This window comes from Brachybacterium sp. AOP43-C2-M15 (genome assembly GCF_052446295.1).
GTDB lineage: Bacteria > Actinomycetota > Actinomycetes > Actinomycetales > Dermabacteraceae > Brachybacterium.
The window spans coordinates 56,110-112,688 of sequence record NZ_JBQSWB010000006.1; the positions used below are offsets into that span (position 1 = coordinate 56,110).

Consider the following 56,579-nt stretch of genomic DNA (forward strand, 5'->3'; position numbering starts at 1 on the left):
CCGGTGGCGGTGTCGAGCTCGAGCAGCTCGTCGCTGCCGGAGACGGTGAGGTACATGCGGCTCGCATCCGGGGACAGCACCAGGTGGCGGGGCTTGCGGCCGGTCTCGAGCACCAGCTCGCTCTCGCCGGTGACGAGGTCCACCCGGAAGAGCTCGTCGGCGTACATCGCGGTCACGTAGGCGGTGCGGTTGTCCGGGAGGATGACGCTGCCGCGCGGGGCGGAGTCGACGGGGATCTGGCTGGTCTCCTCCCCGGCGGCGAGGTCGATCACGGAGACCGTCTCGTCGCACCAGTTGGAGACCAGGGCGAGGCTGCCGTCGGGCGAGAGGGAGAGGAACTTCGGGACCCTGCCCACCTCGATGACCTGGTCCCATTCGTTGCTCGCGAGGTCCAGGCGGTACACGGCGGAGCGCCCGATCTGCTCCCCGTTCCGGCAGTCGTCGGTGGCGTCGGCGCCGTCGCCGGGCCCGCGCAGGCGGTACTGGGAGACGTAGGCGTACTTCCCGTCGGGCGAGAACACCGCCTCCACGGGCGCGCCCTGCGTGACCCCGCCCCGGCCCTCGAAGCCGTGGTCGGCGAGGTTCACCTCGTCCACGACCTCGGCGGTGAGCTCGAGCGTCTCGGCGTCGTACAGCGTGGAGGAGTGGCTGTACATCATGTTGTTCGCGATGACGGTGCCGGCCGGGCTCGCGACCACGGACTTGGGACTGATGTCCCCGGTGATGCGGTCCAGGTGCGCGAGGCGGGTGGTGTTCGAGGGGTCCCCGGGCGGCAGCTCGCCGGCGCCCTCGGCACCGACCGCGGACTCCCCGCCCTCGGGGCCGACGACGCTGGTCACCGCACCGGCCACCATGCCCCCGGCCATCACCAGCGACAGGATCGCCATGGCCACGGTGAACTGGTGGTGCGGCCGACTCCGACGCGTCGTCTTCCTCAGATGCTTCGCCTGCACGGTCATCAGCTGCCCCCTCCTGTGCCGCCGAACCTAGCCCGACGGGCGGCGACAGGAGGGGAGCAGGGCGGCGTGTCGGGAAAACTGGGCGGAGACCGCCGAGTCCCGACGAACCGGGCGCGCACCGGCGCTCGCCGCGGCTCAGAGCTGCGGGCGTCCCTGCAGCACGAGCTCGCGGAAGCGGATCTCGTAGCCGAGCTTCTCGTTGATCGAGATCATCCACGGGTTCACATGCGAGTTCCAGGTGACCAGCGAGCGCAGCTGCGGAGCCCGCTCGCGCAGCTGCCGATGGGTGGCGACCTTGAGCGCGAGACCCAGGCGATGCCCCCGGTGCTCGGGCATGACCAGGGTGTTCTCCTGCCAGCCCAGGGTGCTTCGCGGCGCGTCGTGGAGGTGGACCTCGGAGTTGCCCACGAAGCTGCCGTCGGGCGCGACCGCGACCGCCGTGATCCGCACGGTCCCCCGCTCCCGCATCCGCCGCTCGCTCTCGCGGATCCGCTCGGGCGTGTAGTCGGGCGCCTCGTGCTCGACGTCCTCGTCGGGATCGTCGAGCTCGAGCTGCCGCATGAGCAGGCCGTACGGCTCCAGGTGCTCCTCCGGGATCTCCCCGTCCCACAGCTCGAGGCGATACTCGCCGAGCTCCGGATCGACCTCGGCCTGCAGCGCGTCCAGCAGCGAGTCCTCGAGCGGCAGCGGCAGCGCCCGGCAGACGGCCAGGTTCTTCCGCGTGATGCCGAGGCGCGCCGCGAGCCGCTGCACCGGCAGCTCCTCGCTGTCGGGGTCGCCGTCCGCCGGGATCTCGCCGTAGGCCTCCACCAGCGTGCGGCCGGACTCGCGGATCGCGGGGATCAGCGCCTCCTCGACCAGCGCCGTGGCGATGCCTCGGCCGCGGAAGGCGGGGTGCACGGAGGCCCCCACCGCGATGGTCTCGCGGTTCTCCTGCAGCGGCAGGAACACGGAGGCGCGGCCGACGATGCTCTCGCCGCCCTCCATGGTCTCGACGACGGCGACCCAGCGCCGGGTGCTCCAGTACGGGGAGTCGGTGATCGCGGCGCGCAGCTGCTCCCGGGTCAGGGACTGGCTGCCGCCGAAGCTGTCCTCGTCGATCGCCGTCCCGAGCGCCTGGTACTGGTCGAGCTCGAGATCGGACGTGGGGACCAGGGGACGGATGCTCACGTGCATGTACGCAGTCGACCACACCACGACATCGCTGGTCGACGGAATATCGTGACGGCGGGCCCCGGGCCCTCTTGACTCTTCCCCCGGGGCAATCCGGAGCGTGGACCCACCGGGACGGACCCGGTGCCCGGGAGACCGGGCGAGGCAGGACGGAGAACGGCATGGACGAGACGCTGCTGAGCATCGGGGAACTGGCCGCCAGGAGCGGTCTGAGCCCGAAGGCGCTGCGCCTCTACGACGAGTCGGGACTGCTGGTCCCGCGTCGGGTCGACCCCTTCACCGGGTATCGCTCCTACGGGACGGACCAGGTCGAGCGGGCACGGCTCATCGCCGCTCTGCGCGGCATCGGGATGGGCCTGGCCCGCATCCGGATGCTGTGCGATCTCGACGCCGATGCCGCCGCTGCGGAGCTGCGCTCCTGGTGGCGGCAGGAGGAGGCCGACGCCCTCTCCCGCGCCGCCGCCGTCCGCGCCCTCGCCCACGATCTCGGGGAACTCCCCCAGGAGGACGTCATGACCGCACCGACCACCGCACCCCGCACCGCTTCGGCGCTGCACCAGGGGCTCGACCGCCCCAGCCAGCAGGACGCCGTGCAGGTGACCGCGCTGCCCGGCGGCCGGGTGCTGCTCGCCGTCGCCGACGGCTTCGGCTCCGCCGACGATCTCGCCGAGAGGATCCTCGCCGCGTTCACGACGGCGCTCGAGGGGGCGCTCGACGTCGGGACGGCGCCGGCCCCGCTCGCGGCCCTGGAGACCGCCTGGGCCGCCGCGGAGTCCCTGGTGCCGACCGACGGCGGGGCCGGCTCGACCCTCACCGCCGCCCTGCTGGACGGGGACCGGCTGCACATCGCCCACCTCGGCGACACCCGGGTGGTGCTGGTGCGCGGGGACCGGATCGAGCACGTGACCCAGGAGCACACCCACGTGCGCTCCCTGCTCGCCGCCGGCCGGCTCTCCCCCGAGGAGGCCGCCTCGCACCCCGACCGCGCGGTGCTGAACCGGGCGCTCGCCGCGGACGCCCCCACCGCTCCGGACCTGCTGGTGCGCCGGCTCGAGCCCGGGGACCTGGTGCTGGTGGCGACCGACGGGCTGCACGCCGTCGTCGACCCGTCGGCCCTCGCCGAGGCCCTGACCGGCGGGGCGGAGGACCCGGTCGCCCTCGGCGCACGGCTGGTCGATCTCGCCCTCGCCGCCGGCGGCCCGGACAACGTGGGCGTGGCGCTCGCGCGGGTGTGAGACGCGGGGGCCGGGGCCCGTCGCATCGGGCCCGGCGCGCGGGAGGACCTACCGAGGTCGAGGATCCCGCCGCGAGCGGTGGGACCGGGTCAGGCCCGTGTCGGGTTCGACGTCGGCGCCGACCCCTTCGCGCTCCTCGTGGCGCAGCGCCTCGTCGAGATAGGGCAGGGCGAACTCGACGAAGCCGCGCCCGGCAGGACGGATCAGCTCGTCCTCGATCAGCCGCTCGCGGTAGGTGGACTGGTTGCGCGGGTCGATCGCCATGCGCCGCGCGATGTCGCCGACGGCGGAGGGCCCCTCGTCCTCGAGCATGGCGCGGAGGTATTCGCGCTTGCGGGGGCTGAGCCCGCGCAGGGCCGGGCCGTGGACGTTCTTGATCATCGCCGCGACCACGGTGTCCCTCGCGCCGCGGACGTCCTCGACCTCGATGGTGTCCGCGTCGCCGCTGTTCTGCCAGGCCTTGGAGCCGATGAGCTGGATCAGGTAGGGGTATCCGCGGGATATCTCGCCGGCGAGCACCGCGGCCTCGGGGGTGATGGTCTTCTCCGTGTCGGCGACGGTCATGCGGATCGCCTCCGCGGCGGTGCCGACGTCCACGCTGCTCACCTCGATGCGGTGGGCTCGGCGCAGGAAGGTGGTGCGCTCGTGGTCCAGCAGGGCGTCCACCCCCGGCCGCACCCCGGCGGCGAGGAAGGCGACCGCGTGCCCGGAGCCGATGAGGTCCTGGACGTGCTGGGTGAGCGCGTGGAGCTGGTCGCGGTCCACGGACTGCAGCTCGTCCAGGGTGATCAGCAGCCCGCCGCCGTCCTCGTCGCACAGCGCGGCGAGACGGTCGAGCACGGTGGCGAGCACCTCCCCCTCGCCCTCGTAGCGCTGGACGACGTCCCGCGAGGCGCTGAGCGCCGAGACGCGGGCGGAGGTCAGGCGGGAGGTCTCGGCCTCCGGGTCCATCTGCCGCAGGCGCGCGATGGCCTGGCCCCGCAGCTCCTCGACCAGGGAGGTCGAGGAGGTGTGCATCCGCAGGTCGGTCCACCCGGCCTCGAGGGCGAGCTCGCGGAACTCGGTGAGCAGGACCGTCTTGCCGGAGCCGCGGGCGCCGGAGATGAGGATCGCGCGCGCCTCGGGCACGTCCCCGGTCAGGGCCGCGGTGAACTCCCCGATCGCCACGTCGCGACCGGCGAGGATGATCGGGGTGAGGCCGAATCCGGGGGTGAAGGGGTTGCCGCCGCGCGGGTCCCGGGCAGACGGCGCGGGCTGTCTGGTCGTCGCCATGGGGCCATGGTGGCGCGTATGTCGGTGTATGTACAGGGCGGGGCGGTGTCGCCGCCGTCCGCGCCGACCCTCCGTTCCGACCGTTCCTCCACCGCGAGAGTTTTCCACATTCTCGGGCGAGGTATTGACATTTCCGGAGAAACTTTACCGGGAGTGCGGCCGATTCCCTTTCTCGGCAGCCCGCCGGCCACTCCGCCGGCCGCTCGCGAACCCCACCACATAGGCCGTTCACCTGGCAGAACGTCCACCCCGCCCGCACTCCACCCGCGACGACTCCTCCACAGACGTCGGTCATCCACACTTTCCGCACATTCGGCGCTGACCCTTCAGGAGGCGCGGTCAGAACGATATTCTGGGAGGGCACCGACGACCTGCGCAACGCGGCACGACGGACGGAACGGACGGAGGGGTGTGAGGGCGATGGGTGACTTCGAGGAGCGGGAGCAGGTGGAGTCGGCCGACGGAGCAGCGGCTCCCGCCCCGGCACTGCCCGCGGCCGCGGTCCCCGATCTGCCGGAGTGGTCGGTGCGGGCCCGCCGTCCGCTGGACCGGGAGCGGGTCCTGGAAGAGGTCGGGCCCGACTCCCTCTCCGCGGGCAGAGTGCTCGCCCTGCACCGCACGACGATGACCCGTACCCGGTTGTACGCCCATCACCTGCGACTGCTGGCGGCGCTCTTCCACGACGACCCGGAGGTGCAGGGCCGCCCGGACGATGCCGACATGACCGCGCTGAAGATCGCGGCCGGTCTGCGCTGCAGCTACGACCAGGCCTGGGCCCAGGTCCGCGATGCGCACACCGCGGTCTCCGTCATGCCGCTGACCTTCGAGTACCTCCGCCTCGGCGACCTCACCGAGGCGATGCACCACTATCTCCTGCGGCACGTCCGTCGGCTCACCGACGAGCAGGCCCGTCAGGTGGACGCCCACCTGGCCACGGTGGAGCTCCCCTCCGTCTCGCAGGCGACCTACCGCAGGCACGTGCGCCTGGCCGTCGATCTCGCGACCGCCGATGCCCTGCCCACCCCGCCCTCGCAGTCGCGGGACGTGGAGATCGTGGACGTCGACACCGCCACCGGCACCGCCTCGTTGCTGGTGACCGGCCCGATCCCGGAGATCCGGTCCCTCGCCCACCGACTCGACGTCCAGGCCCGCACCGTGCAGCGCACCCAGCGCGCCGCGCTGGAGGAAGGGGCCGAGGGCCCGCTGCCCTTCGACATCGACCAGAACCTCGCCGAACGCGGCAGACCTCTCTCGCTGCGCACTCTCCGCTACGCGATCCTGACGCACTCCGTCCTGGACATCGACCCCGTCGAGGAGACCCGCAGCCCGTACAAGATCCTCGTGACCGTCCCCGTCACGACGCTGCTCGGGATCGATGACGCGCCCGCGATGCTCGACGGACTGTCGCCCCTGCCCGCCGAGCTCGCCCGGGAGCTCGCCGCCGGGGAGAGCACGTGGCGGCGGATCCTCACGGAGCCCATCACGGGCACGCACCTCCCCGTGGACGCGAAGGCCTATGCTCCGACCGCGCAGATGCGGCTCCAGCTGCGGCTGCGCCACCCCGTCTGCGCCGTCCCGGGCTGCACCCGAACCACGGTGCTCGCCGCCGAGGACGACCACATCGTCGAGTACGACCACGAGGACCCCGCCCGCGGCGGTTCGACCAGCCTGTGGAACCTCCACCGACTGTGCTGGCAGCATCATCAGGCCAAGACGGCCGGGCTCCTGGATCCCGAGCGCGACCCCGCCGACGATCCCGGCCGCGGAGACGGCACCACCACCGCGGGACCGCTCGAGACGAGCTGGACCATCGAGGGAGAGGTCCGCACCCGGACCAGGGAGAGCACGGACCTGCTCACCCCGCGCACCGCCCAGGCCCTCGACGAGGCCTGGCAGCTCCACCAGCGTCTCCACCAGGAGGCCGTGCGCCTCCATGCCGAGCAGCGTCACGGGGCCCTCACCACGGCGTGCCCCGGCCGCGACCCCCGCCGCATCATCCCACCGGGCGCGAAGCAACCGGACTGCGCCGACCCGCCGTTCTGACGCTCAGCCCGCGATCTCCACCCCGGCGCCGGCCAGCTCCTGCTCGAGCGCCGGGACACCGGCCGGATGCACCGCGGCGGTGAGATCACGCAGCACCCGCACGGGAGCGCCGGTCCCGGCCGCCTCCAGCGCCGTGGCGCGCACGCAGAAGTCGTAGGCGAGGCCCACCACGTCGATCCGATCCCAGCCGCCGGCGGAGAGAAGCTGCCGGACGCTCTCCTCGGTCGCGACGACCGTCCCCTCGAGCGCGCTGTAGGACGGGATCCCGTCCCCCTTCCGCACGATCTCCACCCGCTCCCCCAGCTCCTCCGCGAGCTCCGCGAACCCGGCGTGCAGGGCCGCTCCCTCGGTGCCGGCGACGCAGTGCACCGGCCAGGTCTCGGAGAAGTCCGGCTCCGCAGGCGGCACCGCGAAGTGGCCGCCGTTGTCGGTGTCCCCGCGGTGCCAGTCCTGGCTGGCGAGGATCCGGTCGTACTGCGCCCCGTGCTGCCTCACGAAGGCGGCGATCCGGCCCGCGACCGCGCCGCCCCCGTCGACCCCGAGCGCACCGCCCTCGCAGAAGTCGTTCTGGACGTCGACGATGATCAGCAGGCGCGACGGCGTGGACGCTGACATGGGTGGCTCCTCGCTCCGGTGACAGGGGGGTCGGCCCCAGGGTACGGGCGCACGCCCGGCGGAGCGCCCCCACGCGTCCCACCGCCGGAGCTGGCACAATCGCCCGCATGCCAGAGCCGCTTCCCCACCCGACCGTGCACAGCACCTTCCCCCGGCTTCTCGCGCCGCTGGACCTGGGACGCTTCGAGGTCCGCAACCGCATCGTCATGGGCTCCATGCACGTCGGCCTCGAGGACCGGCCGGCCGAGGCGAAGAAGCTCGCCGCCTACCTCGGCGAGCGCGCCCGCGGCGGTGCCGGGCTGATCGTCACCGGCGGCTTCTCTCCCGATCGCACCGGCAGGCTCACCCCGCGCGGCGCCCAGGCCGACGCCCGCACGCTGCGCGCGCACGAGATCGTCACCCGCGAGGTCCACGAGGCCGACGGGCGCATCCTCCTGCAGCTCCTGCACGCCGGGCGCTACGCCTTCCACCCGCTGTCCGCCTCGGCCAGGTCCGGGAAGTCGCCGATCTCGCCGTTCCGGGCACGGCGCCTGACCCGCCGCGGCGTGGACCGCACCGTCACCCACTTCGCCGAGGCCGCCGCGCGCGCGGTCGGGGCCGGCTACGACGGCGTGGAGATCATGGGCAGCGAGGGATACCTGCTGAACCAGTTCCTGGCCCCCGCCACCAACCGGCGCCGGGACCGGTGGGGCCGCGACGCCGAGGGCCGGCGCGCGCTGCCGCTCGCGGTCGCCGCCGCGGTGCGCGCAGCGATCGGTGAGGACTCCCTGCTCAGCTACCGGATCTCGCTGCTGGACCTGGTCCAGGACGGGCAGACCTGGGAGGAGACCACGGACCTCGCGCAGGGTCTCGTCGAGCGCGGCGTGGACGTGCTGGCCTCCGGGATCGGCTGGCACGAGGCCCGGGTGCCCACCATCGTCACCTCCGTGCCCCGCGCGGCCTTCGCCGAGAACACCGCCGCGCTGCGCGAGCTGGTGGGCGTGCCCGTCATCGCCTCGAACCGCATCCACGACCCGGAGGTCGCCGAGGAGGTCCTCGCCTCCGGACAGGCGGACCTGGTGTCCATGGCGCGACCCCTGCTCGCCGACCCGCACCTGCCCGCGAAGCTCGCCGACGGGCGCGCCAACCAGGTCGTCGCCTGCATCTCCTGCAACCAGGCCTGCCTGGACAAGGTGTTCGAGGGCGAGCGGGCCAGCTGCCTGGTCAACCCCCGTGCCGGGCACGAGACCGAACTGGTGCTGAAGCCCGTCATCGAGCGTCGCGCCCGCAAGGTCGCCGTGGTCGGCGCCGGCCCCGCCGGGCTCGAGGCCGCCCTCGCTGCCGCCGAGCGCGGCCACATCGTGACCCTGTTCGAGGCCACCGAGGAGATCGGCGGTCAGCTGCGCCTGGCCGCGCGGATCCCCGGCAAGGAGGACTACGCGCAGGCGCTGCGGTCCTGGCGGATGCGCCTGGCGGCCGCCGGGGTCGGGATCCGTCTCGGGACCCGCCCGCAGGGCAGCGACCTGCAGGGCTTCCACGACGTCATCATCGCCACCGGCGTCGCCCCGCGGGAGATCGACCTTCCCGCCGACGGCGGCCCCGCGGTCGTGAGCTACGCCGACCTGCTCGAGGGGCGCGCCGAGGCCGGGGAGAGGGTCGCGATCATCGGCGCCGGCGGCATCGGCGTGGACGTCGCCGAGTTCCTCAGCGCGCCGCGCCCCTCCCCGAGCCTCGACGTGACCGCCTGGAAGCGGCACTGGGGAGTGGTCGAGGCGGACGAGCAGCACCGCGGCGGCGTCGCCACCCGCCCGACCGGGGAGGCCCCGCGCGAGGTGCACCTGCTGCAGCGCAAGGAGACCCGGATCGGGGCCGGTCTGGGCCGCACCACCGGCTGGGTGCACCGCGCCGAGCTGCGGCATGCCGGGGTGATCCAGCACCGCGGCGTGAGCTACCAGCGCATCGACGCGGCCGGGCTGCACGTCCTCGAGGACGGCGAGGAGGCCGTGCTCGACGTGGACACCGTCGTGGTGTGCGCGGGCCAGGTGAGCGTGAACGACCTCGCCGCGGACGTGACGGCGGCGCGGAAGGGCAGGTCGCCCCGCGTGCACGTGGTCGGCGGGGCCGACGTCGCCGCCGAGCTCGACGCCGAGCGGGCGATCCGGCAGGCCGTCGAGGTGGTGGCCGGGCTGTAGGGACAGGCAGGTCCCTGGACACGAGGCGCGGGAGCCGGGAGGATCGTTCGACATGAGCTCCCCTGCCGACTCCGATCACCTCGAGCGTGCCGTCGACCTGGCCGTGCAGAACGTCGCGGCCGACGGCGGGCCCTTCGGGGCCGTCCTCGTCACCGCGGGCGGTCGGCGGTTCGAGGGCGCCAACCGGGTCACCGCCGATCACGATCCCACCGCGCACGCCGAGGTGGTGGCGCTGCGGGCGGCCTGCGCGCGGCTCGGCACCCATGAGCTGACCGGCGCGGTGCTCTACGCGAGCTGCGAGCCGTGCCCGATGTGCCTGGCCTCGGCGCTGTGGGCGCGCATCGAGCGCATCATGTTCGCCGCCGGGCGGGACGACGCGGCGCGAGCGGGATTCGACGACGCCGCGTTCTACGAGTACTTCGAGTCGCCGGCCCGGCGCGGGATGCTGCCCACCGCGCAGCAGCGCAGCAGGGAGTCCCTCGCCCCCTTCGAGGCATGGAGCGCCCACGAGAGCCGCACGGCGTACTGAGTCGTGCGCCGGGTCATGCGCCCTCGAGGACCTCGCGGGCGATCGGGCCGGCGGTGACCGAGCCGTAGCTGCCGTCCTCGACGAACACCGCGATCACCAGGTCGCCCTGGGCGACGATCACCCAGGAGTGCAGGGCCAGCTCGCCGTCCTCGTCCGTCCACTCGGCGGTGCCGGTCTTGCCGATCACCGGCTCGCCGGGAAGATCCGCGAGGTCGTCGAGACTGCCGTCGGTGACCACGCCCCGCAGCATCTCCTGCATCTGCGCGGTCTCCTCCTCGGTCAGGGGCGTCGGCACCTCCGCGTCGGCGGGCTCCTCGTCGGCGAGGATCCGCGGGGCGACGGTCGCGCCGTTCTGGACGCTCGCGAGCACCACCGCCATCGACAGCGGCGAGGCGAGCACCCGGCCCTGGCCCATCATCGCGGCGGCGTGCTCGACCCCTTCGTCCTCGGGATCGATCGAGCCCATGAACGCCTCCAGCCCGGTCGGGGCCTCCTGCCCGAGGCCCAGGGTGGTCGCGGCGTCGGCGAGGCCGGGCTGGTCGACCTTCTCGTGCTGGAGCAGGAGCGCGGTGTTGCAGGAGTGCGCGATGACCGAGCGCAGCGGCATCGTCCCGAACAGCGAGGGGTCCATCGAGTCGGCGTTCTTGAAGCTGCGGCCCGCGACGGTCGCGGTCTCGGGGCACTCGAGCTCCGTGTCCGGGGTGTCGCCCGCGCGCAGCAGGGACAGGGCCGTGACGGTCTTGAAGGTGGAGCCGGGGGCGTACTGGCCGACGAGCCCGACCGGGTAGGACTGCCCGGCCGGCCCCAGGGCCGCCGCGAGCACGTCACCGGTCGAGGGCTGGAGGGCGATCACCGCCGCCGGGGAGTCCTCGTCGGCGATCGCCTCGGTGGCCACGCGCTGCAGATGGTCGTCGAGGGTGGTGCGCACCTCGGTGCCGTCGACCGGGTCGACGCGGTGCAGGGAGCGCTCGTCCTCTCCGTCCTCGTCGGCCGCGACGATCTCGAGCCCCTTCGTGCCGACGAGCTCGTCGTGCGCGGCCGCGACCACTCCCCCGCTCGCCACCAGGTCCCCGGCCTCGATCTCGCCGTCGGAGTCCTCGACGTCCTCGGCGCTCGCCTCGCGCAGGGAGCCGAGCACCCCGGGCGCGTAGTCCCGGTCGATCGCGAGCGGCTGGGTGCGCTCCGCGGCGAGGAAGCCGGTGATGTCCGCGGCCTCGCCCAGGGGGTACTCGTCCTCGTCCGTGACCCGGATGGTGAGCGCGGGGACGAAGGCCTCGGGGCCGGCGTCCGCGACGGTCTGCGCGTAGCGGTCGGCGTCGGTGCCCAGCAGCCCGGCCAGCTCGCGGGCGGCGTCCTCGAGCTCCCCGTCCTCGAGCTGCGTCTTGTCCAGGCCCAGCACCTTCACGTCCCGGGGCCCGTAGAGCTGGGTGTCCTCCCGGTCGGTGACCGTGCCGAGGGTCGGCTCGAGGGTCCGGACCGCGAGCTGCTCGCCGCCGTCGAGCTCGGGCCCGAGCACCGCGGGATCCAGCTGCACGGCCCAGCCGTCCTCGCCGCGGTGCAGCGTCGCCTCGGTGGTGTACTCCCAGGTCCCGGCATCGTCCGGGAGGGTCCAGGTCCACGCGTAGGTGGCGGTGCGGGTGCCGTCCTCGGCGCTGCCGGCATCGGCGAGCTCGACCTGCGGGGCCTCGCCGGTCGCCTCGATCAGCGCACCGAGCACGCGCTCGTGCTCCTCGGCGGCGCCCGCGGCGCCGAGCTCCTCGACGGGGACGGCGGAGAAGTCCCCGTCGGCGAGCGCGGCGGCGAGCGCCTCCGCCTCCTCGGCACCGTTCCCGAAGCGGTCCCGCCACAGCAGCGCGCCGACCACCAGGGCGGCGATCGCGAGCACGGCGACCAGGACGATCCACGGCGCACGGCGTCGGGGGCGGGCGGCGGGAGCGGGGCTCATGCCTCCATCCTCGCACCGCCCGGCCCCTAGACTCGAGCCCATGCCCCGTGTGCTGCACACCGCCCAGGCCCTGGTCGACGTGATCGTCGAGGTCGACGACCTGCCCACCCGCGGCGGGAACACCAACGCCCGCCGCGGGACGAGGTACGCCGGCGGCGCGGTGACCATCCTCATCTCCGCCGCCCGCACCGGGGCCGAGGCGGTGCACGGCGGTGCCCACGGCGTCGGCCCGAACGGCGACCTGATCCGCGGGGTGCTCGCGCAGGACGGCGTGGCGCTGTCCGACGCGCCGCGCGAGGGGACGGACACCGGCTACTGCATGGTGATGCTCGAGCCGACGGCCGAGCGCACCTTCCTCACCGTGTACGGGGCCGAGCGCGAGGTCACCGCCGCCTCCCTCGCCCGGCTCGATCCCCGCCCCGGGGACCTGGTGTGCGTCTCCGGATACAGCCTGTTCGCGCCGACCCGGGAGCCGCTGCTGGAGTTCCTCGAGGCCCTGCCCGACGGGGTCGCGGTGGTCCTGGATCCGGGAGACCCCTTCGCGAGCTTCCCGCGCGAGCTGCAGGAGCGGGTGCTCGCCCGGACCACGGTGTGGACCTCCAACGCCGACGAGGCGCGGGCGCTCACCGATCTCGACGACCTCGAGGACACCCCGCAGGCGATCCGTCGCCGGCTCCGCCCCGACGCCGTGGTCATCGTGCGCGACGGGGAGCGCGGCTGCCTCGTCTTCCACCACGGCCGGGGCACGATGATCCCCGCCTTCCCGCAGCAGGCGGTGGACACCAACGGCGCCGGCGACACCCACACCGGGGTGCTGCTGGCGGAGCGGGCCCTCGGCGCGGACTGGGAGTCGGCCGCGACCCGGGCCAACGCCGCGGCCGCGATCGCGGTGACGCGGCACGGCCCCGAGAGCGCGCCCACCCGCGACGAGGTCGACGCCTTCCTCGCCTGAGCACCGCAGGGGTGCACTGCCAGTCCCTCCCCCCGCCGTGACGGGCTCCGTAGGGTCGATCCCCATGAGCACGCGCCTCCTCGTCCCCTCCACCGCGCTGCTGTGGGGACTCCAGTTCGCCTTCCTCAACCCCGCGCTCGCGCTGATCCTCACCACGCTGTACGGGGCGAGCACGACAGAGCTCGGCTGGGCGCTCGCGCTGTACAACGCGAGCGCCCTGATCGCCACCACGATCATCCCTGCTCGGGCGGACCGCACCGGCCGCTACCTGCGCCCGATGCTGGTCAGCGCGGTGCTGAGCATCCTGCTCACCGCGCTGCTGGGGGTCTCGACCTCGCTGCCCCTCGCAGTCGCGGCGCTCGTGGTGCTCGGCGGACCCGCCGGGGTGGGCAGCACGCTGCTGTTCGCGCACCTGCGCCATGCGGGCGCCTCCGGGCAGCAGATCATCAGCACCCGTGCCCTGTTCTCGGTCGCCTGGGTGGCCGGCCCCCCGATCGCGACGTTCCTCATCGGCACCTTCGGGGAGCGCGCGGCCCTGCTCGCGATCGCGCTCACCGCGGCGCTGAGCTTCGTCGCGACCGCGCTGCTGCAGGCCGCCGGGGCGCGCGCGCAGCCGTCGGCCCCGCAGGCCGACGAGCCGGACCCAGGGCCCCTGCCGGGCAGGGCGGGGGTGGTGGTGATCGTGGTCGGCTTCGTGCTGCTGCAGGCCGCGAACGCGAGCGCCATGTCGTTCATGACCGTGTACGTCACGCAGTCCCTGGAGCTGGACGTGATGTGGGCCGGGGTGGCGCTCGGCGTCGCCGCCGGGCTCGAGGTGCCCGCGCTGCTGCTCATCGGCCGGCTCAGCACGCGCTTCACCGCGCAGCGCCTGATCATCACGGGCTGCGCCGCGGGGGTCGTGTACTACCTGCTGCTCGCTGTCGTGCAGACCCCCGCGTCCCTGCTCGGCATCCAGTTGCTGAACGCGTGGTGCTTCGCGGCGATCTCCGGCACCGGACTCACCCTGTTCCAGCAGATCATCGCCAGGCCGGGCCTGGCCACGAGCCTGTACATGAACGCCCGCAGGATCGGGGCGATCCTCTCCGGAGGGGTCATCGCCCTGGGCTCGGCGACCGTGCTCGGGCAGGCGGGGATCTACGTCGCCTGCGCCGTGCTCACCGCGATCGGCCTCCTCGCCGTCGCCCTCGCGCACCGCCGGCGAGCCGACCCCGTGCCGGACCCACCCGTCCCGAGCGCCTAGCTCGGCGGCGCGGTGCCGACGTCCGAGAGGGCGTCGAGCCGTGCGCGCAGCGCCTCCGGGACCCGGTCGCCGAAGCGGGCGAAGTGCTCGCGCAGCTGGACGGCCTCGGCCGACCACGCCGCGGGATCCACCGCGAAGAGCTCGGCGAGGACGCCCTCCTCGAGGTCCAGGCCCTCGACGTCGAGGTCCTCGGGGCGTGGGAGCAGGCCGATCGGGGTGTCGACCGTCTCCGCCTCCCCGGCGAGGCGGCGCGAGATCCACTCGATCACGCGCGAGTTCTCGCCGAAGCCCGGCCACAGGTACGAGCCGTCCTCGCCCTTGCGGAACCAGTTCACCCGGAAGATCCGCGGTGCGCTCTCTCCCAGCTGCTCGCCGATCTCCAGCCAGTGCTCCCAGGCGTGCGCCATGTCGTACCCGCTGAACGGGAGCATCGCGAAGGGGTCGATGCGCAGCTCGCCCACGGGCCCCTCGGCGGCGGCGGTCTGCTCGCTCGCGACGGTCGCGCCGAAGAAGACGCCCTCGGCCCAGTCCCGCGCCTCGGCCACCAGCGGCACGTTCGTGGCCCGACGACCGCCCACGATGATCGCGTCGAGCGGGACGCCGTCGGGGTCCTCCCAGTCGGGGGCGATGCGGGGGCACTGCGCGGCGGAGACCGTGAAGCGGCCGTTGGGATGGGCGGCGGGGGTGCCGGCGGCAGGGTCCCACTCGCGGCCCTGCCAGTCGACCAGGCCCTCGGGCGGCTCGGGCGTCGCGCCCTCCCACCACACGTCGCCGTCGGCGGTCAGGGCGACGTTGGTGAAGATCGTGTCCCGCTCGATGGTCTCCATCGCGGCCGGGTTCGTGCTCCACCCGGTGCCCGGCGCGACCCCGAAGAAGCCTGCCTCGGGGTTGATCGCGCGGAGGCGGCCGTCCGCGTCCGGGCGCATCCAGGTGATGTCGTCGCCGAGGGTCTCGACCGTCCATCCCGGCAGGCTGGGGGTCATCATCGCGAAGTTCGTCTTCCCGCAGGCGGAGGGGAAGGCGGCGGCGATGTGCAGGGGCCTGCCCGAGGGCGGGGTGGCGCGGATCAGCAGCATGTGCTCGGCGAGCCAGCCCTCCTCGCGGCCCAGCACCGAGGCGATGCGCAGCGCGAAGCACTTCTTGGCCAGCAGGGCGTTGCCGCCGTAGCCCGAGCCGTAGGACCAGATCTCCCGGGTCTCGGGGAAGTGGGCGATGGTCTTGTGCTCGTTCGAGGGCCAGGGCACGTCCGGGATCGGGGCGCCCGCCGCATCGACCAGCGGCATGCCGACGGAGTGCACGGCGGGGACCCAGGGCGTGTCCTCGCCGATCCGCTCGAGCGCCGCGGACCCCATGCGGGTCATGATCGCCGAGGAGACGACGACGTACGGGGAATCGGTGATCTGCACACCGATCCGCGCCAGGTCCGAGTCGAGGGCGCCCATGGAGAAGGGCATGACGTACATCGTCCGGCCGCGCATCGAGCCCGCGAAGTCCTCCTCGAGCTCGCGGCGCGCCTGGACGGGGTCCCGCCAGTTGTTGGTGGGCCCGGCGTCCTCCTCCCGGGCGGAGCAGATGAACGTGCGCCCCTCCAGCCGGGCGACGTCCGCGGGGGTGCTGCGGGCGAGATAGCTCCCGGGCCGGCGCTCGGCGTCCAGCGGGATCAGCGATCCGTCGGCGACCATCTGCGCGAGCAGGTCCTCCTTCTCGCGCTCGCTGCCGTCGCACCACAGCACCTGATCCGGTTCCGTGAGCGCGGCGATCTCCTGCACCCAGGCCTCCAGCGCCGCTCGCCCTCGCGGGGCGGTGCGGGAGGCGGCGGACGGGGTCGTCGGCGAGGGCGGGGTCGGGGTCGTGGTCGCGGTCATCGCCCGCTCCTCACGCGCCGACCGAGCTGGGCCGCCCGGCGACGGACCGCTCGGCGACGGACCGCTCGGCGACCTCGAGGATCCGCGCGGCCACCTTCGCGGCGGACAGCCCGTACTTCTCGAGCAGGAAGTCGTTGGGGCCCGACTCGGCCCAGCCGTCCTCGAGGCCGATGCGGTGCAGCTGCGCGCCGCCGGCCCGGGCGGTGATCACCGAGGAGACCACGTCGCCGAGGCCGCCGATCACGCTGTGGTCCTCGACGGTGACGACGGTGCTCGCACCGCCCAGGTGCTCCCACAGGGCGTCCTCGTCGAGGGGCTTGATGGTGGGCAGGTGCACGTGGCGCACGCCGTGGCCCGCCTCCTCGACGCGCTCGACGGCCTCGACGGTGCGCACGGTCTGCGCCCCCGTGGAGACGACCACGAGCGGGCCGCCGTCGTGCAGCAGCTCGGGACGGCCCAGCACGAACTCGTGCTCCGGGCCGAACACGTCCGGGACCGCGTCGCGCACCAGGCGCAGGTAGACGGGCCCGTCGTGCTCCGCGGCCCAGCGGATCATCGACTCGGCCTCGCGGGCGTCGGCCGGGGCCAGCACCGTCATGTGCGGCATCGCTCGCATGATCGCGAGGTCCTCGACGTCCTGGTGGGTCTTGCCGCTGGCACCGTTGAGCAGCCCGGTGTAGGCCGCGGCCAGGCGCACCGGGGCCTGGGTCTGCGAGACCAGCATGCGCACCTGGTCCAGCGCGCGGTTGGCGAGGAAGACGCCGAAGGAGGACAGCCACGGCCGGTAGCCGAGGGTCGACATCCCGAAGGCCATGCCGACCATGTTCTGCTCGGCGATGCCGGCCTGGATGAACCGGTCCGGATGGGCCTTGGCGAAGGTGACCGCCTGGGTCGAGGTGGCGAGGTCGCCGTCGATCACGACGATCCTGTCATCGGTCTCCGCGAGCTGGGTGAGCGTGTCTCCCCAGACCTTGCGCTGCGCGATCATGCCTGCACCTCCGTCGTCGTGCTCTGCGTTCCGAGCAGCTCCCGGCGGGCCAGGTCGAGCTGCTCCTCGGTGGGCACGCCGTTGTGCCATGTGAAGGTCCCCTGGGTGTAGGAGACCCCGTTGCCCTTGCGGGTGCGGGCGATGATCGCCGTGGGGCGGCCGCCGCTCCCGCGCCGGGACTCGGCCTCCTGGTAGGCCGTGACGATCTGCTGCGGGTCGTGCCCGTCGATGTCCAGCACCTCCCAACCGAATCCGCGCAGGACGGCTGGCAGGTCGATGTGGCCCATCGGCTCGCTGCGGTCGAAGCGGTCGGCGTCGGCCATGTCCCAGCCGAACTGCTGGAGACCGTTGAGGTCGATGATCGCGGTGAGGTTGTCGAGCCCGTAGCGCGGGGCGCAGACGATCGTCTCCCAGACCATCCCCTCCTGCAGCTCGCCGTCCCCGAGCATCACCCAGGTGTGGAAGTCCAGTCCGCGGCGCTTGGCGGCCAGCGCCATGCCGGAGCCGGCCGACAGCCCCTGGCCGAGCGAGCCGGTGGAGGAGTCGACGCCGGGGGTCAGCTTCATGTCGGGGTGGCCCTGGAGGCGCGAGTCGCCGTGGTCGAAGGTCGTCAGCTCCTCCTCGGGGAAGTACCCGCGCATGGCGAGGACCGAGTAGAGGCCGATGGCGCAGTGGCCCTTGGACAGGATGAACCGGTCGCGGTCCGGGTCGTCGGGGCGCTCGGGGTCGATGCGCAACTGGTGGAAGTACAGGGCCACCAAGAGGTCCATGGCGGACATCGGCCCGCCGATATGACCCGCTCCGCTCGAGGCGACCGTCTCGAGCACGTGCAGGCGCCCTTGCTGTGCGATGTCCGCGAGCTCGTCGACGGCTCGCTCGGTGCGTGGGATCACGGAAGCTCCTCTGCTTGATACGACGCCGCCAATCTATCACCTCCCGAACAGTTCGTCTATTCTCTGAGAGAACTGATCCGACGGGGTGTGGAAGGATGTCGACATGGCACGCGGCGACGCCGACGACGGCGGATTGGAGATCCTGAGCAAGGCAGGGGCGATCATCGATGCCCTCGCCGCGACACCGCAGCTCAGCGCCGCAGGGCTCGCCGAGGCCGTCGGAGAGCCCACCAGCTCCACCTACCGTCTGCTGCAGAGCCTGACCGCCCTGGGCTGGGTGGACCCCGCGCCGACCCGCGGCGCCTACCGCCTCGGCCTCGGCCTGATGTCGACCGGCGCCTCCGTGGAGGCCTCCCTGGACGTGCGCGGACTCGCCCTGCCCCGCATGCGCGCCCTGCGCGCGGAGGCGGACCTCGCCGTGCTGCTGTGCTACCGCAAGGGGCTGCGGGCGGTCTGCGTCGAGCGGCTCGAGGGGCACGACGTCACCTCGGTCGCGATGCAGGTCGCGGACTCGCTGCCCCTGCACCGCGGCGCCGCACCCCTCGCCCTGCTCGCCCACCTGCCCGCGGGCGAGCGCAGCGCGGTGGTCGAGCAGCTGGCCGACCCCCTGCTGACCCGGCCCGACGATCCGGCCGACGTCGAGGCGCTGACCGCCGAGCTCGCGGCCATCCGGGAGCGCGGATACGCCCGCTCCGACCAGGACGTCACCGTCGGCATCGCGGCGCTCGGGAGCCCGGTGCTGAACCATCGCGGCGAGATGGTCGCCGCCCTGTCCGTCAGCGGCCTGCGCGAACGGGTCATCGACCAGGAGGAGCACGTCTCCGCCCTGGTCACGGCCGCCGCCGCCGCGATCAGCGGCGACCTCGGACACGGAGGGACCCAGGGAATCGGAGGAGATGATGGCTGAGGGCCGACCGATGCGCGTGCTCGCCAACTCCGCGACGGTGATCGACGCCCTCGCCGAGCGCGGGGACCTGACCCCGGCCGAGATCGCCGAGATGACCGGGCTGCCGCGCCCCAGCGTCTACCGCTTCCTCGACGGGCTGCGCACCATCGGTCTGGCGACGTCGACCACCGAGGGTCGGACCCGGCTGAGCGCGAAGTGGCTGCACCTCTCCGACGCCGCGCGGGCCGCGATGACCGAATGGGACGGGGCCCGGACCGTCCTCGACGAGCTCGCCGAGGAGACGGGCCAGACGGTGTTCCTCTCGGTGCCCCGCGGCGACGTCGCGCTGTGCGTGGACTGGGCGCCCGGGCGCGGCATCGGCGTGGTGGTCCTCGCCCCCGGTCGCTCGCTGCCCCTCTACGCGGGCGCGGCGGGCCGGCTGCTGCTGGCCGGGTCGGGCCGTCTCGAGGACTACCTCTCGGCCGGCCCTCCCCGTCGGCCGCTGACCCCGTACACCCTGGTCGAGGCGCAGGCGCTGCGCGCGGACGTCGCGCGCACCCTCGAGAACGGATCCACCCTCTCGCTCGACGACGCGACGGTGGGCGTCGGCGCCGTCGCCGTTCCGGTGCGCGACGGCGCGGGCCGTCCGCTCGGTGCGCTCTCCGTCGCGGGACGCTCGGCCGACTTCCGGACCCGGGCCGAGGAGTTCACGGCCGCCGCCGCGCGAGCCGCCGGCCGGCTCCCCGTGGGGAGCTGACCGGCGGCAGGGGGCGGTGTCCGCGCGAGGTCACCAGGACACGGCGATGTACTGCGATTCCATGTACTCCAGAAGGCCCTCGGCGCCGCCCTCGCGGCCGATGCCGGACTCCTTCATCCCGCCGAAGGGGGCGGCCGGGTCCGAGACCAGGCCCCGGTTCAGGCCCACCATCCCGGACTCGATCCGCTCGGCGATGCGCAGCCCGCGCGAGAGATCCTGCGTGTACACGTAGGACACCAGCCCGTACGGGGTCGAGTTCGCGAGCTCGACGGCCTCGTCCTCGGTGGCGAAGGAGACGATCGGCGCGACCGGCCCGAAGATCTCCTCCTGGAGGATCCGGGCGTCCTGCGGGACGGCCGTCAGCACGGTGGGCGGGTAGAAGAACCCCTCCCCCGCGGGGACCTCTCCCCCGGTGAGCACCTGGGCGCCGTCCTCCTGGGCGGAGGCGACGAGATCCGCGATGTCGTCGCGGGCCCGGGCGGTGACCATCGGTCCGAGGCCGACCTCCGGGTCCAGGCCGTCCCCGGAGCGCAGCGCACCCATGGCCTCGGTGAGTCGGGCGCCGAACTCCTGCGCGACCGATTCGTGCACGTAGAAGCGGTTGGCCGCCGTGCAGGCCTCGCCGCCGTTGCGCATCTTGGCGATCATCGCGCCGCTGACCGCGGCGTCGAGGTCGGCGTCCTCGAGGACGAGGAAGGGCGCATTGCCGCCGAGCTCCATCGAGGTCTTCACCACCGACTCGGCGGCGAGCTGCATCAGGCCCACGCCCACCTCGGTCGAGCCGGTGAAGGAGAGCTTGCGGGTGCGCGGATCGCCCACCATCTCCTTCACCACCGCGCCCGAGGCGCGGCTGGGGAGGACGTTGAGCACGCCCGCGGGAAGTCCGGCCTCCTGGAAGAGGCGGCCGATGGCCAGCGCCGTGAGCGGGGTGTCGCTCGCCGGCTTGAGGATCACCGTGCACCCGGCGGCCAGCGCCGGGCCGATCTTGCGGGTCGCCATCGCCGCCGGGAAGTTCCACGGCGTCACCAGCACCGAGATCCCGATCGGGCGATGCCCCACGAGCATGCGGTTCGCGCCGGAGGGGGCCGTCCCGAGCGTGCCCGGGATCCGCACCGCCTCCTCCGCGTACCAGCGCAGGAACTCGGCCGCGTAGAGGACCTCGCCCTTCGCATCGGCGAGGATCTTGCCGTTCTCGGAGGTGATCAGACGGGCCAGGCGGTCGGCGTCCTCGATCATCGCGTCGAAGGCGCGGCGGAGGATCTCGGAGCGCTCGCGGGGCGCCGTCGCCGCCCAGGACTCGGCGGCGTCGGCGGCGGCGTCCACCGCGGCGGCGGCGTCCTCGACGGTGCCGTTGGCGACCGCCGCGAGCACCGCGCCGTCGACGGGGTCGATGACCTCGAAGGTCCCGCCGTCGGAGGCCGCGCGCTCACGGCCCCCGATGAGCAGGCCGGTGGGCACGCCGGCGACGGCCTGCGCGTGGGCCTGCGACTGCGTCTGCGTCCGGGCGGTCATCGCTGCACCCCCGCGTCCGCGGCGGGGACGGTGGGCGTGAGGTAGGGGCGCTGGGCGGCCTTGTGCTCCTCGTAGACCGTGCGGGCCTCGCGGGAGCTGTCGAGCTCGGAGACCTCGGCGACCGGGACGTCCCACCAGGCGCCGGAGCCGCCGAAGCGTCCCTGCGCGTCGACCTTCACGTACACGACGGCGGGGCCGACGATCGTGCGGGCCTCGGCGAGGGCGGCGGTGAAGCTCTCGGCGTCGTCCGCGGTGAGCACGGGCGCGCCGAAGCTCGCGGCATTGGCCGCGAAGTCCACCTCGAGGCGCTCCCCGTCGTGCCGCGGCCCGTCGCCGCGCTGGTGGAAGCGGGTGCCGAAGGTCTGCGAGCCGAGCGTCTCGGACAGCGCCGCGATCGAGCCGTAGCCGTAGTTGTCCACGACCACGATCGTCATCGTCAGCCTCTCCTGGACGGCGGTCATGATCTCCTGCGCCATCATCAGGTAGGAGCCGTCGCCCACGAGCACGTGCACGCGGCGGTCCGGGGCCGCGATCTGGGCGCCGACGCCGCCGGCGACCTCGTAGCCCATGCACGAGTTGCCGTACTCGATGTCGTAGCCCTTGGGGCTGCCCGCCCTCCACAGCCGGTGGAGGTCGCCGGGCATGGAGCCGGCGGCGTTGACCACCACGTCGCGCTCCTCGGCGGAGGCGTTGAGCAGTCCGAGCATCTCGCCCTGGGTGAAGGTGTCCCCGCCCTGGACCTCGATGATCCGGTCGACCTCCTGGTTCCAGGCGGCGGCGGCCGTGCGGGCGGTCTCCTGCGACTGCTGCGGCACCTGGGCGCCGTCGAGGAGCTCGAGGAGCTCGGCGAGGGTCTCGCGCGCATCGCCGATCAGCGGGATGCCGGCCTCCTTGAAGGCGTCGATCTCGGCGACGTTGACGTTCACGAAGCGCACGTCCGGGTTCTCGAACATCGTGTTCGAGGCGGTGGTGAAGTCCGTGTAGCGGGTGCCCACCCCGATCACGACGTCGGCGTCATGGGCGATCTGGTTGGCGTGCGCGGAGCCGGAGGAGCCCAGCGCGCCGAGCGCGAACGGGTGGTCCCAGGCGATCGAGGCCTTGCCGGCCTGGGTGACGCCCACGCCGATGCCGGTGGTCTCCGCGAAGCGGGTGAGCTCGTCGGTGGCGTCGGAGTAGATGACGCCGCCGCCGGCGATGATGACAGGGTTCTCCGCTTCCCGGATCACCTGGGCGGCGCGCTCGAGGGCGGCGCGGTCCGCACGGTTGCGGGCCACGTGCCAGACGCGGGTGGCGAAGAGGTCCTCGGGGAAGTCGTAGGCCTCGGCCTGCACGTCCTGCGGGAGGGAGAGGGTGACCGCGCCGGTGTCCGCGGGGCTGGTGAGCACTCGCATCGCCTCGATCAGCGCGGAGGCGAGCTGCTCGGGGCGCGTGATCCGGTCGTAGTAGCGCGAGACCGCCCGGAAGGAGTCGTTCGCGGTGACGTCCATCGAGTACGGCATCTCCTGCTGCTGGAGCACCGCACCCGTGGCGCGGGTCGCGAAGACGTCCGAGGGGAGCAGCAGCACCGGGATGTGGTTCACGGTCGCGGTGCCGGCGCCGGTGACCATGTTGGTCGCGCCGGGGCCGATGGAGGTGGACACGGCCAGCGCGCCGAGGCGGTTGCGCATCTTGGCGTAGCCGGTGGCGATGTGGACCATGCCCTGCTCGTTGCGGCCCTGGTAGTAGGGGAACTCGTCCTGGTGCTCGAGCAGCGCCTGGCCGAGCCCGGCCACGTTGCCGTGGCCGAAGATGCCGAAGGCGCCGCCGAAGAACGGCTCGGTGACGCCGTCGCGCTCGACCTGCTGGACCTTCAGGAACTCGACGAGCGCCTGGCTGACGGTCAGGCGGCGGGTGGGACGGGGGGTGCTGGTGGGACGTGACATGGTTCGGGTCTCCGATTCTCGAGGGGTCAGTCCGCGAGGGACTGGCCGGGGCGGCGCGGCACGAAGGGGACCCGGACGTCGACGTCCATCCCCTCCCAGGCCGTGCGCGCCGGCGCGAGCGCAGGGTCCTCGGACGCCTGCAGGGTGCGGGCGGGCGCCGGGCCTGCGAGCACGTTGAGGTAGTAGAGGTCCTGGCCGTGGGCGGCGACCGTGGTGTGATAGCCCCAGGGGATCAGGCAGATGTCGCCGTCGCGGACGGGGACGTCGAGGTCGAAGTCGCGCTCGGGGCTGTACACGCGCTGCAGGGCCCAGCCGTTCTCGGGATCGCGCGTGCGGTAGTAGTAGACCTCCTCGAGCTGCGCCTCGCCCTCGACGTCGTGCTCGTGCTTGTGGGGCGGGTAGCTCGACCAGTTGCCACCGGGGGTGTACACCTCGACGACGTGGAGCCGGTCGGCGGCGAAGTCCGGCGGCATGGGCGTGGAGACCTGGCGCGAGGCGTTGCCCGCGCCGCGGGCCACCAGCGGCAGGTCGTCGGGCGCGACGTGCACGACCTCGTGGACCTCGGTCGCCGGGGCGGAGGCGATGGCGAGCTCGGCGCCCTCGCTCGCGGTGATCGAGAGGGCCTCGTCGCGCGGCACGTACAGGGTGTGGCCGAGGCCGTCGAAGACGCTGTCCCGCCCGCCGATGCGGTGCTCCTGGCCGGCGACGGTGACGACGAGGTCGCCGCGGAGGTTGACCAGCGCCCGCTCGGAGCCGTCGGCGGGGATCTCCAGCGTCTCGCCGGCGCCGAAGGTCCTCACCTCGAAGCTGACGTACGTCCAGCCGGCGATCTCGGGGGTGATGACGTCCCAGGAACCCTGGGTCAGAACTTGCGGATCGACCATGACGGTCCTCTCTGCCTCATTGCATACTGCCTCGTTGGTGCGGACCGGTCCAGCATATCCAGTTATCGCGTTCTGGACAAGCTGTCCATATTCAGAGAACTGCAGGAGCGTCGGCCCGGTCGAAGCACTGCCTCGTGGTGCGGACCGCGCGGGCGAGGGCCTCGTCCAGCGGCGCGGCACGATGCTGCTCCGAGAGGATCTCGACCCCCCACGGCCCGGTGAACCCGAGGCCGCGCAGGGTGCGGAGGAAGCCCACCACGTCCTGGTCGCCCTCCCCGGGGTAGCAGCGGTTGTCGCGGGTGTCCTCGAAGAGGCTGAGGCCCTCGGGGACGGCGTCCCGCGCATCGTTGATCTCGACGGCGAGGACGGTGCGGGGATCCAGTGCCGCCGCGAGCTCGGACAGGCTCGTCCCCGCGCGGAAGACGTGCCAGAAGTCGACGACCAGGCCGGCGGCCTCGTGATCGACCAGGGACATCAGCTCCGCGCCCCGGGGCAGCGTGTCGATGCCGGCGAAGGGCAGCGGCTCGAGCGCGATCCGGGTGCCGGCCGCCGCGGCCTCGTCGGCCAGGCGGCGCACGGGCTCCACCAGCGGGGCGAGGTCCGCGACGGGATCCCCGGGCGGCGGGGCGATCTTGATCAGCGGGCTGCGCAGCGCGCGGGCGGCCTCGAGCAGCAGCTCCCAGCCCGCGCGCCAGGCCGTCCCGCCGCCCGTGCTCCACCACCCCTCGACGAGCTCGACCTCGAGGTGGTCGACCCCGAGGGCGTCGGCCCGCGCCCGCAGCGCGGCGAGACCGAGATCGTCGCGGACCACCCGCAGGTCCTCGAGGATGAGACCCATCCCCGTGAAGCCCGCGGCCGCGACCGCGTCGAGGCGGTCGAGCACCGGGATCGGGCTGCGCGGATCCGGGTCCGCGGGGCGGGCGTCGCCGGCGCTCGTCCAGCAGGTCGCGACCAGCTCCGGGGCGCTCATGACAGGTCCACCTCGATCGCGGCCCCGGTGCGGGCGGAGCGGTCGGCGGCGTCGGCGAGCAGCAGGGCCGCCCGGCCGTCCTCGAAGCCGGGGCTGCGGGAGGGCTCGCCGCGCACCGCCTTGAGGAACTCCACGACCTCGAGCCGGTACGCCTCGGCGTAGCGCTCGAGGAAGAAGGTCTGGTACGGATCGAGGGACTCGACCGAGGCCGCCCCCCAGTGCCGCACGCCGGTGTCGGTCTGATTGCCCACCTGGAGCAGCCCCTCGGCGCCGAAGGCCTCGATGCGCTGGTCGTACCCGTAGGCGGAGTGGCGGGAGTTCATGATGGTCACGAGCTCGTCGCGGGAGCCGCGCAGGGTCACCACGGCGGAGTCGAAGTCGCCGATCTCCTTCGCGTCGGCGCTGAACGTGTTCGCGCCGCGGGCGGAGACCTCGACGATCTCGGGGATGAAGTAGCGGGCCATGTCGAGGTCGTGGATGGTCATGTCCCGGAAGATGCCGCCCGAGCTGCGCAGGTAGGCGGCGGGCGGCTCGGCCGGGTCCTTGCTCGTGATCACCAGGTGCTCGAGGCGGCCGATGTCGCCCGCGGCGACGCGGTCGTGCATGCGCGCGAAGTGCCGATCGAAGCGGCGGTTGAAGCCGAGCACGACCGGGACCACGGAGGCCGCGGCGACGGCGCGCAGCTCGTCGACCCGGGCGATGTCCAGGTCGATCGGCTTCTCGCACAGGGCGGGCAGCCCCGCCCCGATCGCCGAGGCGATGAGGTCCACGTGCGTCGGGGTCGGCGAGGCGATGATGACGGCGTCGACGTCGTCGGCGGCGAAGACCTCCGCCTGGTCCGTCGTGGGGCGACCGCCGTAGGTCGCGGCGGTGCGCTCGGCGCCGTCGGCGAAGGGGTCGCACACCCAGCTGAGCTCGACCCCCTCGAGGGCCGCCACGCTCATCGCGTGGACGTGGCCGATGCGTCCGGTGCCGAACAGGGCGATCCGGGTCGTGTCCGTCATGGTGTTCTCCAGGTCTCTCAGGCGGTGGGTCGCACCCGGACGGGGCGGCCGGTGCGGAAGGAGTCGCCGGCGGCCTCGGCGATCGCGGTGGCGTGCAGGCCCGCGCGGGGCGGGGTGAGGCTCTCCGCCTCGCCGCGCACCATGGCCACGAAGTGGTCGACCTCGGCCTCGAAGGCCGGGACGAAGCGGTCCGAGAAGGTGTCGTAGACGTCGCTGGGCCCGGGCTCGCCGGGCTCGGTCGAGGTGATCGGGGTGCGGCGGCCGTACCCCGCACCGTAGGCGCCGTCGGTCCCGGTGATCTCGAGGCGCACGTCCTGCCCGGCGCCGCTGCGGCGCAGGGCCGCGACGCTGCCCACCGCCCCGGAGGCGAAGCGCAGGCTCACCACGGAGGTGTCGGCGTCCTGGTGCTCGGCGTAGACGGGCTCGTCGAGCACCGAGCCGATCGCGGTCACCTCGACGACCTCCTCCCCCACCACCCACGGGATGATGTCGAAGTCGTGGATCATCAGGTCCAGGAACATGCCGTGGGACTGCGGGATGTAGTCCAGCGGCAGCGCGTAGTGGTCGTTGTCGACCGCGTGCACGTGGCGCAGGGTGCCCACGTCGCCGGCCTCGACGCGGCGCCGCAGCTCCTGGTAGCCGGGGTCGTAGCGCCGGTGGAACGCGACCATGATCGGGGTCCCGGTCGCCTCGAGCTCGGTCGAGAGCTCCTCGAGGGCTCCGGACGCGAGCGAGAGCGGCTTCTCGATGAGCAGGGGGACGCCGGCGCGGGCGACGGTGCGGGCGATCTCCTCGTGGGTGCTGGTCGCGGTCGCCACCAGCACGCCGTCCAGTCCCGTCAGCGCCTCCTCGAGGGGAGCGAGGGTGCTGGTCACGGGGGCCCACCGGTCGTCGGCGGCCTCGTCCTCCTCGCGGGAGGCGGCGAGCTGCCGCTCGACGCCGGCCAGGCGCTCGGCGTCCCGCCCGATGAGGACGACCTCGTCGACCCCGGCGGCGCGGGCGAGGTTGCGGGCGTGCATGGCACCGATCCGGCCCAGGCCGTGCACCCCGATCCGCGTGCTCATGACCGTGCCGCCTCGATCTCGGCGACCAGGCGGCGCACGTTCTCGACGCTCGTGCGGGCGTCGAGGACAGGGCCCTCGCCCGCCGCCGGCTCCTCGCGCACCACCTTGTCCTGCTCGAGGACGATCCAGCCGTCGAAGCCGGAGTCCACGAGGCTGGTCAGGATCGCGCGCACGTCCACGTCCCCCTCGCCGACGGGACGGTAGAGGGAGTCCTCGACGATCGCGTCGAAGTAGGAGATCTCGCCGTCCTTGACCCGTCGCATCCCCTCGAGGGAGACGTCCTTGAGGTGCATGTAGGCGATGCGGTCGGCGTGCTCGGCCGCGAAGCGCACCGGGTCGGTGCCGCCGATCATGAGGTGACCGGTGTCGAAGCAGAAGGGGATGGTGGAGCCCTCGAGCACGGCCTGGATGTCCTCCGCGGTCTCGACGACGGTGCCGACGTGCGGGTGCAGGACGGCCGTGACGCCCTGGGCGGCGGCGGCCTCGCGGATCCTCTCGAGGTTGGCCAGCAGCGTCGACCACTGCGCGGGGGTCAGGGGCTCACGGGTGTCGTCGTAGCCGGTGGCGCCGGTGACGGTCGCGAGCACCAGGACGTCCGCGCCGGAGGCCGCGTAGTCGGCCAGCTCCTGCTCGACGCGGGGCAGGGGGTCGACGTCCGCCTGGTGGGCGCCGACGGGCACGAAGCTGCCGATGGCGGTCAGGCCGTACTCCGCGAGCACGTGGGCCTTGTCCTCGGGAGCCGGGGGCAGGAAGCCCTCGGCCCCGAGCTCCGTGGCGTCGAAGCCCAGCTCCCGCATCTCGGTCAGGACGCGCTCGGGCGGGAGCTGGACGCCCCAGCCCTCGACCTCGCTGACGCCCCAGGAGATGGGCGCGGTGGCGATGCGCAGCGTGCTCATCGGGAGACCTCCTCGGTCGTGTCGTCGGTGCGCAGGTTCGCGCTCGAGCCCGGGACGACAGGGAGGTCGACCCAGGACCCGGAGGCGGCCGAGGTCTCGGCCGCATCCAGCACCCGTGCCGAGGCGAGGGCGTCGCGGATCGTGGAGGCGGTGACGGGGCCGCCGGTGACGGCGGTGAGGAACTTCGCCGCCTCGATCACCTTGAGGTCGTCGTAGCCCATGCTGGTGCCGGCGCTCGGCTGGAAGCGGGCGTAGTCGGGGAAGTGCTCGTCGGCGAAGGCGCGGGTGTATCCCCCGTGCCGCTCGGAGCTGCGGCGGGCCACCTGCAGCTCGTTCATGCGCTCGAAGTTCCAGCGCACGGAGCCCTCGGTCCCGAAGATCTCGAAGTCGTACTCGGAGCGCGGGCCGACGGCGATGCGCGAGGCCTCGAGCGTGCCCATCGCCCCGTGGCCGACGGCCTGTCCGTCGAAGCGCACCAGCAGCGCGGCGTAGTCCTCGTTCTCCACCGGCAGGCGCTCCCCGGCCTGCGGCGAGGTCGGCAGCGCGGGCCGGTCGGCGAGGTAGGTGCCGGTGGTCGCGGTGATCTCGCCGATCGGGCCGAGGAGGAAGTGCATGAGGTCCACCAGGTGGCCCATGAGATCGCCCAGCACCCCGCTCCCGGAGGTCTCGCGCACGAAGCGCCAGGTCAGCGGATCATCAGGGTTCGAGGAGAAGCCGCCGAAGAACCGCCCGCGCACGTGGGTGATGCGCCCCAGGGCTCCTTCGAGGATGAGGTCGCGGGCGTGCTGGACGGCCGGGACGTGGCGGTAGTTGAAGCCGATGCAGGTGACCACGTCCGCCTCGTCGACGGCCTCGGAGATCCGTGCGGTCTCGGCGCCGCTGCGGCCGACGGGCTTCTCGATCCAGAAGGGCTTGCCGGCGCGGGCGGCCGCGACGGCGACCTCCTCGTGGAGGAAGTTCGGCGCGCAGATCGAGACGACGTCGACCTCGGGGTTCTCGAGCACCTCGTGGTAGTCGGCGACGGCGGACTCGAAGCCCAGCGCGTCCGTCGCGTGCGTGCGCCCGGCCTCGGCGGTGTCCGCGGCGACGACCAGGCGCGGTCTCACCCCGAGCTCCGGATACAGGATCGGCAGCAGCGTGTAGGCCCGCGAGTGCAGGCGTCCCATCCATCCGACGCTGATCAGCCCCACCCCGATGGTGCGCTGTTCGTCGTTTCGTGCCATGTCGGCTCCTCAGCTCTTCCGGCGACCGTGCCGCAGCTCTCCTGGGGACCGTGGCGGCGGAGCCGCAGCCCCTCATTGGACCGGTCCACGGTCTGGACCGGTCCAAACTACGAGCGGGGTCCCGCCGTGTCAAGCGCGTCCGACGGGCGGGTCCGGGCGGGACGGGCGGGACGAGCGGTCAGGGCGAGCGGGACCACGCGGAGGAGGAGCGCACGCTCAGCGTCGGAGGGACGAGCACCTCCCCGGGGGCCGCGGTGCCCACCAGCATCCGGGCAGCCTCCTGCCCGATCCGCGCATTGCCCGGATCGACGCTGGTCAGGTCGATCGGCCCCAGGTGGGACAGGAACGTGCCGTCATATCCGGTCACCGCCACGCGGTCGGCGAGGCCGTGCCGGCGCACCGCCCGCATGACCCCGATCGCCGCCAGGTCGTTCGTGGCGGTGATCGCGGTGGGCGGCCGAGAGCCGGACAGCAGCCGCTCGGCGGCCCGCTCCCCGCCCTCCTGCGTGAAGTCGCTGGGGGCCAGGAGCGTCTCGTCGAGGAACCTCTCGCGCATCGCCGCGACGAAGGCCTCCGCGCGCCCCGCCCCCACCGGCCCGCCCTCGCCGCCGACGTGGGCGATGCGGCGGTGGCCGCGCTCCACCAGGTGCTCCACGACCGAGCGCATCCCCTCGAGGTCGTCCCCGCGCACCGTGGCGACGCCGCGCAGCGAGCCCGGATACGCGCTCGCCACGACCAGTCGCGCAGTCCCGACCCGGGAGGCGACGACGTCCATGTCCGGGACCGACCCGACGATGATGATCCCGCTCGGGCGCAGGTCGCCGAGCATCTCGACGGCCGCGAGATCGGCGACGGCGCCGCCGTCGGGATCGGGCGTCGTGGCCGTGGTGAGCAGGGCGAGGCGGCCGGCGTCCTGCAGCACGGCGCGCGCCGCGTCCACGACGTCGGCGAAGACGGGGTTGCGGGAGTCCGCGACGAGGATCCCGACGAAGTCCTCCCCGGGCCCGTTCAGGGAGCGCGCGACCCGGTTCGGGCGGAAGCCGCGGACGTCGGCGGAGGTCAGGATGCGTTCACGGCGCTCGGCCCCGACCTGCTCCGGGGCACGGAACGCCAGGGAGACGAGCGATTTCGACACTCCGGCGTGCTCGGCGACGTCGCGGATGGTCGGGCGGCGGGGCGCCGCCTCGGGACTGCCCGGAGGTCCTGATCGCTGTGCCATGGACGTCATGATGCTCCACCCCGCGGTCCCGTCGTGCATCACCCATGCATCACCGGAAACTTTCCTCATTCACTGGACGCTTTGTTCGTTATACGATACGTTCCAGCGAGCATTGCGGCGCACTCCCCCGCCCCCGGGCCCACTCCCGGACGGCGGCGCCACGCCCTTGACGAAGGAGTCATCACATGTCGAAGCACGAAGTCAGCGGTTCGACCCGGGAGGCGCCGCCGCTGCCTCCCCTGGGAACCGGTCCCTTCCGCACCCGTCTCGGGCAGATCTCCGTGATCGCCTGCTTCGGCGGGCTGCTGTTCGGGTACGACACGGGCGTCGCCAACGGCGCCGAGGGCCCGATGGGCGAGGAGCTCGGCCTCTCACTGCTCCAGATCGGCGTGGTCATCAGCTCGCTGGTCTTCGCCGCGTCCTTCGGCGCACTGATCGGCGGCCGCGTCTCCGACGCCATCGGCCGGCGCAAGACCATCATCATCATGGCCGTGCTGTTCTTCCTCGGCACGCTGCTGGTGGTGACGTCCCTGCCCGGGCCCGAGTACGGGAGCCACTCCGCGATCGGCTACTCGATGCTGGTGGGAGGGCGCATCATGCTCGGCCTCGCCGTCGGAGCGGCGTCGACCGTCGTGCCCGTGTACCTGGCCGAGATGGCGCCCTACGAGATCCGCGGCTCCATCACGGGCCGCAACGAGCTCGCGATCGTCTCCGGCCAGCTGGCCGCCTTCGTCATGAACTACATCATCGCCGCGACCCTCGGCGATCACATCACCGGGATCTGGCGCGTCATGTTCGCCATGTGCGCGCTGCCCGCGGTCGCGCTGTTCATCGGGATGCTGCGCATGCCGGAGTCCCCGCGCTGGCTCGTCGAGAAGGGTCGCCGCGAGGAGGCCCTGGCCGTGCTGAAGACCGTGCGCTCCGAGGAGCGGGCCGAGGCCGAGCTCGCCGACGTCGAGCTGGTCACGATCGAGGAGGAGCACCAGCCGGCCATCGGGCTGAAGGCGCTGCTGTCCAACCGCTACCTCATCGGGATCGTGCTGATCGGCATCGGCGTCTCGATGACCCAGCAGCTCACCGGCATCAACTCGATCATGTACTACGGGACCCGCGTTCTCGAGGAGTCCGGGATGACCGCGCACCAGGCGACCCTCGCCAACATCGCCTTCGGCGTGGTCGCCGTCATCGGCGGCATCATCGCGCTGCGCAACATGGACCGCCTCGACCGCCGCACCACCTTCCTCATCGGCCTCACGCTGACCACCACCTTCCACTGCCTGGTGGCCATCGCCTCCCAGGCCCTGCCCGCGGGCAACCCGCTGCGTCCGATCGTGATCCTGATCCTCGTGGTCGGCTTCGTGCTCTCGATGCAGTCCTTCCTCAACGTCGCCGTCTGGGTGTGGCTCGCGGAGATCTTCCCGCTGCACATGCGCGGCCTGGGGATCGGCATCGCGGTGTTCTTCGGCTGGGGCGTCAACGGCGTGCTCGCGCTGTTCTTCCCCTCCCTCGTCAGCGGCGTCGGGATCACCGGCTCGTTCCTCCTCTTCGCCGTGATCGGCGTGGTGGCGCTGCTGTTCGTGTGGCGCTTCGTCCCCGAGACCCGCGGGGTGACCCTCGAGAAGCTCGAGGAGGACGTCACCACCGGTGAGATCCACGTGATCACCCGCACCAAGCGGCTGGCCATGTTCCTCACCAAGAAGCCCTGACCTCTCCCAGGGACCATCGACCTACCATGGGAGAGCCCGCGCGAGGAGAGAGAGCATGGACGGACACCGCAGCACCACCCCCTTCCATGACTTCCGCGCGACCACCATCGACGGCGAGCGCCGGGAGATGGCCGCCTACCGCGGCCGCCTGGTGCTCGTCGTCAACATCGCCACCGAATGCGCCTTCACCCCGCAGCTGATCGGCCTGCAGACGCTCCACGACCGCTACGCGGAGCACGGCTTCACGGTGCTCGGCTTCCCCTCGGACCAGTTCCACCAGGATCCCGGCACCGATGAGGACACCAAGGAGGTCTGCACCTCCGACTTCGAGGTGACCTTCCCGCTGTTCTCCAAGATCGACGTCAACGGCCCCACGGCCCATCCGCTGTGGCGGTGGATGTGCACGCAGAAGGCCGGGGTGATCGGCGGTCGCATCGCCTGGAACTTCACCAAGTTCCTCATCGACGGCGAGGGCACGGTGCTGCGGCGCTACGCCCCGCCGGTGCCCCCGGTGCGGATCGCCCGACGGATCGAGGCCGAGCTGGGCCTTCGCTGAGGCGAACGACCAGGTGCCTCCCCGGAAGGGTTGGTAGCGTGGGTCACATCATCCACCTCAACGAAAGGGGACCCCGTGGAAGGCGTCATTCTCTTCCTCGTCCTGGGCGTCGGCGTGCTCATCTTCCTGGTGATCGTGGCCGCGCTGCTGTTCGGCGGCCTGCGCACCTCGCTGATGTTCACCGTGCACTCGCGTGAGGCGGTCATCGTCGAGCGCTTCGGCAAGTTCAAGCGCGTCGCGCACGCGGGTCTGAACTTCAAGGCGCCGTTCGTCGACAACACCACCAAGCCGATCTCGTTGCGCGTCCAGCAGCTCGAGGTCAACATCGAGTCCAAGACCAAGGACAACGTGTTCGTCAACGTCCCGGTCGCGGTGCAGTACGTGATCAAGGAGGAGCAGGTCGTCGACGCGTACTACAAGCTCTCCAACGCCGAGGCGCAGATCCGCTCCTACGTGTTCGACACCGTCCGCTCGGCGCTGAGCTCCCTCGAGCTGGACGCCGCCTTCGAGTCGAAGGACGACATCGCCCGCAGCGTCGAGAACACCCTCTCGGCCCGCATGCAGGAGTTCGGCTTCAACATCATCAACACCCTGGTCCAGGACATCTCTCCGGACCAGCGGGTGCGCGACTCGATGAACTCCATCAACGCCGCCCAGCGCGACCGCGTCGCGGCGCAGTCGCTCGCCGAGGCGGACAAGATCAAGCGCGTCACCCAGGCCGAGGCCGAGGCCGAGTCCAAGCGCCTCCAGGGTGAGGGCGTCGCCGCCCAGCGCAAGGCGATCGCCCTGGGCATCGCCGAGCAGTACGAGATGCTGCGCAAGGTCGGCATCGAGAACTCCGCCGAGCAGCTGCTGCTCATGACCCAGTACTTCGACACCATGCAGGACGTGGCCCGCAACGGCCGCTCCAACGTGCTGTACCTGCCGAGCAACCCGGGCGCCGTGGGGGGCATGGGCGACGAGATCCGCACCGCCATGCTGCAGTCGCAGGCCGCGGCCGAGGCGAGCCAGAACGCGGACGTCGCCGATGCCGCCGATCGCAAGCGGGTCTCCGCCGAGCAGCTGCGCGAGCAGGAGCGAGCCCGTGCCGAGCGCACGCGCCAGCAGTCCGAGCAGCGAGCCCGCGAGGCGCAGCAGCAGGCCGGGCAGCAGGCTTCCGGCCAGACCCCGCCGTGGGCGCATCCCGGCTCCGCCGACCAGGGCTGAGCCCTCCCACCTCCGACGGGCCCGAACTCCTCAGGGAGTTCGGGCCCGTCGACGTCATCGTCGGAGCAGTTCCGAGGTCGAGGAGCGCTCGACGAAACGCCAGGGGAACGTCCACTCCTCGTCGATCTGCGCACCGGTCCTCGAGGCGTCGGCAAGCGCGGCGAACACCGCGGTGTAGTCGGCACCGGCACCCCCCAGAGTGCTGAGCGACACCGGCATCCGAGCACCTTCGGGCAGGTCACCACGGCCCACGACGCCGACGGAGCGGCCCAGCCCGATTCCTCGCCGCAGGCATTCTGCCGCGACCTGGATGGCCAGTCGGTCGCTGTGGCACATCACCACCACGGGATCCTCCGCCCTGGCCCCTGACAGCATCCGCCAGGGCATGCCGGTGAGGTCCGCTCCGATGCGATACGGAATGTCGACCAGCACGGCCTCGGCGACAGCAGAATCGGGCTCCAGGACCGACAGGATCGGAGCGGTGAAGACCGTGTCGCGACTCCCGCCGCCTTCAATGCGTTCTCTCGCCAGCACGAAGCGCCGCACTCCGCGCGCTCTGAGCGAGAGGACTGCCTCCTGGGCCGCGTCCGCGTACCCGTGACGCACCTTCGCAACTCCGTCGAAGCCGCTCTCCGCGAAGGCGATCACCGGAATCGCACTGCGAGCGAGATGGCTGGGCTCATCATCGTCCTCGAGATGCACGGTGAAGCAGGCGTCCACGACCCGGCGATCCAGGAGGTCGCGGACCCGGTCGAGCGCGGCCCCCGCTCGCACGTCGGGGAACACCACGAGGTCCAATCCGTGGCGGGCGAGCTCCTCCTGCGCGAGGGCGACCAGATTCTCGCGCCACGGATTGCTCGGAGCGGAGACCAGGGCGCCGATCAGTCCCGTGCGCTGGCGCCGCAGTGCGCGCCCGGCCCAGTTCGGCCGATAGCCGAGCTCCTCCATCGCCTGCTCGACGCGCTCGCGAGTGCGCACATTGCCGGTCCCCTTCCGATCGGAACGACCGCTGAGGATGTGCGAGACCGTCGCCGTCGACACCCCTGCCCTCTCGGCGACATCGGCCTGGGTGGGCCGACGGCTCGGCGGGGACGGGGGCTTGACAGAGTGGCTCACGGCACACATTCTAGTGCGTGGTTAATCGAAATACCACGGACGTCGGTTCCACAGCCGGAATGTCGACCCGTGCACTCCGGGCTCCGGCCGCTCTCTCTCATCGAGCACCGTGCAGTCGCCCGGCTCAGCTAGTCCGCTCGTGCGCTGCCCGCTCGGCAGAACCTGGTCAGACGTCCTAGGAGGAACCCATGTCCACCACTGCTCCCCGCCTCAGATTTCGCAGGCGCTCGCTCCTCGGTGCCACCGCGCTCATGGTGGGCGGGCTCTCCGCGTGCTCGATCGAGACCGGCGGCGACGACGCCGCCTCCAGCGGATCCGCTGACGGCTTCGCGTTCGCCTTCGACCCCGAGACCACCGACTCGACCCAGCTGCTGTGGATGGACTCCGGAGATCTCAAAGCCGTGTTCATCGGCGCCGTGATCGAGGAGTTCGGCAAGCAGTTCCCCGATGTGAACACGCAGTACGACGGCTCAGGATGGGACCAGGTCAACCAGGTCGTGCCACTCGGCATCCGCAACGGCTCGGCACCGGACGTCTTCGCCCTGCCGCAGAACGTGCCCCCCGAGACGGCGATCAACGAGGGGTGGGTGCAGCCGCTGGACGACGTCCTCCCGGACTTCGCCACCTGGAAGGCGGGCTTCCCCGAGACCGCGCTGATCAACGGCGTGCATGTGTTCGATGGCAAGACCTACAGCTGGCCCTTGAACTCCACCCGTCGCCTCGACATCACCCAGTACATCTCGCACGCGGCAGCTGAGGCCGCCGGGGTCTCCGTGCCCGTCGAGGAGGTCTCGACCTGGGACGATCTGCGCTCGCTCGCCCGCGAGATCACGGCCGCGGGGACTCCGGGCATCCTCTCCACCGCGGATCACCTCGACATCGTGGTGGGGAACCTCGCCAATACCGCAGGCTGGCTGGGCAACTCCGACGGCATGAACATGAGGACCGGACGGTTCGAGTACTCCTCCCCCGAGTACCTGCAGGCCCTCGAGTTCGTGCTCGCACTGGTCGATGACGGTTCCTTCGTGCCCGGGTTCCTCACCCTGAAGGACGCCGATGCCCGCGCCCAGTTCCCCACCGGACTGGCGGGCATCTCGCTCAACGGCCCCTGGGACATCTCGCAGTGGGAGAAGGACTCCCCGGACTTCGAGTACTCGATCCTTCCGCTGCCCTCCCCTGACGGCTCGGACTACACGATCCCGTTCCGTGAGACCGGAGCGAACATGGCCTGGCTCTACGCTGACACCCCGAACCTCGATGCCGCCGCGGCGGTCATCGAGTTCATGGGCTCCGTGGACGGGCAGCGAGCCATGATCGAGCTCTCCGACGGCTTCCTGGTATCGACGATCGAGGAGGCCAACAACTCCGCCGATCAGACACAGCTGAACGACCGTGCCGCCCTGGTCGCCGACCTCGCCACCCGATACATGCGAGCCTGCCCCCAGTTCGAGATCCGCAACGAGGAGGCGGGCAAGGTCACGCTCAAGCTGCAGGCGAGCGACCCCAGCATCTCCGCCACCATCGAGGGGATCTTCACCGGGCAGATCACCGACGCCGAAGCCGCGCTGGCCGATCTCGACTCACGCCTGGACGAGGAGATGGAGAAGGCTTTCGAGGCCGCCGCTGCGGACGGCGCCTCAGTGGACTACAGCGAGCTGCAGTTCCCCAACTGGGACCCGACGACGGACTACGCCGCGGATGACTACGCAGCTCTGGAGCGTTGATGAGCGCCACCGACATGGCCGCGCCCCCAGGCGGACGCATCCGCAGAGGCCGCTCCGAGTTGTTCTGGATCTACCTGTTCATCCTGCCCGGCTTGGCCCTCACCGCCCTGTTCGTGTTCTACCCGATGTTCGCCTCCTGGTACTTCTCGCTGACCGAGTGGAACGGTTTCACCGACGCGAAGACCTTCGTGGGCCTGGCGAACTATCGCGAGCTGATGTCGGACCCGCTCTTCTGGGGCTCCTTCGGACGCTCGATGATCTTCGTGTTCATCGGCGTCCCGCTGCGCGTGGTCCTCGCCCTCATCCTGGCGATCGTGCTGAACAACGTGATCCGGGGCCGCCTGTCGACCTTCTTCCGCACCGTGTTCTTCCTGCCGGTGATGGCCGCTGCGTCGGTCATCGGCGTGGTGCTCACCTTCGTGCTCTCCCCGAGCAACGGACCGGTCTCGTTCTTCATGACCCAGAGCGGTCTGGCCGACACCCCGGTCGAGTTCCTCTCCGATCCGAAGCTCGCCCTGTGGAGCGCCCTCGCGCTGCACACCTGGAAGAACTTCGGCATGACGCTCATCTACTGGCTCGCCGCGCTGCAGACGGTGCCTGCCGAGTACTACGAGGCCGCGGAGATGGACGGGGCGGGCGCTGTCCAGCGTCTGATGAGGATCACTCTGCCGATCCTCATCCCCTTCGCCGTGATCATCATCGTGCTCACGGCGAACGAGAACCTGCACGCCTTCGCGCTGATCCAGGCCCTGACCGGCGGTGGCCCCTACTACTCCTCCGAGGTGGTCGAGGTGTACATCTTCCGCACCGCTTTCGCCCCCGACTCCGCCGGCGGGGTGCCCCGCCTCGGGTACGCCTCCGCCGCAGGCTGCTTCTTCGGCCTGGCGACACTGGTGATCGCCCTGCTGCAGGGGTGGGCCCTCAAGCTCGTCGCCGATCAGAGAGCGAGGCTCACGAAATGACCGCGAATTCGTCCGTCATCCCACCGCAGGTCTCTGCCGCCGGTTCAGAGGAACGCGGCAGACCTGCCGGTGCCGGACCCCGGCGCCGCCTCAAACGCTCTGAGCGAATCGCACTCATCCTCGGCGGCCTCGTCCTGCTGCCGATCGCTCTGGTATGGATCTATCCGTTCATCTGGGTGGTCTCCAGCTCCTTCAAGTCCAACGCCGAGATCTTCGGTTCCTTGAACCCGTTCACCTCCACGCTGCACCTGGACAACTACGTCCGGGCATGGCGGGAGGCGAACATGGGCCGGTACTTCCTGAACACGATCTTCGTGACCGGGATGTCGATCCTGATCTCGGTGACGGTCAACGCACTGCTCGGATATGTCCTGGGCCGGTACACGTTCCCAGGGAAGAAGATCATCTACGCGCTGCTCGCGCTGGTGGTGTTCCTTCCTCAGGGGTACACCGTCATCCCGATCTTCGACCTGATCGATGCGCTGGGCCTGTCGGGCAGCCTTTGGGGGATGACCCTCGCCGAAGCGGGGGGCGTCAGCGTGATCGTCGTGCTGCTCTTCGCCGGCTATTTCGCACAGCTGCCGAAGGAGCTCGAGGAGGCCGCGAAGATCGACGGTGCCGGGTTCCTGCGGATCTTCGCCCGCGTGTACCTTCCCCTGTCCGGCCCGGTGATCGCCACCGCCGTGATCCTGCAGTTCATGCACGCATGGAACGACTTCCTGCTCCCGCTGGTGCTGACGCTCTCGCAGCCCGAGCTGCGCACTCTGGCCGTGGGCATCTACAGCCTGCAGAACCAGTACTTCAGCGACTGGGGGATGATGTCCGCAGCCTCGACGATCGCACTGCTGCCGATCATCGTCGTGTTCATCATTCTCCAGAAGTACTTCATCGAGTCCTTCTCCGGCGCTGTGAAGGGATGATCCCCGCCGTGACACCCGCCCCAGACACCCCCTCGATCGGGCAGCCGAACATCATCCTGGTGTGCGTCGACGAGATGCGGGCCGATGCGATGGGCGCCGCCGGCAACGACCTCATCGACACCCCGAACCTCGACGACCTCGCGCGGGAGGGGTACCGCTTCACCCGTGCCTACTCGGCGACGCCCACCTGCGTCCCCGCACGGGTCGCGCTGTTCACCGGGAAGTCCCCGGACCTGCACGGCCGCTACGGGTACCGGGAGGGGATCTCCTTCCCGGACGCCTACCCGGTGACCCTGCAGTCCACGCTGGGGAGGGCCGGGTACCAGACCGTCGGCGTGGGAAAGATGCACGTGTTCCCGGACCGGGCGCGGTGCGGGTTCGACGAGGTGCTGCTGCACGACGGGTTCCTGCACGTCTCGCGCCGGCTCACCCGGGGCCCGTCGGCGGCGATCGACGACTATGTGGAGTTCCTGCGCCGCGAGACCGGCGACCCGCGCGCCGATCACCAGGAGACCGGCATCGGCTGCAACGCGATGACGGCGCGACCCTGGGAGCGCGAGGAGCGGCTGCACCCGACGCGCTGGGTGGCCGATCAGTCCTTCCGGGTCCTCGAACGGCGCGACCCGACCCGGCCGCTCTTCCTGTACATGTCCTTCCACCGGCCGCATGCGCCTTACGACCCGCCGCAGTGGCTGTGGGACAAATACCGCGAGCGGGAGATCCCCGAGCGACCGATCGGCGACTGGGTCTCCCGCTTCGACGCGCACCGCCGCGACTTCCGTGCGGAGGCGGAGTTCGGGGCGCAGAAGGAGACCACCCATCAGCAGGTCCGTGCGGGCTACTACGGCTCGATCGAGTTCATCGACCTGCAGCTGAACCGCTTGCGCGAGACACTCTCCGACCTCGACATGCTCGAGGACACCGTGATCGTGGTGGTCTCCGACCACGGGGACATGATGGGCGACCACGACATGTACCGGAAGTCCGTGGGCTACGAGGGCTCCGCCAGGGTGCCGCTGGTGGTGCACGTCCCGCCGCGCTGGCGTGAGGGCTGGGGCGAGGCCGGCGAGGTGGACGCGATCGCGGAACTGCGCGATCTGATGCCGACGCTGCTGGACCTGGCCGGCGCCGAGGTGCCGGACGGGGTCGATGGGCGCAGTCTGCGCGGGGCGACCCGCGGTGAGACGCTGCGCGAGCACCTGCACGGGGAGCACCTGATCGGGTCGCTGGGCCGACACTCGATGCAGTGGATCCGCTCCGAGCGCCGCAAATACATATGGTTCTCCGGGGACGGCCACGAGCAGCTGTTCGACCTCGAGGCCGACCCGCAGGAGCTGCACGACCTGGCTCCCCTCCCAGAGCACGCCGAGGAGCTGGCCCGGCACCGACAGATCCTGGTCGAGGAGCTGCGCGGACGGGAGGAGGGCTTCGTCGCCGACGGGCACCTGGTGCCGGGCCGGCGGCTGCGCTCCGAGGCGTCCTGGGTGCGGGAGTTCGCCCGGCTGTGACGTGCTGCCGGAGGCGCACCGAACGGTGATGATCCGCCGAAAGTCGACCCCGGTCCACCCCGGCGACTGATCCGGCAGGGCCCTCCGCTGCGATGGAGTGGCCCCATGAGCACCACTGACCAGCCCTCGCCCGACCAGCCCGCCGCCGGCCGGCCCGTCCCCGAGCCCGTCGAGCACGCCGAGGTCACCGGCCCTGCCGAGGCTGCCGTGACCGACGGGTCCGCGGGGTCCGTCGCCGACTACTCCACCGAGAAACGGATAGGCCGCACCGTCGCCGTGACGATGGGCTGGTGGGCGCACGGTGCCGTCCGCCTGCTGCTGGCCCTCGTGCTGCTCTACTACGGCGGCACCAAGCTCGTCCTGGGCCAGTTCGGGCTCTCCGACCCCGGTGACGCACTGATCGCCCACGGCGAGATGAGCCCGATGGGCCTGCTCTGGCGGATGGTCGCCTTCTCCCCCCTGTTCCAGTTCCTGGCGGGCCTGGCCGAGACCGGGGCGGGCCTCGCCCTGCTGTGGCGCCGCTCGGTGCCCTTCGGCGCCGTCCTCGCCGCGGGGTCGATGGCGCTCGTGCTGGTGCTCAACCTGGGCTACGACGTGATGGTCAAGACCCCGACCCTGATCTACCTGGTGATGGCGCTGATCGTGCTGATCCCGTGGATGCCCCGGGTCTTCCGCGCCTTCTTCACGCGCGGGCAGATCCCCCGCGGTCCGCTCCCCACGCTGATCCCCTGGCGCCCCCTGGCCCGCGTCACGAACGTCCTGGGGCCGATCGCCGCCGTGGCGATCGCCGTGCTGGTCGCCTGGAGCAGCGCGCAGCTGTACGAGCCCCGCAGCACCGACGACTCGGTGCCGGCCGGCGTGTGGACCGTGCAGGAGGACACCGCGGAGCCGGCCGCACAGCTGAGCGAGGACGACCGCTGGGCCCGCATCGCCTTCGGCGACACCCTCTACGGCGAGGCCTCCCAGGTGCAGCTGCGCCTCGCCGACGGGACGCTGCTGAGCGGGACCTACCAGCGCACCGGGGAGGGCGCCGTCGAGCTCTCGCTGAAGCCGCTGCGGGAGGAGGGCCAGTCCATCCACGAGTTCCTCGAGGCGGAGACCCTCGACATCGCCCTGACGGTTCAGGAGCAGGGCGACGGCACGCTGCACGTCACCGGGGACGGCGTGGACCTGGTGCTGGCCCCCGACGAGTCCGCCTCCACGCTCTACGAGCGCGGCTTCAGCTGGCCGGTTCGCTCCGACGACCCGTTCAACCGCTGAGGGATCGACCGCTGAGATCCGTCGGCGACCGCCACAGCAGCTCGAACCACATCCGGCCGTCGTCCGCCAGGGAGTGCTCGTCGAGGACGCGACGGTCGTCGGAGTGCTCCGTCTGCCCCGTCGACCGCCGGCCCTCCGCCGCCAGCAGGTCGTACTCGTCCTCGAGGCGCAGCACCCGGTAGGGACTCTGCTCGGTGCCCTCGCCGCTGCCGCGGACGGCCTCGAGCGCCAGCTGCGCCATACGGCGCTCGATCCCCGCGGGCCCCTCCTCGCCCAGCTCCGCGAAGGCACGGGCCTGCGCGGCGTGCGCCGACGGGCTCAGCAGCAGTCCCGGCATCCGGGCTCCGAGCTCGTCGAGCACCGCGCGGGGGGTCCGTGCCGTCGCGAGGATCGCCCCGACCGACACCAGCGGGTCGAATCCGGGCGCCCGCAGTATCGCGGCCTGCAGCCTCTCGAGCGTCGCCGGGCCGGGCGCGCGCACGAAGGCCTCGGCGAGGTCGCCGAAGGTCTCCTGCTGTCGATCCTCAGGTCCTGCCATGTCCGCTCCTCCGTCTCGCTCTCCCGGCACCCCGCGACGTGCTTCGACGTCCCTCGAGGTCACGGACCGTCGAGGGGATGCCACTGCCCGCCGTCCCAGCGGACCACGCCCTCGCCGGCGGAGACGCCGAAGAGCACGTCACCGCTCGGCGACCACCGCAGACGTCCCACCGATCCCGGCACCCGCGGCAGGTCGGTCCGCTCGTCCGCTGCACGATCCCACACCATCACCTGATTGTCGTTCTCGCCGCCGACGGCGATCCGATCGCCGGAGGCGGTGAGCGAGCGGGGACGCCTCGACAGCGGCTCCGGCCCGGACTCGGCGGACCCGCCGGTCTCGTCGGCCGCGTCGACGACGAGCAGGCCGACGGGCTCGGCAGTCCCGACCAGCAGCGAGCCGTCCTCGTCATAGGCGACTCCGTACGGGGATCCGTCGATGTCGGAGAGCCGCGCCCTCCGCTCCCCGGAGGCGGGGTCCCAGAGCTCCACCGCACGGCCGGGGCCGGACACCGCGAGGGTGCCGCCGTCCGGTGACCAGGCGAGGGTGAGCGCGTCCCGGCCGCGCACGCTCAGCACCCGCCCCGGGGAGCACTGCCGCCCGCCGACCGTCCACAGACGCACGTTCCCGTCGCTGCCGAGCGAGGCCAGCGCGTGGCCGTCGGGGCTGAAGGCGAGGTCCCGGATCTCCGCCGGGGCGCCGCGCGGCTCCTCGTGGCCGCTGAGGGTCCACAGCACCTCGCCGCCGGGCGTGCTGAGCTGGATGGTGGACCGTCCGCCGACGGCGAGCAGCTCGTCCTCCGGGTGCCAGGCGAGAGCCCCCGCACGGCCGTTGTCGAAGCGGGTGAGCACTTCGCCGCTGTGGGCGTCCCACACCACCGTCCCCGCCGTGTCGCTCAGCCCCAGCCGTCGGCGGTCGGTCGTCTGGTTCGCCGCGAGGCGGGAGCCGTCCGGGGAGAGCGCCAGCCCGCGCTCGGACAGCACCGTGCCCGGCAGCGGGTCGGCGTCGCCGGGCGCCCCGTCGGCCGTGTCCCCGTCGGTGCCCGCCGCGGGGCCCTGCACGCACTCGGAGGTCGGCGTGCGGCCGCACGCGGCGAGCGTCGAGAGCACCCCCGCGACGAGAGTGGTGCGTCGGGGCAGCGAGGCGTTCATCGCTCACCGACCGGCACGCCGGCCCCGCGCTGGTAGTCCTCGAGGTCCTCGAGGGTGAGGCCCTCGACGAACTCGCGCCCGCCCGTGCGGGCGTCGACCTCGACGGGCTGGTCGAGGTACTCCTGGAACTTCCGGTCGTACTCCGCCTTCTCCTCGTCGGAGTGTTCCTCGGGGAGCGGATCCGGTGGTCTCTTGTAGCTGAACGGGCCGAAGTTCCTGCGCCAGGACTCGATCTCCTCGCGGGTCACCCCGTGCTCCTCCTCGATCTCCGCGAAGCGTTCGTTCCTCCTGCTGCCGGTGATCGGGGGGCGGATCTCCGGCGCCGTCCTCCTGATGAACTCGTGCTGGGCGGCGTGGCGGACCTCGTGGGCGAGGGTGTGCAGGATGTCCGGGTTGGAGAGACGGTCGGGATTGATGGCGAGCTTGCGCCCGAGCGTCAGGAATCCGTCGCGCCAGTACCCGTTCCCGTCCATGTCCTCGAAGGAGATGTCCACGGGGTCGAGCCCGTACTTCGCGAACTCGCCGTCGACGATCTCCTGGGCGACCTGGCGACGCTCCTCGTCGGTCATGTCCCGCCAGGCCCGGGCCACCTCGGGATCGACCGAGCCGCGATCGTCGCCGTCGTCGGCCGCGGTGTCCGAGGCTCCTCCCCTGCCGGGGCCGGTGCCGGATCCGTCGCCGGACCTGCCGTCCTCGCCGGATCTCCCGTCCTCGGGCGACGAGGCGGACTCCTGCTCCTCGACCTCGTCCCCGAGCGTCCTCGCGCGGTCGGAGAGCTGCGCGAGCGCGCCCTGCCCCGCGCCGGCGTAGACGGTGTTCCAGTGGTCCCGGAAACGGTCGGCATCCGGTCCGATCCAGAAGCCGTGGGAGGCGCCGACGGTGGACTCGACCGCCCGCAGCTCCTCGGCGAGCTGCTCCCGGCCGCGGTCGATCCGCTCGGCGTGCTCCGCGACCTGCTGGACGTCCATCCCCTGGAACGCCATCGCTGTCTCCCCCCGGATCCGCACTCGTGATGGCCGTGACGCTACCAGCACCGCGCAGCGCCGATCCAGGTGTCCCGCCTCGGTCGTCGGCCGCCTCCCCTACTGTGGGACCGGAGGCCGACGGGGCCGCGACGACCACGGGGACACCCGCGGGGACGACCACGAGAAGGAGCCGGTGGATGCGGATCGAGTTCGGCTGGTCCCTCGACGGCGCCGCCTGGGCCGACGGGCACGGCGCGCTGGGCGGCGCACGGATGGGGCCGCGGGCGCTCGTGCAGCTGCTGCAGAACCGGCTCGGGCTGACCCGGCCCTCGGTCGAGCCGGCGGTGCGGGTCGCGCAGTACCTGCGGCTGATCGAGGAGCACCTCGCCGCGCTGCCGGATCCGTCGGCGTTCTGGCCCGCGCGCTCCTTCGCCGTGGACCCCTGGAGCACGGCCCGGCAGCTGCTGCGCCGGCGCGACGCCGCGGTGGAGACCGGATGGCGGATCGGGGAGGCCGAGGGCACGCTTCCGGAGCGCCTGGCGACCATGCGCGATCTCGAGCGCTCGGTGCGCCTCGGCGCGGCCGGCACCCTCTCCCCCGCCCCGGCCGACGACCTCGCCGAGGTGTGCTCCCTGCTCGAGGGAGAGGCCGCGGGGTGGCCGCTCGGGATCGAGGAGATCGTGCTCCACGAGGCGGCCGACGCCCTGCCCGGGCGTTGGCCCCACCTGCTGTCCCTTCTGCAGGGAGCCGGGGTGCGCTGCACGACGTCGGAGGCGGCGCCGGGCGGCGACCCGGCGCTGACCGTGGTCGAGGCGCTGGACGAGTGGTCCGCCGCCGATGCTGCCGCACGCTTCCTGGCTGCGGCGCCCGCCACGGAGGAGGGCCCCCTGACGGTCCTGGCCGCTGCCGACACCGACGTGCTGGATCGTGCGCTGCACCGTCGCGGCCTGCCCGCCGTCGGCCACGTCGCCCCGTCCCGCGACCGCGCCCACCATCAGGTGCTCGGCCTCTTCCTCGAGGTCGCCACCGCCCCGGTGGACGTGCATCAGCTCGCCGCACTGCTCGACCTGCGGGTGCTGCCGGGGGCCGACGGCGACGCCGAGCCCGTCGGCCTGGTGCCCGCCGCCGCCCGCCGCCGACTGCTGCGGGCCCTCGGCCGGGAGCCCGGCATCGGCGGCCCCGCCTGGCAGGCCGCACTCACCGAGATCGCGGAGGACGCCGGCGACGGGCACGAGAAGGCGCTCGCGGCGGCGAGGGCGATCGATGCCCTGGTGCGAGACCCGCTGCCCGTCGGGGACCTGCGACCGCCCGAGCTCTCGCGACGCCTGGACTGGCTCGTGGAGCGGCTGCGCGCGGTCACCCGCGGCGAGGGCGACCTGCTGGCGAGCCTCACCCAGGTGCAGGTGCTGCAGCAGGTGCTGGGGATGCTCGATCCGGACGCGCCGCTCACCCGCCGCACCCTGCAGCAGATCATCGACAGCTGCGGCGGGTCCGGCCCGTCGCCGCGTGCGGTCCGCGAGGTCTCCGAGTGGGCCGTGACCACTCGGCCGGCGCACATGCAGACCATGGGCGGGACCGTGCTGTGGTGGGGCCCGTCGGCCGACGACACCCCCTCCGCCGCGCGCTGGGACCCCGCGGAGGCCAAGGCCCTGAGCGCCGGCGGGGGACGGGTCCTGGAACCGTCGCAGATGGCGTCCCTGCAGGTGGACGCCGCCCTCGCGGCCCTGCGCCGGGCCCGATCGGTGGTGGCGGTGCTGCCCGGCCGACGCTGCGAGGAGGTGCCGGGCCCCAGCGGCCTGCTCGCGCACCTCGAGGCCGCCTCGGGGCGGGCGCGGCGCTCCCCCGAGTCCCTCGTCGAGGGCGGCACCTGGTCCCTGGCCGGCCGCAGCCTGCCGGTGACCATCCCGCCCGAGCGGCATCCCGCGCCGCCGCAGGAGCTGGTGCGTCGCATCGCCCCGGCCCCGCACCTGCTGCCCGAGCGGCTCTCCTACACGCAGGCCGCCGCGCTGATCGCCTGTCCCCAGCACTGGACGCTCGAGTACGCGCTGGACATCCGCCCGGCCGAGGTCGCCGTTCTGCCCACCGGCAGCCGGATGATCGGCACCCTCGTGCACGCGGTGGTCGAGACTCTCGTGCACGAGCGCTTCGACGCCGCACTCGGCGGCACGGCGCTGGAGGCTCCGAGCAGCACCGGGATCGGGGAGGTCTTCGACCGACTCGTCCCCCAGCTCGCCTCGGAGCTCGACCTTCCCGGCCGCGCCGCCGAACGCGCCGACGTGCGCGAGCGGGCGGTGCGCGCCCTCGGCGAGCTCTTCGCCGGCACCGCCCGGGCCGGGCTGCGGATCACCGGCACCGAATCCCGCTTCGACGTGCCGCTGGCCCTCCCGCTCGCGGGCGGGGAGCGGACCGTGCGCTTCCGCGGCAGCCGGGACATGGACGCGGTGGACGCCGAGGGTCGCCCCACCGTCCTGGACCTCAAGTGGTCCCGCAGCAGCACCCGCTACGGCGACCTCCACGACACCGGCGAGGCCATCCAGCTGGCCGCCTACGCCTGGACCCTCGCGCAGGAGGATCCCGCCGCCCCGCCCGCGGACGTCGGCTACTTCCTGCTGCGCAGCGGCGAGTTCGTCTCCTCCGATCCGCGGCTGGACCCGCATCGGCGCCCGCCGATGGACACGGGCGAGTCCTGGCGGCGGATGGTCGCGGCGGTCACCGCCGCGCTCGACGAGATCGCCGCCGGCACCGTGCGCGCCGGCTGCCGGGAGCTGCTGGACGGCGCCGGGCTGGAGGTCGGGGCGAGCTGGAGCACCGTCCGCAGCGCCACCGCGAAGGCCCGGCGAGCGGCCCGGGAGGCCGGCGGGCTGCTGGTCGAGAACCACTGCGCCGGCAGCGAGCACGCGCCGCTGTGCGGATTGACGGGAGACCGGCGATGAGCCCCACCTTCACCCTGATCAACGCGTCGGCCGGATCCGGCAAGACGCACACCCTCACCCACGAGATCGCGCAGCGCATCGCGGACGGGCTCGACCCGTCCCAGCTGATCGCCACGACCTTCACCACCAAGGCGGCCGCCGAGCTGCGCGACCGGGTGCGGCGCACCCTGCTCGAGCGCGGCCAGCTCGAGGCCGCCCGCGGCATCGACAGCGCCCTGATCAGCACCGTGAACTCGGTCTCGGGCGACCTGCTGAAGGAGTTCGCGCTCGACGCCGGGATCTCCCCCGACGTGCAGGTGCTCGACGAGGACCGGCAGCGGGCGGCCTTCCGCGCCGCGATCGACGAGACCGCGGCGCTGGCCGGATCCCGGGCCACCGACCTGCTCGCCCGCACCGAGCACGACGGCGAGGAGGACCCGGAGCTGCCCTACCTCTCCTCCCCCTCGTGGCGCGCCCATGTGCGGGAACTCGCCGCACGGGCTCGCACCAACCTGTTGGACGCGCAGTCGCTGCGGGACGGCGTCGCGACCGCCTGGGAGGAGTACAGGGAGGCCGCGCTGCCGCCCGCCGCCGCCGAGGACCGGCGCCCGGCCTGGCTCGCCGCGCTCGATGCGGCGCTGGTCGGGCTGTGGGAGGACGTGCACGCCTCGGAGGCCGGCGACGGCCCGTTCACGCAGAAGGGCGCCGGGACGGTGCGCACGCGGCTCGAGACCCTCGACGCCCTGCATCGCGACCTCGCGCAGCCGGCCCGCGCCCCGTGGTCGCGCTGGGCGAAGCTCGCGGCCGTGGCCCACGGGAAGGCCGCGGACCCGGAGGCGAAGGGCTACGCCTACAGCAAGGACGTGGACCAGGCGCTGCTGGGGGTGGCCAGCACGGTCTCCGCCGAGCTGCTCGCCAATCCCCTCCTGCAGGCCGACGTGCGCGCCGTGATCGCGCTGGTGATGGAGACCGCCGCGGAGTCCCTCGAGGCCTATCAGGCGCACAAGGACGCGCTGGGGCTGATCGACTTCACCGACCAGGAGGTGCGCACCCTCGCCCTGGTGCGCTCCTCCGCGAGGGCGCGGGAGGCGATCCGCTCCCGCTTCCGCCTGCTCGCGGTCGACGAGTTCCAGGACACCTCCCCCGTGCAGCTCGGCCTGTTCCTCGCGCTCAGCGAGCTCGTCGAGGACAAGATCTGGGTGGGGGACCCGAAGCAGGCGATCTACGGCTTCCGCGACGCGGACCCCGCCCTGATGCTCGGCATCATCGACCGGATCGAGTCCGGGGCGGCGGACCTCGGCGCGGCCTCCGTGCAGGACCTCGAGCATTCCTGGCGCTCCCAGGAGCCGGTTCTCGACCTGGTCAACGAGGTGTTCCCGCAGGTCTTCCCCGAGCTTCCGCGCCACCGGGTGGTGATGGACGCGGCACCGCAGGCGGTGGCGCGCCGCGCCGCGGACGGGCATCCGGAGGGCCGGCTGGAGGCCTGGGTGCCCGAAGTCCCGAAGAGGCTCACCCATGGGCAGCACGCGACCGCCGTGGCCGACGGGATCGTCGAACTGCTCGCCGAGCCGGGCGTCTCCCCTGCGGACCTCGCGGTGCTGGTGCGCTCCAACCGTCGCGCCGCCGAGGTGGTCGACGCGCTCACCGCGCGCGGCGTGCCCGCCTCCGGCGAAGGGGTGGGGATCCTCGCCTCCCGGGAGGGGCGCCTGGTGCGGGCCGCCCTGGCGGTGACCCTGGACCTCAGCGACACCCTCGCCCTCACCGAGCTGGTGGACCTGCTGGAGGACCACGCCGCGCACGGCTCCTGGTTCGCCGATCTCGCCGCGGAGCCGGACCGCGCGGGGCGGCAGAGGGTGTTCGCCGACTGGTGGCAGGACCCTGCGCTGGCAGGGCTGCGGTCCCTGCGCGAGGACTGCATCTCCCTGACCCCGGTGGAGATGATCACCGCCCTCGTCGACGCCCTCGACCTGCCCGAGCGGCTCCGCGCCTGGTCCACCCCCGATCAGCGCCTGCGCACCCTGGACGCGCTGCGGGCGGTCGCGGGCCGGTATGCGGAGCGGGCTCGGGCGGACTCCGCCCCCATCACGCTGACCGGGCTGCGGATCGCGCTGGACGCCGTGGACCGCGGCCCCGACCTCACCGGCACCCCGGACACCGTCTGGGTCGGGACCATCCACGGGGCCAAGGGGCTCGAGTGGTCCCGGGTGGTGGTGATGCTCGACCATGCCCCCGCCGACAGGTCCCGGACCGCCGGTGCGTTCGTGGTGCCCTCGGAGCGGCTCGAGGTCACCGACCCGCTCGCCGGCCGCGCCCCGCGCTACTGGCCGGGAGTGCTGCCGCGGTACGCCCCGCTGCAGGAGGCGCTGGCCGCCTCCGACCACGCGCGGCGCCGCGCCCGGGCCGAGCGGGAGGAGACCGGCCGCCTGCAGTACGTGGCCCTCACCCGCTCGGCGGACGTCACGGTGCTCAGCGGCCCGGGCTCCGCCCCGGTGCTCGACGGCCTGGTGCCCGCCGACGCCGAGGACGCACCGCCGCTGCTGCGCTGGTCCCCCGGCGGGTCGAGCATCGAGGTGCGCGGCGGTGCCGTGCTGCCGGCGGTGGTGCGCACGCCGAACGGGGTCCTCGCCGAGGACGCGTCCTCGTACAGCGCACGTCGCAGCCCGCTCGCGGCGAGCGACCTCCGCGGACCCGCTCCGGCTCGGCCGGAGGGCGTGCGGGCGCGGTTCCAGGCCTCGGCGGTCGCCTCCGGGGAGGCGCCGGGCCGGGTGCACGCGCCGGTGTCGATCGGCCGTCGCCTGGTGACGGGCGGCGGCCCGCGGTGGGAGAGGGTCGGGGAGGCGATCCACGCCTATCTCGCGCTGCCGCTGGCCCACCTCGGCGACGCCCAGCGGGAGGCGGCGGCGGCGCGGCTGGTGGAGCGGTGGGCGGTCTCGCGCGCCGTCGAGCCGGCCGTGCTGCAGGAGGCGGGCGAGGCCTGGGCCGTCTTCCTCGCCGACGGCTTCCCGGGTGCCGAGGAGCTCACCGAGCAGCCGATCAGCTGGTGGAACGAGGAGGACCAGGTGATGGAGGGATGGATCGACACCCTGCTGCGCCTGCCCACGGGGGAGATCGTGCTGGTGGACCACAAGAGCTACCCGGGTGATGACCCGGTCGCGCACGTGCGGGAGAGGTACCTGGGGCAGATGGCGACCTATTCCCGGGCGCTGGCCGCGGCCGGTCTCGCACCCTCGCGGATCCTGATCCATCTGCCCCTGCGCGGCGAGGTGCTCGAAGTGGAGCTCGCGGTGGATTCCGCGGAGGGGGTCGCGCGTGCCCGCTGAGCTCACCGCGGAGCAGGCCGTCCTCGCGGCGAGGACGCTCCTGGACGAGGCCCTGCGCACGGGGAACCGGCGCCTGCTCGGCATCGCCGGCGCGCCCGGGGCGGGCAAGTCGACGCTCACCGCCCTGCTGGCCGAGCAGCTGCCCGCGGGATCCTGCGCGGTGGTGCCGATGGACGGCTTCCACCTCGCCGACGTGGCGCTCGAGAGGCTGGGCCGGCTCGCCCGCAAGGGGGCGCCGGACACCTTCGACGCGGGCGGTTGCACGGCGCTGCTGCAACGGCTGCGCACCGCGATGCCGCAGGACGCGCCGGTGTGGGCGCCGATGTTCGAGCGCGGCCTCGAGCAGCCTCTGGCGGGGGCGATCGAGGTGGGTGCCGCAGTGCCGCTGGTGATCACCGAGGGGAACTACCTGCTGCTGGACGGGGACGGCTTCGCCCCGGTGCACCGGCTGCTCGATGCGCGCTGGTTCGTGGAGGTGCCCGAGGAGGTGCGCCACGAGCGGCTGATCGCGCGGCACGAGCGCTTCGGCAAGGCGCCGCGGGCGGCGCGGGATTGGGCGCTCGGCCCCGACGAGGACAACGCCCGCCGGGTCGCGGGGACCCGCGACCGGGCGGACGTCGTCATCTCGCTCGACTGATCCGGGAGCGGTCAGCCGCCCATGACGGCGCGGGCGAAGCCGGTGGAGCGCTCGACGAGGCCGAGGATCCGCTGCTCACGGTGGTAGGCGAGCAGCGCCTCGTCCTCGGTCTGCATCTCGAAGGCCGTGGGCTTCCGGCGCACGTTGCGCGAGCAGCGGAAGTCGGCGCAGACGGCGGTGCCGAGCGTGTTGCCGTGGCGTCCGCTCGCGCCGGCCCGCGGCACGGCGAAGGAGGCGGCGTGCACGCCGTCGATGATGTCCTCGCACCAGCCGCACATCATCTTCCGGGCGGGCGGGTTCTCGGCGCCGCGCATCAGCAGGCACACCAGCTGGTCGTCGACCTCGAGCGCCACGTAGTGCTGCTGCGGACGCTTGGCGTCGTGCCAGCCCAGGTAGTCGAGGCGCTCCCATTCCACGGCGGAGAGGTCGGGCAGGGAGGCGCGCTTCGCCTCGCCCTTGGAGGCGTTGACGAACGCGCTGCGGATCTGTTCTTCGGTCAGGGGTCTCATGCAGGGGTCCTCACGGAGGGCACACCGCTGCGACCGCTCGGGGCGGTGTCGGGGTGTGCGGAAGGGTTCGGGGGAAACGGTGGCGCGAGGTCACGCCGAGCAGGCCGCGTGGGCCGCCCCGCTTCCTGCATGGCTGGTGCGCATGCCGAACTCCTCCTCCATCAGGCCCTGGCCGTTCCAGGACCCGTCCACGCTACGCCTGCCGGCCGCGCGGCGCGAGATCTTTGTCCGCCGGATCACCGCGGCGCCCGCCGGGTCACCGCAGGGGCGCGACCGCTCCCAGGGATCCGCTCCGCTCATGGACCTTGACCAGCTCGATCGAGTCCGGGCCGGCGCCCGCCTCCTTCGCCGCGACCCAGAGCGCGAGGGTGTTGGGGCCGTGGTGGTCCAGCAGGCCGGAGGGCACCGCGAACTCGCTCTGCGGGCCGATGTCCCCGATGTAGGCCCCCACGTTCCACCCGTTGACGTAGAGCACGGCCTGGCAGGGATCCTGCCGCCCGTCCTCGAAGCGGGGCGAGCGCAGGGCGAGCCGCCAGGCGACGTCGACTCCCTCGGGCGCATCCAGCTCGAAGTCCGCGCGGTACCAGCGCACCCCGGGGGCGTCGGCCTGCAGCGTGTCGGTCGCCTCCCAGTCCGTGTCATCGGCCTGGGGGAGGTGCCAGCCCTCCCGCTCCCCGTGCAGCCCGCCCACGTTGTACAGGGTGCGCAGCAGGTCCTGCTGGCCGGTGGGGTCGGCGGCGCCCTGGATCCTCCAGGCCACCTCGCCCTCTGCCGGCAGCACCGCGTCGAACAGGCCGCGGTTCTGCTTGGACAGGCCGTCGTCGCTCCAGTCGAGGTTCTGGCCGAGGGTGTGCACGAGCACGGCGAGCACCGTCTCGGCATGGGGCTCCGCGGTTCCGGCGGGCAGGGTCAGCGTCTGGTCGGCGCCGTCCGCCGACGCCGCGCCGACATAGCTGCCGTCGGCCCAGACCTGCAGGAAGGCGGGGGCCTTCCCCTGCGGAGGCTGCCCGGTGCCGCCGTTGCCGCGCAGCACCACCTCCCGGCCCGCCCCGGCGGTGAAGCGGGCGCGGTACCAGATGGAGCCCTCGAAGAAGCCGTAGTGGTGGGCGTCGAGCACGACTCCCCCGCGGCCGGGTCCCTGGTGCTCGGTGCTGCCTGCGGTGGAGTCGGCGGCCAGCCAGTCCGCGTCGTCGTACCCCGGATCCGCCTCGGGCGCCTCCTCGATGGTGCGGAAGGCGAGGTCCGGCACGGGGGCGGGGTCCGGGGCGTCGAGTCGCGCCGTCGCGATGCCGTCGTGCACGGGACGTGCCCGTCCGTTGATCCGCACCTGGCGGATCCCGTCGGGCACGTCGATCCGCAGCGCGGTCCGGCCGGTGTCGCCCACCAGGAGATCGGCCTCGGCGCGGTCGAAGGTGACCGTGCGTGCGAGCTCCGCCCCCTCGACCACCACGTGCGCGTCGACCCCGCCCGGCGTGGGCGCGAGCCGATCGCTCGCCGCCCCGCCCAGGAACCAGGTCGTCGCCGCGGCGGCGCGGCCCAGCACCCGCAGCGCGAGCGGGCTCTCCTCTCCGACGCCCGTCGAGGTGAGGGGGGTGCCGATGATCCGGATCTGCACGGGCTGCTCGCCGTGCAGGAGGTTCAGCCGCAGCTGCCCGGTCTCCTCGTCCCAGGCGGTGGTGACCTCGTCCGGGGCGTCGACGGACGGCTCCTCGGCGTAGCGCAGCACGATCTCCGCGGGGTCGCCCTCCCGACCGATGAGGTGCTGCAGGTGGCCGCCGCGGCGCGGCAGCGTCGGGCCGAACGGCGTGGAGGTGGAGTACAGCAGGCCGTGCCCGCCGATCACCGTGTCCGCCACCAGGGTGAGGGCGTCACGACCGTGCAGGTGCAGGAACGCGTCCTCCTGCTGGGGGACGCGGCTCCAGCCGGTGACTCCGTCGGGGATCTCGACGCCTCCGTCCCCGCCCGGAACGGGCAGGTCGAAGGCGTCGAGGGCCACGACGGTCCCGGTCCCGCCCGGGGCGGGCTCGCCGAGGGCCTCGACCACGATCGTGTGCTCCCCCTCGGCGAGGCCCTCGACCTGGTGGGCGACGATCTGCGAGGGCTTGTTCTGCTCGGTGTCGACGTGGCTGGTGAAGGTGCCGTGCTCGATGCCGTCCACCAGCACGCGGGCCATGCCGTGGTCGGTGCCGGTGGCGGTGAGGACGTCCACGGCGGTGCCGGTGAAGGTCCAGCTCGCACTCGCCTCCGCGCCCTCGGCGATGCTGAGGGTGCCGCCCGATGCCGTCGGATCCTCCACCCGGTCCCAGGCGCCGGTCCAGGTGATCGCCCGGTCGCGGTCGTCGGCCGTGTGCCCGGACTCGCCGACGTCCTCGGGCTCGCCGAGCACGATCGCGGTGGTGAAGCGGGTGTCGGTCTCGTCGTTGGAATCCGCGAGGCGGAAGGCGAGCAGGCGCGGCGCGCCTCCGTCGGTCACCGACCGCTCCCCGTCGGTCGCGATCCGCTGATAGGCGGTGATCGCCCCGCCCTCGCGCTCGAGCAGCGGGCTCGCCGCGATCGGGGTCATCGAGGCGATCTGGGGAAGTGCCTGCTGGAGTGCGCCGAGCTCCTTCTGCACCGCGAGCTTCTCGGTGACACCGAGGTCCTCGGTGATCGCGGCCCCGTAGTCGTAGCTGGTGAACCCCGAGGACGGCGAGCCCGTCCACCCCCAGTTGGTGCCGCCGAAAGCCATGTAGTAGTTGAAGGCGGTGACGCCGCCCGCGAGGTTGCGCACGCCCCACTGGCGGGTGAAGGCGGGGTCGGTGAACTCGTAGGCGGCGCTCGCGTCGAAGGAGGCTCCCCACGGGGTGAAGGCCCCGCCCTGGGACTCGGTGATGAACTGCGGGGAGTCGGGGCTGATCTTCCGGTACGCCTGCTCGGAGTCGCCGATCGGAGCGCGGGGGCCGCCGGCGTCGAAGCCGATCGGATAGTGGTCGTAGGCGTAGAAGTCGGTGTGGTGGGCCTCGACGTCCGCGAAGCGGCCGCCCAGGTCGTAGTCGTTGTGGAACAGGGGAACGGTGATGCCGGTCGAGCGCACGTGGTCGGCCAGGGCCCGCAGGAAGGCGGAGCGCTCCGCGTCCTCGGCGATCAGCTCGTTCTCGACCTGGTACATGAGCACGCTGCCCCCGCCGTCGGTCACCTGATGGGCGGCGATGATCTCGCCCACCGCCGAGAGCCAGGCGCAGGAGTCGGCGAGGTTCTCCGGGTCCGTCGAGCGCAGCGGGGCGGCGCGGTTGGTCATGTAGGCGGGCAGGCCGCCCATGGAGATCTCGGCGTTGACGTAGGGGCCGGGCCGCGCGATGACGTAGAGCCCCTCCTCGGCGGCCATGGTCAGCAGCAGGTCGAGGTCCTTGATGCCGGTGAAGTCGAAGGGGCCGCCGGGCGTGGTCTGGTGCAGACCCCAGAAGAAGTAGAAGGAGACGGTGTTGAAGCCGGCCGCCCGGATGATCTGCAGCAGGTCGCGCCACTGGGCAGGGGCGGGCACGCGCCAATGGTGGATCTCCCCGGAATAGATCAGCAGCCGCTCGCCGTCGACGCGGAAGGAATGGGCGTCCCAGGTGACGGTGTGGGGGCGGCCGTCGTTCCCGGGGAAGGAGCTCGAGCCGTGGGGCAGCTCGGCGGCGGTGGTCCCCGCACGGCCGACGGAGGGGCGAGCGGGGGCGGTCGCCGCGGCGGCCGCGCCGGTCGCGGACCCGGCCGCCAGGGCGCCGACGGCGCCGGCTCCGAGGCGCAGGAAGGTCTGGCGCGTGAGATCGGGGGCGGGGCGAGCGGGGCCGGCGGGATGTGTCGGCGTCATACGGGGCTCCTCGTCGAGCGGGCGGGCCTCGACGCTACCAAGAAGCTAACCGTTTCACACCCCGCAGGACCCCTCGCCCCTCACGATCCCTCGCCCCTCCGGGCGCTCGCGCGGGTCAGGCGATGATCGCGTCGAGCTCCTCGCGCTCGGCGTCGCTCAGGGAGAGGCCCATGGCGCCCGCGGAGTCGGTGATCGAGGCGGGCCGGCTCGCGCCCGGGATCGGGATCACGTGCTCGCCGAGGGCGAGCTCCCAGGCCAGCACCACCTGCTGAGGGCTGGCATCGTGGGCGTCGGCGATGCGCTGGATCTGCGGGAACCTCTCCCCCACCGCGCTCGCGCCCCCGCCGGTGCCGCCCAGCGGCGACCACGGCACGAAGGCGATGCCGTGCTCGGCGCAGTGCGCCAGCTCGCCCCGGCTGGTGTGGAAGAAGGTCGGCGAGAACTCGTTCTGCACCGCGGCGAGGCCTCCCTCGCCGAGCACGTCGCGGGCCACGTCGATCTCCTCGACGTTGGCGTTGGAGATGCCGACCTCCCGGATCAGGCCCTCCTGCTGCAGCGCCGCGAGCGCCTCGACACCCTCGGCGTAGCGGATGCTGCGATCCGGACGGTGCCAGTAGTAGAGATCCACCGCGTCGACCTCGAGGTTCGCAAGGGACTTCTCGAGGGCGGCGCGGAGGTAGCCGGCGGAGCCGTCGCGGCCGCCGCCCTCGGCGGTGCGGGTGATGCCGCCCTTGGTGGCCACGACGACGGAGGAGCGGTCACCGTCCCAGGTGCGCAGCGCCTCGGCCACGAGCTTCTCGTTGTGCCCCATGGTGTCCCAGCTCGGGGCGTAGATGTCCGCGGTGTCGAGCAGGGTCACGCCGGCGTCGAGGGCGGCGTGGACGGTGGCCGAGGCCCGCTCGGGCGGGGCGGGCTCCCCGCGTCCCATGGACAGCGGCATGGCGCCCAGGCCCAGGGCGGAGACGGACAGGGAACCGATATGACGGGTGGGTGCACTCATGCACCCACCTTATGCCTCACGCCTCACGCCCCATGCCTCGCGCCCCATGCCTCAGGCCTCACGCCGAGGGGCGTCGCACTCCGCGATCGCGGGGCATGGTCGACTCCCTCTCGATGATCCGGGAGCGCAGCAGGGTGGTCGAGGGCTCCTCGTCGGGACTGGCCATCCGCTGGCCGAGCATGCGGGCGGCGGCCCGGCTGGTGGCGCGCACCGGCTGGTGGACCACCGAGACCGAGGGGGTGACCAGCCGCGTCCACAGGTCGTCGTCGGTGGCCAGCAGGGCAGGGGCGTCCTCCGCCCCGCGCAGCGCCTCGAAGGCCCCGGCGGACATGCGGTTGTTGGTGACGTAGAGGCAGTCGGCGTCGCCGGCGGCCAGCAGCTGCTGCGCCAGAGCACGGCCGGACTCCACGTGCAGGTCGCCGCGCAGCAGAGCCGACTCGCCCACCCCGACGCCGAGCCCGCGCCAGGCGGCCAGGAAGCCGGTGGCGCGGTCCTCGGTGGTGCGCAGGTCGGGGGGACCGGCGACCACCACGGGGAAGCGGA

General features: G+C 72.7%; 44 protein-coding genes (2 of these 44 only partly in view). 19 read left to right on the forward strand and 25 right to left on the reverse strand.

Annotated elements, in window-relative coordinates:
- Together ACT3SP_RS08045 and ACT3SP_RS08050 are read right to left on the reverse strand one after the other, a co-directional pair.
- Nucleotides 1-959, reverse strand: partial view of a beta-propeller fold lactonase family protein gene (locus ACT3SP_RS08045; RefSeq protein WP_444586747.1) — the 5' portion only. Its footprint begins 274 nt before the window's first position; 959 of the gene's 1,233 nt are visible here — the first part of the coding sequence; the start codon lies at nt 957-959; the stop codon falls past the left edge of the window.
- Between the two features lie 135 nt (nt 960-1,094).
- A complete protein-coding gene (locus ACT3SP_RS08050) occupies nt 1,095-2,135 on the reverse strand; it encodes a GNAT family N-acetyltransferase (RefSeq protein ID WP_444586748.1) in 1,041 nt (346 codons plus the stop codon).
- 158 nt (nt 2,136-2,293) lie between these two features.
- Here ACT3SP_RS08050 and ACT3SP_RS08055 point away from each other — a divergent pair, with 158 nt between their 5' ends.
- Complete coding sequence (locus tag ACT3SP_RS08055; RefSeq protein ID WP_444586749.1) at nt 2,294-3,367, forward strand: MerR family transcriptional regulator; 1,074 nt, start codon at nt 2,294-2,296, stop codon at nt 3,365-3,367.
- A gap of 48 nt (nt 3,368-3,415) precedes the next feature.
- Here ACT3SP_RS08055 and ACT3SP_RS08060 read toward each other — a convergent pair whose 3' ends face one another.
- The gene (locus ACT3SP_RS08060; protein ID WP_444586750.1) at nt 3,416-4,639 is read right to left on the reverse strand and encodes an ATP-binding protein; all 1,224 of its coding nucleotides are present in this window, start codon (nt 4,637-4,639) and stop codon (nt 3,416-3,418) included.
- Between the two features lie 420 nt (nt 4,640-5,059).
- Between ACT3SP_RS08060 and ACT3SP_RS08065 the strand changes: the two genes are divergently transcribed.
- Nucleotides 5,060-6,682: an HNH endonuclease gene (locus ACT3SP_RS08065; protein ID WP_444586751.1), complete on the forward strand. Its 1,623-nt coding sequence runs from the start codon at nt 5,060-5,062 to the stop codon at nt 6,680-6,682.
- Nucleotides 6,683-6,685: 3 nt separating this feature from the next.
- On the opposite strand, the gene ACT3SP_RS08070 is transcribed toward ACT3SP_RS08065, so the two are convergent.
- Nucleotides 6,686-7,297, reverse strand: coding sequence for an isochorismatase family protein (locus ACT3SP_RS08070; protein WP_444586752.1), 612 nt, complete (start codon nt 7,295-7,297; stop codon nt 6,686-6,688).
- Nucleotides 7,298-7,404: 107 nt separating this feature from the next.
- Between ACT3SP_RS08070 and ACT3SP_RS08075 the strand changes: the two genes are divergently transcribed.
- Nucleotides 7,405-9,468 carry an oxidoreductase gene (locus ACT3SP_RS08075; protein ID WP_444586753.1) on the forward strand — a complete coding sequence of 688 codons (2,064 nt, stop codon included), beginning with the start codon at nt 7,405-7,407 and terminating at the stop codon, nt 9,466-9,468.
- 52 nt (nt 9,469-9,520) lie between these two features.
- Complete coding sequence (locus tag ACT3SP_RS08080; protein WP_444586754.1) at nt 9,521-9,997, forward strand: nucleoside deaminase; 477 nt, start codon at nt 9,521-9,523, stop codon at nt 9,995-9,997.
- A gap of 13 nt (nt 9,998-10,010) precedes the next feature.
- Here ACT3SP_RS08080 and ACT3SP_RS08085 read toward each other — a convergent pair whose 3' ends face one another.
- Nucleotides 10,011-11,942 carry a penicillin-binding transpeptidase domain-containing protein gene (locus ACT3SP_RS08085; protein WP_444586755.1) on the reverse strand — a complete coding sequence of 644 codons (1,932 nt, stop codon included), beginning with the start codon at nt 11,940-11,942 and terminating at the stop codon, nt 10,011-10,013.
- A gap of 40 nt (nt 11,943-11,982) precedes the next feature.
- Here ACT3SP_RS08085 and ACT3SP_RS08090 point away from each other — a divergent pair, with 40 nt between their 5' ends.
- The gene (locus ACT3SP_RS08090; protein WP_444586756.1) at nt 11,983-12,894 is read left to right on the forward strand and encodes a PfkB family carbohydrate kinase; all 912 of its coding nucleotides are present in this window, start codon (nt 11,983-11,985) and stop codon (nt 12,892-12,894) included.
- A gap of 64 nt (nt 12,895-12,958) precedes the next feature.
- Complete coding sequence (locus tag ACT3SP_RS08095; protein WP_444586757.1) at nt 12,959-14,134, forward strand: MFS transporter; 1,176 nt, start codon at nt 12,959-12,961, stop codon at nt 14,132-14,134.
- Here the strand turns inward: ACT3SP_RS08095 and ACT3SP_RS08100 are convergent.
- From ACT3SP_RS08100 to ACT3SP_RS08110, 3 genes are read right to left on the reverse strand one after another with little or no spacing between them, the layout of a single operon-like run.
- Nucleotides 14,131-15,999 (reverse strand): phosphoenolpyruvate carboxykinase (GTP), encoded by a 1,869-nt coding sequence (locus ACT3SP_RS08100; protein ID WP_444586758.1) that lies wholly within the window; start codon nt 15,997-15,999, stop codon nt 14,131-14,133. The two genes, ACT3SP_RS08095 and ACT3SP_RS08100, sit on opposite strands and share 4 nt — an antisense overlap.
- 10 nt (nt 16,000-16,009) lie before the next feature.
- Nucleotides 16,010-16,987, reverse strand: coding sequence for a transketolase family protein (locus tag ACT3SP_RS08105; RefSeq protein WP_444586759.1), 978 nt, complete (start codon nt 16,985-16,987; stop codon nt 16,010-16,012).
- Nucleotides 16,984-17,880, reverse strand: a complete 897-nt coding sequence (locus ACT3SP_RS08110; protein WP_444586760.1) for a transketolase — start codon at nt 17,878-17,880, stop codon at nt 16,984-16,986. Before ACT3SP_RS08110 ends, ACT3SP_RS08105 begins: the two co-directional genes overlap by 4 nt.
- Nucleotides 17,881-17,983: 103 nt before the next feature.
- Here ACT3SP_RS08110 and ACT3SP_RS08115 point away from each other — a divergent pair, with 103 nt between their 5' ends.
- Together ACT3SP_RS08115 and ACT3SP_RS08120 are read left to right on the forward strand one after the other, a co-directional pair.
- A complete protein-coding gene (locus tag ACT3SP_RS08115) occupies nt 17,984-18,787 on the forward strand; it encodes an IclR family transcriptional regulator (RefSeq protein ID WP_444586761.1) in 804 nt (267 codons plus the stop codon).
- Nucleotides 18,780-19,523 carry an IclR family transcriptional regulator gene (locus ACT3SP_RS08120; RefSeq protein WP_444586762.1) on the forward strand — a complete coding sequence of 248 codons (744 nt, stop codon included), beginning with the start codon at nt 18,780-18,782 and terminating at the stop codon, nt 19,521-19,523. Before ACT3SP_RS08115 ends, ACT3SP_RS08120 begins: the two co-directional genes overlap by 8 nt.
- A gap of 30 nt (nt 19,524-19,553) precedes the next feature.
- On the opposite strand, the gene ACT3SP_RS08125 is transcribed toward ACT3SP_RS08120, so the two are convergent.
- The 9 genes from ACT3SP_RS08125 to ACT3SP_RS08165 form a co-directional block, all read right to left on the reverse strand.
- Complete coding sequence (locus ACT3SP_RS08125) at nt 19,554-21,035, reverse strand: NAD-dependent succinate-semialdehyde dehydrogenase (RefSeq protein ID WP_444586763.1); 1,482 nt, start codon at nt 21,033-21,035, stop codon at nt 19,554-19,556.
- Complete coding sequence (gene iolD, locus ACT3SP_RS08130; protein WP_444586764.1) at nt 21,032-22,957, reverse strand: 3D-(3,5/4)-trihydroxycyclohexane-1,2-dione acylhydrolase (decyclizing); 1,926 nt, start codon at nt 22,955-22,957, stop codon at nt 21,032-21,034. Before iolD ends, ACT3SP_RS08125 begins: the two co-directional genes overlap by 4 nt.
- Nucleotides 22,958-22,983: 26 nt before the next feature.
- A complete protein-coding gene (gene iolB / locus ACT3SP_RS08135) occupies nt 22,984-23,841 on the reverse strand; it encodes a 5-deoxy-glucuronate isomerase (RefSeq protein WP_444586765.1) in 858 nt (285 codons plus the stop codon).
- A gap of 91 nt (nt 23,842-23,932) precedes the next feature.
- Nucleotides 23,933-24,811: a sugar phosphate isomerase/epimerase family protein gene (locus tag ACT3SP_RS08140; protein ID WP_444586766.1), complete on the reverse strand. Its 879-nt coding sequence runs from the start codon at nt 24,809-24,811 to the stop codon at nt 23,933-23,935.
- Complete coding sequence (gene iolG / locus ACT3SP_RS08145) at nt 24,808-25,815, reverse strand: inositol 2-dehydrogenase (RefSeq protein ID WP_444586767.1); 1,008 nt, start codon at nt 25,813-25,815, stop codon at nt 24,808-24,810. The genes ACT3SP_RS08140 and iolG overlap by 4 nt, the downstream gene beginning before the upstream one ends.
- Nucleotides 25,816-25,832: 17 nt before the next feature.
- On the reverse strand, nt 25,833-26,879 hold the full coding sequence (locus ACT3SP_RS08150; RefSeq protein WP_444586768.1) for a Gfo/Idh/MocA family protein: 1,047 nt from the start codon (nt 26,877-26,879) through the stop codon (nt 25,833-25,835).
- Nucleotides 26,876-27,775: a sugar phosphate isomerase/epimerase family protein gene (locus ACT3SP_RS08155; protein WP_444586769.1), complete on the reverse strand. Its 900-nt coding sequence runs from the start codon at nt 27,773-27,775 to the stop codon at nt 26,876-26,878. The genes ACT3SP_RS08150 and ACT3SP_RS08155 overlap by 4 nt, the downstream gene beginning before the upstream one ends.
- A complete protein-coding gene (locus ACT3SP_RS08160; protein WP_444586770.1) occupies nt 27,772-28,998 on the reverse strand; it encodes a Gfo/Idh/MocA family protein in 1,227 nt (408 codons plus the stop codon). The genes ACT3SP_RS08155 and ACT3SP_RS08160 overlap by 4 nt, the downstream gene beginning before the upstream one ends.
- Nucleotides 28,999-29,176: 178 nt before the next feature.
- Complete coding sequence (locus tag ACT3SP_RS08165; RefSeq protein ID WP_444586771.1) at nt 29,177-30,217, reverse strand: LacI family DNA-binding transcriptional regulator; 1,041 nt, start codon at nt 30,215-30,217, stop codon at nt 29,177-29,179.
- 185 nt (nt 30,218-30,402) lie between these two features.
- Here ACT3SP_RS08165 and ACT3SP_RS08170 point away from each other — a divergent pair, with 185 nt between their 5' ends.
- The 3 genes from ACT3SP_RS08170 to ACT3SP_RS08180 all read left to right on the forward strand — a co-directional run bounded on the left by ACT3SP_RS08170 (nt 30,403) and on the right by ACT3SP_RS08180 (nt 33,685).
- Nucleotides 30,403-31,923, forward strand: a complete 1,521-nt coding sequence (locus ACT3SP_RS08170) for a sugar porter family MFS transporter (protein ID WP_444586772.1) — start codon at nt 30,403-30,405, stop codon at nt 31,921-31,923.
- Between the two features lie 55 nt (nt 31,924-31,978).
- Nucleotides 31,979-32,479 (forward strand): glutathione peroxidase, encoded by a 501-nt coding sequence (locus tag ACT3SP_RS08175; protein WP_444586773.1) that lies wholly within the window; start codon nt 31,979-31,981, stop codon nt 32,477-32,479.
- Between the two features lie 75 nt (nt 32,480-32,554).
- Entirely contained in the window at nt 32,555-33,685 is a 1,131-nt protein-coding gene (locus ACT3SP_RS08180; protein ID WP_444586774.1) for an SPFH domain-containing protein, read from the forward strand.
- A 54-nt stretch (nt 33,686-33,739) separates the two neighbouring features.
- On the opposite strand, the gene ACT3SP_RS08185 is transcribed toward ACT3SP_RS08180, so the two are convergent.
- Nucleotides 33,740-34,801, reverse strand: a complete 1,062-nt coding sequence (locus ACT3SP_RS08185) for a LacI family DNA-binding transcriptional regulator (protein WP_444586775.1) — start codon at nt 34,799-34,801, stop codon at nt 33,740-33,742.
- A gap of 188 nt (nt 34,802-34,989) precedes the next feature.
- On the opposite strand from ACT3SP_RS08185, the gene ACT3SP_RS08190 reads away from it, so the two are divergent.
- The 5 genes from ACT3SP_RS08190 (at nt 34,990) to ACT3SP_RS08210 (ending at nt 41,175) form a co-directional block, all read left to right on the forward strand.
- Nucleotides 34,990-36,525, forward strand: coding sequence for an ABC transporter substrate-binding protein (locus ACT3SP_RS08190; RefSeq protein ID WP_444586776.1), 1,536 nt, complete (start codon nt 34,990-34,992; stop codon nt 36,523-36,525).
- Entirely contained in the window at nt 36,525-37,487 is a 963-nt protein-coding gene (locus tag ACT3SP_RS08195; protein ID WP_444586777.1) for a carbohydrate ABC transporter permease, read from the forward strand. The genes ACT3SP_RS08190 and ACT3SP_RS08195 overlap by 1 nt, the downstream gene beginning before the upstream one ends.
- Nucleotides 37,484-38,407 carry a carbohydrate ABC transporter permease gene (locus tag ACT3SP_RS08200; protein ID WP_444586778.1) on the forward strand — a complete coding sequence of 308 codons (924 nt, stop codon included), beginning with the start codon at nt 37,484-37,486 and terminating at the stop codon, nt 38,405-38,407. Before ACT3SP_RS08195 ends, ACT3SP_RS08200 begins: the two co-directional genes overlap by 4 nt.
- A gap of 8 nt (nt 38,408-38,415) precedes the next feature.
- Nucleotides 38,416-39,915: an arylsulfatase gene (locus tag ACT3SP_RS08205; RefSeq protein WP_444586779.1), complete on the forward strand. Its 1,500-nt coding sequence runs from the start codon at nt 38,416-38,418 to the stop codon at nt 39,913-39,915.
- 105 nt (nt 39,916-40,020) lie between these two features.
- On the forward strand, nt 40,021-41,175 hold the full coding sequence (locus tag ACT3SP_RS08210; protein WP_444586780.1) for a hypothetical protein: 1,155 nt from the start codon (nt 40,021-40,023) through the stop codon (nt 41,173-41,175).
- Here ACT3SP_RS08210 and ACT3SP_RS08215 read toward each other — a convergent pair.
- From ACT3SP_RS08215 to ACT3SP_RS08225, 3 genes are read right to left on the reverse strand one after another with little or no spacing between them, the layout of a single operon-like run.
- A complete protein-coding gene (locus ACT3SP_RS08215; protein ID WP_444586781.1) occupies nt 41,165-41,713 on the reverse strand; it encodes a hypothetical protein in 549 nt (182 codons plus the stop codon). The two genes, ACT3SP_RS08210 and ACT3SP_RS08215, sit on opposite strands and share 11 nt — an antisense overlap.
- A gap of 59 nt (nt 41,714-41,772) precedes the next feature.
- Nucleotides 41,773-42,861, reverse strand: coding sequence for a WD40 repeat domain-containing protein (locus ACT3SP_RS08220; RefSeq protein WP_444586782.1), 1,089 nt, complete (start codon nt 42,859-42,861; stop codon nt 41,773-41,775).
- Nucleotides 42,858-43,844, reverse strand: a complete 987-nt coding sequence (locus tag ACT3SP_RS08225) for a WXG100 family type VII secretion target (RefSeq protein WP_444586783.1) — start codon at nt 43,842-43,844, stop codon at nt 42,858-42,860. The genes ACT3SP_RS08220 and ACT3SP_RS08225 overlap by 4 nt, the downstream gene beginning before the upstream one ends.
- 179 nt (nt 43,845-44,023) lie before the next feature.
- Between ACT3SP_RS08225 and ACT3SP_RS08230 the strand changes: the two genes are divergently transcribed.
- Genes ACT3SP_RS08230 through ACT3SP_RS08240 form a run of 3 tightly spaced genes read left to right on the forward strand, consistent with a single transcriptional unit; the run spans nt 44,024 to nt 50,695 of the window.
- Complete coding sequence (locus tag ACT3SP_RS08230; RefSeq protein ID WP_444586784.1) at nt 44,024-46,759, forward strand: PD-(D/E)XK nuclease family protein; 2,736 nt, start codon at nt 44,024-44,026, stop codon at nt 46,757-46,759.
- A complete protein-coding gene (locus ACT3SP_RS08235; RefSeq protein ID WP_444586785.1) occupies nt 46,756-50,058 on the forward strand; it encodes a UvrD-helicase domain-containing protein in 3,303 nt (1,100 codons plus the stop codon). The genes ACT3SP_RS08230 and ACT3SP_RS08235 overlap by 4 nt, the downstream gene beginning before the upstream one ends.
- On the forward strand, nt 50,048-50,695 hold the full coding sequence (locus tag ACT3SP_RS08240; RefSeq protein WP_444586786.1) for a nucleoside/nucleotide kinase family protein: 648 nt from the start codon (nt 50,048-50,050) through the stop codon (nt 50,693-50,695). Before ACT3SP_RS08235 ends, ACT3SP_RS08240 begins: the two co-directional genes overlap by 11 nt.
- A gap of 11 nt (nt 50,696-50,706) precedes the next feature.
- Here the strand turns inward: ACT3SP_RS08240 and ACT3SP_RS08245 are convergent, their stop codons facing one another.
- From ACT3SP_RS08245 to ACT3SP_RS08260, 4 genes are all read right to left on the reverse strand, one after another.
- Complete coding sequence (locus tag ACT3SP_RS08245) at nt 50,707-51,204, reverse strand: FBP domain-containing protein (RefSeq protein WP_444586787.1); 498 nt, start codon at nt 51,202-51,204, stop codon at nt 50,707-50,709.
- A 256-nt stretch (nt 51,205-51,460) separates the two neighbouring features.
- Nucleotides 51,461-55,036, reverse strand: a complete 3,576-nt coding sequence (locus tag ACT3SP_RS08250; protein WP_444586788.1) for a beta-galactosidase — start codon at nt 55,034-55,036, stop codon at nt 51,461-51,463.
- 115 nt (nt 55,037-55,151) lie between these two features.
- Nucleotides 55,152-56,036: an aldo/keto reductase gene (locus tag ACT3SP_RS08255; RefSeq protein ID WP_444586789.1), complete on the reverse strand. Its 885-nt coding sequence runs from the start codon at nt 56,034-56,036 to the stop codon at nt 55,152-55,154.
- A 58-nt stretch (nt 56,037-56,094) separates the two neighbouring features.
- A protein-coding gene (locus ACT3SP_RS08260; RefSeq protein WP_444586790.1) for a LacI family DNA-binding transcriptional regulator crosses the window boundary here: on the reverse strand, nt 56,095-56,579 show its 3' end. It continues 535 nt past the right edge of the window; the window shows 485 of its 1,020 coding nt (coding positions 536-1,020); its start codon lies off the right edge, out of view; its stop codon occupies nt 56,095-56,097.

Bases quoted from the DNA above. Each gene is read 5' to 3' on its own strand.
- ACT3SP_RS08050 (WP_444586748.1), bottom strand. From the start codon at position 2,135: ATGCACGTGAGCATCCGTCCCCTGGTCCCCACGTCCGATCTCGAGCTC.
- ACT3SP_RS08055 (WP_444586749.1), top strand. From the start codon at position 2,294: ATGGACGAGACGCTGCTGAGCATCGGGGAACTGGCCGCCAGGAGCGGT.
- ACT3SP_RS08060 (WP_444586750.1), bottom strand. From the start codon at position 4,639: ATGGCGACGACCAGACAGCCCGCGCCGTCTGCCCGGGACCCGCGCGGC.
- ACT3SP_RS08065 (WP_444586751.1), top strand. From the start codon at position 5,060: ATGGGTGACTTCGAGGAGCGGGAGCAGGTGGAGTCGGCCGACGGAGCA.
- ACT3SP_RS08070 (WP_444586752.1), bottom strand. From the start codon at position 7,297: ATGTCAGCGTCCACGCCGTCGCGCCTGCTGATCATCGTCGACGTCCAG.
- ACT3SP_RS08075 (WP_444586753.1), top strand. From the start codon at position 7,405: ATGCCAGAGCCGCTTCCCCACCCGACCGTGCACAGCACCTTCCCCCGG.
- ACT3SP_RS08080 (WP_444586754.1), top strand. From the start codon at position 9,521: ATGAGCTCCCCTGCCGACTCCGATCACCTCGAGCGTGCCGTCGACCTG.
- ACT3SP_RS08085 (WP_444586755.1), bottom strand. From the start codon at position 11,942: ATGAGCCCCGCTCCCGCCGCCCGCCCCCGACGCCGTGCGCCGTGGATC.
- ACT3SP_RS08090 (WP_444586756.1), top strand. From the start codon at position 11,983: ATGCCCCGTGTGCTGCACACCGCCCAGGCCCTGGTCGACGTGATCGTC.
- ACT3SP_RS08095 (WP_444586757.1), top strand. From the start codon at position 12,959: ATGAGCACGCGCCTCCTCGTCCCCTCCACCGCGCTGCTGTGGGGACTC.
- ACT3SP_RS08100 (WP_444586758.1), bottom strand. From the start codon at position 15,999: ATGACCGCGACCACGACCCCGACCCCGCCCTCGCCGACGACCCCGTCC.
- ACT3SP_RS08105 (WP_444586759.1), bottom strand. From the start codon at position 16,987: ATGATCGCGCAGCGCAAGGTCTGGGGAGACACGCTCACCCAGCTCGCG.
- ACT3SP_RS08115 (WP_444586761.1), top strand. From the start codon at position 17,984: ATGGCACGCGGCGACGCCGACGACGGCGGATTGGAGATCCTGAGCAAG.
- ACT3SP_RS08120 (WP_444586762.1), top strand. From the start codon at position 18,780: ATGGCTGAGGGCCGACCGATGCGCGTGCTCGCCAACTCCGCGACGGTG.
- ACT3SP_RS08125 (WP_444586763.1), bottom strand. From the start codon at position 21,035: ATGACCGCCCGGACGCAGACGCAGTCGCAGGCCCACGCGCAGGCCGTC.
- iolD (WP_444586764.1), bottom strand. From the start codon at position 22,957: ATGTCACGTCCCACCAGCACCCCCCGTCCCACCCGCCGCCTGACCGTC.
- iolB (WP_444586765.1), bottom strand. From the start codon at position 23,841: ATGGTCGATCCGCAAGTTCTGACCCAGGGTTCCTGGGACGTCATCACC.
- ACT3SP_RS08140 (WP_444586766.1), bottom strand. From the start codon at position 24,811: ATGAGCGCCCCGGAGCTGGTCGCGACCTGCTGGACGAGCGCCGGCGAC.
- iolG (WP_444586767.1), bottom strand. From the start codon at position 25,815: ATGACGGACACGACCCGGATCGCCCTGTTCGGCACCGGACGCATCGGC.
- ACT3SP_RS08150 (WP_444586768.1), bottom strand. From the start codon at position 26,879: ATGAGCACGCGGATCGGGGTGCACGGCCTGGGCCGGATCGGTGCCATG.
- ACT3SP_RS08155 (WP_444586769.1), bottom strand. From the start codon at position 27,775: ATGAGCACGCTGCGCATCGCCACCGCGCCCATCTCCTGGGGCGTCAGC.
- ACT3SP_RS08160 (WP_444586770.1), bottom strand. From the start codon at position 28,998: ATGGCACGAAACGACGAACAGCGCACCATCGGGGTGGGGCTGATCAGC.
- ACT3SP_RS08165 (WP_444586771.1), bottom strand. From the start codon at position 30,217: ATGGCACAGCGATCAGGACCTCCGGGCAGTCCCGAGGCGGCGCCCCGC.
- ACT3SP_RS08170 (WP_444586772.1), top strand. From the start codon at position 30,403: ATGTCGAAGCACGAAGTCAGCGGTTCGACCCGGGAGGCGCCGCCGCTG.
- ACT3SP_RS08175 (WP_444586773.1), top strand. From the start codon at position 31,979: ATGGACGGACACCGCAGCACCACCCCCTTCCATGACTTCCGCGCGACC.
- ACT3SP_RS08190 (WP_444586776.1), top strand. From the start codon at position 34,990: ATGTCCACCACTGCTCCCCGCCTCAGATTTCGCAGGCGCTCGCTCCTC.
- ACT3SP_RS08195 (WP_444586777.1), top strand. From the start codon at position 36,525: ATGAGCGCCACCGACATGGCCGCGCCCCCAGGCGGACGCATCCGCAGA.
- ACT3SP_RS08200 (WP_444586778.1), top strand. From the start codon at position 37,484: ATGACCGCGAATTCGTCCGTCATCCCACCGCAGGTCTCTGCCGCCGGT.
- ACT3SP_RS08210 (WP_444586780.1), top strand. From the start codon at position 40,021: ATGAGCACCACTGACCAGCCCTCGCCCGACCAGCCCGCCGCCGGCCGG.
- ACT3SP_RS08215 (WP_444586781.1), bottom strand. From the start codon at position 41,713: ATGGCAGGACCTGAGGATCGACAGCAGGAGACCTTCGGCGACCTCGCC.
- ACT3SP_RS08220 (WP_444586782.1), bottom strand. From the start codon at position 42,861: ATGAACGCCTCGCTGCCCCGACGCACCACTCTCGTCGCGGGGGTGCTC.
- ACT3SP_RS08225 (WP_444586783.1), bottom strand. From the start codon at position 43,844: ATGGCGTTCCAGGGGATGGACGTCCAGCAGGTCGCGGAGCACGCCGAG.
- ACT3SP_RS08230 (WP_444586784.1), top strand. From the start codon at position 44,024: ATGCGGATCGAGTTCGGCTGGTCCCTCGACGGCGCCGCCTGGGCCGAC.
- ACT3SP_RS08235 (WP_444586785.1), top strand. From the start codon at position 46,756: ATGAGCCCCACCTTCACCCTGATCAACGCGTCGGCCGGATCCGGCAAG.
- ACT3SP_RS08245 (WP_444586787.1), bottom strand. From the start codon at position 51,204: ATGAGACCCCTGACCGAAGAACAGATCCGCAGCGCGTTCGTCAACGCC.
- ACT3SP_RS08250 (WP_444586788.1), bottom strand. From the start codon at position 55,036: ATGACGCCGACACATCCCGCCGGCCCCGCTCGCCCCGCCCCCGATCTC.
- ACT3SP_RS08255 (WP_444586789.1), bottom strand. From the start codon at position 56,036: ATGAGTGCACCCACCCGTCATATCGGTTCCCTGTCCGTCTCCGCCCTG.